Below are 57,671 nucleotides of genomic sequence, written 5' to 3'. Positions count from 1 at the left end.
TGCTATCCAACCTCCAGGCAGGCCCATTAAATATACTGAGCCAGTATATAACCCATAAATAGCTGATGCAGATGCTACTGTAATAAACAAGCCTCCCTCTTGGATACTTGCCGTCATAAATAAAATGAGTAGAGCACGCATTCCGTAGTAACTGAAACGTTCCCACATCTCTGTAAAGAATAGAGTAGATAAGCCTTTGGGATGCCCAAAAAAGCTTGTATCTAATTGGTTACTATTAGGTTGTTCTGTCGTCATCTATTTTACCTTTTTTGTATTTATTTGATGATTAAGTTTAGATATGCATTTTATTTATAATTTTATTTAATTATGGCTATATCTAAACAATTCCCTGTTAAATTTGAAATGTTCAACGTGTTTATACTAGAGCACTAGCTTGAAAACAATATAATCACCATGAACTTATACAAAATTGCTGACAGCACAATAGATTGGAATCTTCACATTGCACTCAAGTGGTGCTCTTACTAGCCGCAAATGTCGCTTTATAAGTTGAGTATTAAAAGTTAACGTTAGTAAGTTTTAAGATAATAAATATTTATAATTCAATTGTTTATGTATAAAAGCAACAGTACTTTTGTTATTATCATTCTGTTTACATTAGGCCGTTTATTTTTAACATTATATTGCTGGTATTGCAGCAATCTAATTTGTTACTATGCACTGCAATGAGTCGTTAGCCTTCTATATATTTTTCTTTTGGTTCACTTAAGGTACATGCCAAATTACCTAGTATGGTATTTGAGGTGATTTTAAATGAGATACAAGCTAGCACTATTTTTAGTTTAGGATTTAATACAAAGAGGCTTAATTATTGCTTTGTATTTAGATAGAAAAAATAAAGGAAATTATTAATGCTGAATCACCTAGAGTTTGCACCTTTGTTTACTGCGTTTATGGTGGCAACTATTTTGTTGGTGATTATGACACCATTAGCACATCAACTAGGTTTAGTTGATTCCCCCGATGATAGAAAAACGCACATTGGCATGATACCCCTTACAGGGGGGGTGTGCATATTTGGAGCGGTGTTCTTTGCATGTTTCGCTACTGATGTTTGGTTTAAAAATGGCACTTTATTTTTTACTGCTTCAGCATTTATTGTTCTTTTAGGTATGCTAGATGACAAATTCGATTTGAGTGCTAAAGGTCGGCTTGTTTGTCAATTCGGTGTGGCAGCCATTATGGCGTACAGCGCACAAAACTATCTCACATCTCTCGGCGACATACTTGGATTTGGAGTTGTAGATTTTGGTTTTTTTGGTTATTTTTTTACTCTTGTATGTGTGGTTGGTGTTATTAACGCTTTTAATATGATCGACGGTATTGATGGGTTAGCAGGTGGCATGAGTCTAATTGTATTAGGCAGCTTTGTTTTGTTGCTTTTAATTGCTCAAAATGGTGAAGCCGCCATGGGGCCTCTAGTTGTGATTGCTGCAATTGTTCCATTTTTAGCTTTTAATCTGAGTGTAAAGGGATTTAAAGGTAATAAGATATTCATGGGCGATAGCGGTAGTATGTTTGTTGGCCTAACTATAGTGTGGTTGTTAGTTGAATACTCTCAAGGTGGTGAAGCTGCTATGAGACCTATAACCGCTGTTTGGTTAATTGGATTACCTTTGATGGATATGGCTGCAATTATGTATAGAAGAGCTAGAAAAGGTAAGTCAATGTTACAACCTGATAGACAGCATCTTCATAATATATTTATGCGTGCAGGACTATCATCAAGAAGAGCATTAGTGGCTATTTTGTTGCTCGGGTGTTTTTACGCAACTATTGGCGTTATAGGTGAGATATTACTTGTTCCAGAATATATTATGTTTTGGGCTTTTATTGCATTATTAATTATCTATAGCTTAGTGATTCAGCATGTTTGGCGAATTCTAACTATTTTAAGAGCTGAGTCTGATCCTAAAAATTAACTCAGGGTTATTTCGTTAGTAACCTTTGAATGTGTCCCATCACGCGTTATTATCCTTTTCAATATTCCAGATCGTATAATTTATGAAAATACTGAGCAGTCTTCTTTTACTGGGCACCCTTTTACAAGGGTGCAGTTCAATTGATCAACCTATCGCGAGCCTTGCTCTCGTTGAACATGAGTTTGGTCCCGATATCGTGCTTTTATCTTCTGAACAACAACTTGTATTTTCCAAAGATAGAAATACTCGCAAAGTACAAATAAACGGTAAGCAAGCCGAGCTAGGACAGGTATTTTTTGCTGCAAGTGGGAAAATCTGCCGTAAGGTTCAGTTTTTGGTGGATGGTCAACGGGTATATTGTAAAACCGATAAGGGGAGTTGGTATGCTGTTAGCCCTGTTTTAGCCAGTTACAATGAAGCTGATGCAGGAGGCAATCAATAATGTCATTCAATTATCGTTTCTTTTCTCTTATGGTATTGAAGTTAATCATTTTTAGTACTAGCTCTTTATTGATAGTGCCATCTTATTCTCAACAAGCCCCGACTGAAGAACAATTACAACAAGCTCAGCAGGCTAGTCAAAGTCAACGAGTTGATTTATCCCAATATATTCAATCTGGCGGCAACAGTACAGGGCGAGGGGGGAGCATTAACCTACCTTCAGAGTCAGGGCCTATGCCTGCAGGTGAAGAAGGGTTGCCACCTCCTTACGGCGCAAACTTGTTCAAAGGTGGCTTTGAAACTGAGCGCAGTGATGGCTTGAACTCTGCTTATTTAGTTGCGCCTGGCGATAAAATTGCCATCCAAATGTGGGGGACAGTAAATAGCTCTGAGGTCGTAACTGTAGATAATCAAGGTAATATTTTCATTCCTGATGTGGGGCCAATTAAAGTTCAAGATGTTCCTGCCAGCAGCGTGAATTCTGTGGTAACACAAGGAATTAAATCCATATACACCAACAACGTGAGTGTGTACGTTAACCTTCTTACTGCTACTCCTGTGAGTGTATTTGTAGCAGGGCCAGTATTGAGACCAGGACAATACGCGGGTTTAGCTTCAGACTCAGTATTGTTTTATCTCAAACGTGCCGGCGGCATCGACCCTCATCGGGGTAGTTATCGAACCATCACAGTAAAACGTCAAGGTGAAACCGTCTTAAGTTACGATCTATATGATTTTCTTAAGTTGGGTAGATTACCTGCATTCTCGTTTAAAGATGAAGACGTGATTTTTGTGGGCGAACAGGGTGCTATGGTTAATGTAGAAGGCGCAGCGCGATATCCTTTCAGATTTGAGCTTGAACCTTCAAAACGCTCTGGTACGGCATTAATGATTTATGCCCGTCCACTTTCTAAAACTAGCCATGTAGCAATTACCGGCAGCCGCGCTTCTGGCCCAATTTCGGTTTATTTACCCGTAAATGAATTTGATCAATTTACCATGGCCGATGGTGACACGGTATTATTTAACGATGACATTCGCCCTCAAGTTATTAGTGTGCAGATATCAGGTAGCTATGAAGGCCCATCTTTTTATGCTGTTGAAAAAGATACTCGGTTGTTAGACTTGTTGAGCTACATAGAAGTTGACCCAGAACAAGCCAATTATGGTTCAATTTACATTAAGCGCGAAAGCGTCATGGATCAGCAAAAGTTGTTGATCAATGAGTCATTAGATCGCTTGGAGCGTAGTTTATTCACTGCTCCAGCTTCATCAAGTGGTGAAGCCTCGATTCGAGCTCAAGAAGCCCAGTTAGTTTCACAATTTATTGCTCGTGCCAGAAGAATTGAGCCCTTAGGCAAAGTGATTGTGTCTGAAAATAGCAAAGTTGCGAATATTCGTCTCGAGCAAGGAGATGAAATTGTCATCCCTGCCCAAACTGACTTGATTCAAATAGGCGGCGAAGTGTTAATGCCTCAAGCTATTGTTTATAACCCTAAAGCTACCGTATCGGATTACATCGCGTGGGCTGGTGGGTTTAGTGAACGAGCAGATGATGACCGTATTGCTATTGTTCATGCAAGCGGTATAACTCGTTTTGTTTCTTCAAGTTCAGGTGAGCGTTGGTATAGCTCAGAAGAGCTCACTCCATTAGAAGCTGGAGATCAGATTTTAGTGCTGCCAAAAGTAGATGCTAAGGTTATGCAGTCTATCAAAGACGTTACCCAAATCATTTACCAAATAGCTGTGGCCGCCAATGTCGCAACTTAATCTAATTGCAAAATATTAGTTTATGACAACAGTTATTAAACGCAACAAGTGGGAAATATGGCGAGATGTCATATTTGCCCTATTTGTAAGAGAAATACGTACCGGGTTTAATGATAAGTTTGGTATTAGTTGGTCTGTTATAAATCCAGTAGCATTTATTTTTATATTGTCATTTGTTCGAGGACGGATGGATGGTGGAGATTCTCATACTATCCCTACATTTGTTTATATGGCTTATGGTTTAATCTTAATTCAAAGTTTTTTACAGACTCTTTCTTCATCAGCACAATCAATTGCAAAAGCTAAAACTTTATTCGCATTTCGACAAGTACAGCCTATTAGTGCTGTTATTGCTGCTAGCTTGTTTGAGCTATTGGTAAAAGTGTTTGTGGCTTTAGGGATCGTATTGATAATGTATTTTTTAGGGTTAGAGATACGAGTAGATAATCCTCTTCTTTTACTGTCTTGCTTTGTATTACTTTGGCTGTTCTCTATGAATATTGGTTTAATATTCGGGATCCTAGAACTATATGTGAAAGAAGTGAAAAAATTTAGAGAGCTTGCCTCTAGGCCAATGTTTTTTATTTCAGGTGTGTTCTTTTCACTTCAAGACTTTCCAAAAGAGTATTGGCATTTTTTGGACTGGAATCCTATTTTACATGCGATTGAGTTATCAAGATATGCCGCTTACACAACATATGGGCAAAGTGGTGTTAGTCTTGAGTTTTTGAGTTTAACTACTTTGAGTTTTGTGTTTCTCGGAATAGTCGTTTACAAAGGCTTTTGGCGTCAGGCAATTAGTAGATGATTAAATTAGAGAATGTCTCAAAGTACTATCCATCAAAAATGGGTAACCAATATATTTTTAAGGACATTACTTTTGAGATACCTAGTGGACACAATATAGCGATTTTAGGTGCTAATGGTGCAGGTAAATCTACTCTTTTTAGACTTTTGGCAGGAAGTGAATACCCAAATAAGGGGAAGGTTATTACTAACCTTAGCTTGTCGTGGCCAGTCGCATTAGCTACTGGGATTCACCCACTAATGACAGGACGAGAAAACACTCGGTTTATTGGTCGAGTTAACGGTGTATCTGATTTAAAAGCATATGAAAAAAAAGTGATTGCTTTTGCAGAGTTGGGTAATAAATTTGATTTGCCAGTACGCACCTACTCTACAGGTATGAAACCTAGATTAGCGTTTGCATGCTCAATCGCCATTGATTTTGATGTTTACTTAATTGATGAAGTGACCTCTGTTGGAGATGCTAAATTTAGACGTAAGGCTAAGCAAGCATTGTTAGAAAGAGCGAAAGATGCAACAGTGATTATGGTGAGTCATGAGATGGATGAACTTAGGCAGTTTTGTGATAGTGCGATTGTATTAGATAAAGGGGAGTTAACTTTCTATTCTGATATAGAGCAAGGAATTGAGGTTTATCAGAGCCTTTAAACCCTTAGCACCACTGTTGAAATTAGCTAAATACAATTATTTTAAGTAGAGATTTAATCATTTGATAACTGTTATTAAAGAAAAAGTTTGGAATAAAGAGCAAAGAGCTGTACGCCGACCTTTTGTGGTGTTTGTGATTGTTCCATTCATTGTTTTTGCTTTTTATCAAGTTTTACTCGCCAGTCCTCGTTATGAAAGCCAAGCAAAACTTATCGTAAAGGAGCCGAATGGTATAAGTACACTAGATCCTGCTATGGCTATTATGTCAGGGTTTGGTGTGTCCAGTGGTAATTCAGATGTTGAACTTGTAAAGGCGTTTATTTATTCAAACGATATGCTCAACTACCTTGAAACTAGCCATAACATTAGTGAGCACTATAGTGATAGTCAAAACGATATGTTTAGTAAGTTGGGGACAGATTCTACTAAAGAAGCAAAACTGAAATACTATTTAGATAGAGTAAAAGTTGAGATTGATGAGAAATCACAAGTAATCGCGTTGTATGTACAAGCTTTCGACCAAGCTATAGCCCACCAATTAAATTCAGCCATAGTGGAAAGGGCTGAATGGTATATCAATGAGATAGGTCAAAATCTGGCTAAAGAACAGTTAAAATTTGTACAGCAAGAGCATGAGCTAGTTGTTCAAAAACTGCAAACCGCAAAATCGCAATTACTTGAGTTTCAGCGACGTTATAACTTACTAGACCCTGAAGCTGAAGGTTTAGCATTACAACAAATAACCTACACGTTAGAGGGGGAAATAGCCTCTAAGACGTCAGCTTTAAGAATGTTGTTAAGCAGCATGAGTGAAGATGCCCCTTTAGCATTACAAGCCAGAGCTGAGCTTGATAGTTTGAAAAGGCAGTTAGAGGTTGAAAGAGAACGCCTAACCAACCAATCGAATAACAATAAATCAAATTTACCAGAAACAGATAGTTTAGGTGTTGGTGAAGTGCTTGCTAAGTTTAGTGATTACAAAATCAACCTAGAATTGACATTACAAGCGTATACCGCTTCGCAAATCTCTTTAGAAAAGTCTCGAATAGAGGCTTACAAACAACTGAAATATCTAATAGTCGTAGAAGAATCAACACTTCCTGAGGATTATACTTACCCAAAGGTTTTCTACAACCTAGCTTTATTTTTGACGATTTTATTGATGCTTTTTGGCGTTGCTAAAGTTATCTTCGCAACGGTTGAGGAGTTACGATAGGTGTCAATCGTTAACATTATTTAAAACCTCACATTATTTGTTGCAGTAGCTTTGAGTAATAAAATATAACTTAGAATTAACCATTACTTTATTAGTGGCTGGGATGTTTGAAAACTGTTTGTTGAGCAATGCGCTGACTGTTAAAATGACCGACGGTCCTACAAAAAAATAACGATTGATTTTTTATAGGTATAACTTTTTTATTATGGCGATTCAGTGCAAAGCACAGTAAAGCGCTAAAGATTACATCGAGGTGTTAAGTGCCAAAAATTTTTGTAATAGGTCCAAATAAATGTGCCACTGGAAGCCTGTATCAATACTTTAAAAATAATGGTTTAAAGTCTGTGCATTGGGATGATGGCTTGTTAGCAAAGCGCATGGTAAGTAATGTATCCGCAGGTTTGGATATACTAACTGGGTACGAAAATTTTACGTGTTTTTTAGACTTTTATTGGGTAACGCAGGGCATATATGTTTCACCGTTGTTATTAAGGTTTTTTATTGCGGAGCAATACCCGGATGCGTTGTATATTGTTAATCGACGCGATAAAAAGGATTGGAGAGCAAGTCGTACAAAGCACGATAACGGCAGTTTTGCTAAGCGCTTGCACGCAAATCTAGGTGCTGATTATAACGCCGATTTAGAGTATGACACTTATTTTGACATCGACACATTGAAATTGGCATCGGTTCATCACTTCGACCTCTCAAACCCCAATAAATTTACTGAATTAGGTGCGTTCCTGGCGTCCAGTGGCGTAAAGGTAATTAACGAGACTGAAGTAAAGTCGAACGTTTCAGCGAACCTTTATAAATAGTTACCATAGTACAAATGCGTAAAGCGGGTGTTTTATCTATTCACGATTGTGGCAACGCGCTATCGCAATGTGAATCCCAGAATTTATAGATTAAAAAATAAAAGAAAAGATTAATGTTAAAAAATACATCATTAGAAGAATTTGGTTATAACTTTCTCGGACCAGTCCTCACTGCTTATATTGATGAAGTACACAACAAAGCCTCAATATTAGAATCTGTTAAAGTATTTCATCTCGCGCGTGAAGGGCATGTGTTAAAGCAAGCCTTTGCAATGAAAAACCAAAACAATATTGATTCGGAATACTTAACTGTTTCAAGGACGTTTTTGTTTAGAATTCTTGCTGATATTAATACCTCGTGGGAATTTAGTGTAAAGCACAAATATGTTGGTAAGTTAGCGGCATTTTTTCATGCTCGTTTTTCTTTTTCACGCGATGAAATAGAACGTATTTTACCTGCCGAAATTCGCGACGAAGATATATCCCTACCTGAAGACTTTTCGCGAGTATGCGAGATACTGATAGAGCAACAATCGCTAATCGCTGCTATCACTCAGCCATTAAGAGAGATCTATCTACGCTATCTCGAGTCAGTAGGATTCACAGATCCACAAACCACACCAGTAGTGACTGATGTGGGCTATTCTGGGACGATTCAAAAACTACTGTGCTTGCTCGTTGGCAGGGATGTCAGTGGTATATATATGATCGCTACTAAAGTGGGTAAACTCACTATCGAAGAATACACCGCTACTATCGACTATGTGTTTAAGTCAGGCGTAAAAATGGGCGAGGGCTATACTATGCTAGACCGCTCGATGTTTTTAGAGGCTTTACTGACAGCACCTAATGGACAATTTGTTGATATTCTTGAAGATGTGAATACCAAAGAGTTTCATTTTTGTTACGGCAAGCGCACCCATACCCAAGAGTGTTTTGTTGACTTAAATACCCTTCACAAGGGCGCGTTAGAATGCGTGCAATCGGCGGCCAACAACAACTTTAGTTTTACGCCTAGTGAAGTGGAAGTTTTACTTGAATCTTATGTTACCAAACGCAATTTATTGCCTCGTGCTTCATGGCCCTTGTTTGTGTTAGACGACGCCATTTCAGGGGAAGGTAACCTAAACCCACTAGATTTTTTTGGGCTGTAATATGAAAAATAATATCAGAAATGCGGTCAGAAGGACGCAACAATCCTTTGAAATGGCCACCAAGCCAAAAGTTGCGAAAGCCTTTGAAGAGGCTAAGCGTCTTGGGCTTTTTGATATCGAGTGGTATCAAGCGCACTATGGCACTTTCCCTCACGAATTGGCTGCGTTTGAGGATTACCTCGAAAAGTCAAAATCATCAAACGTTAACCCTTCTGCCAATTTTGATACCGAACTGTATTTGCGGTGCAATGTTGATATTTACCTCAATGGGATTAGCCCGCTTATTCACTATATGTATCACGGCCGGCACGAAGGTCGCATAAGCTCCGGTGTGATTAACCGTTGGTTACCCGCTACAGAACTAGTCCCTCGAGATTCAGCGAACTGGAAAGACCAAAAAATTGCGATAGTGTTACATATATTTTATGTAGATTTTGTGGCTAAGTTCGCCGAGACTCTACGCCAATTCCCTACATCTGTAGATGTATTTGTAACAGCGGCTACGCCACAAATTGAGCGCGATGCGACAAACACCTTTAGCAAACTAAGCAACGTTAACCGATTAAAAACCGCCTTGTGCGAAAACCGCGGTAGAAATTTTGGTCCTTTCTTAGTTAACTTTAGTAAAGAGCTGCTTAATTACGACTTAATGTGCCATATGCACTCTAAAAAATCTTTGTATAGTGGCCGAGAGCAAACGCAGTGGTTTGATTATCTACATAATTTTTTATTGAAAGATAAACACGCAGTGAAATCAGTATTGCGGTTGTTTGACGAGCATCAAGACCTAGGCATCTATTACCCTTCGTCATTTTGGATGATGCCATCGTGGGTCAACCATTGGACGTGTAATAAACCTTTTGCGAACAGGTTTATTGATGACTGGGGGATAGATATTAGCGATAATTTTGTTAATTATCCGGTTGGAGGGATGTTCTGGGCTCGGCCTAAAGCGCTTGAGCCATTACTTAACCAAAGTTTTAGCTATGACGATTTTCCCGCAGAGCCGTTGCCCAATGATGGCAGCTGGTTACACGCCTTGGAACGCGTAATTGGTTTGTTGTCTGAAAAACAAGGTTTTAAACAATTTTTCTATTACCCACCATTGGGGCGGTTTACTACAGATAAAACCCAGATATCGTCGAGCTATAATAAACCACCAGAGCAGTTGCTTAGCGAGATAAGCAATTTTGATATAGTGTCTTTCGATATTTTCGATACAGTACTCAGGCGCGAGTTTAACGAGCCCGACTATGCAAAATTGAAACTTGGTAAAGAGCTGGTAAGTCACGGTTATTTTGAGACACCGCAGGACTTTATTGAGCAACGCAACGAAGCTGAATTAGTTTGTCGAAAAATAGTGAATTTTGAAGGTGATATCAGTATTTATGATACTTATCAACAGATAGCTAATAACAAAGGTTTATCCGCAACACTTACGAAACAATGGGCTGAAAAAGAGTTTTACTACGACCTAGCAATGACGTTGCCGAAAGATGAAATGGTTAAAATTGTGCATGAACTAGATGCTATGGGCAGAGAAATTTGGTTTGTAACAGATATTTATTACAGCAAAGCGCAGATTACAAAGATGTTACGAAAAATAGGTATTTCTATACCGTATAAACTCTTTGTCAGCGCAGATATTAAAAAGCGCAAGGATGCTGGGACAATGTGGGTCCACATAAAAAAATTAGTTGATGAAAGTGGTCAAAGTTTTATACATATAGGCGACAATGTGCGCTCTGACGCACAAATATGCGGTGATTTTGGCTTGCAAAATATGCATATCCTCAACCCTATAGATAAATGGCGTATTGCCGGTTTTGAAATACCGGCTTTTGATGATGAAACCGCCATTATCAAGTGGGGTAAATTGATTAGTAATTTTGGACGTTACCCATATTTTGGCGAATAAAAATGGAGATTTGCTGTAAATGAAAGTGGCAATTTTAATGATGCAGAAAAATGAATCTGAGTTGCTCGATAAGTGGCTCAGATATCACGGCTATTTATTTGGCTTTGACAATCTGTATGTGTATGACAACGGTAGCGAAGACAAAGCCATTCGTGAAACTCTACAAGACTACCAGCCACTAGGTGTTAATGTGGATCTCGAGCACAACCAAAAAATAGATTTTGAAAACAAAGGGAGTTTGTTTTTAAATAAAATTAGTCAGCTACAGAGTGAGCGGTCAGATTACGACTTTTATATCCCTTTAGACTGTGACGAGTTTATTGGCTTTTTGGATGACGAGGGAAATGTCTCGTGCGACAAAACAGGCCTTGATGCGCTGTTAACTCAATACATAGACCAACAGGATCTACTGCTATTCGATAGCCAATATTACAACAGTTCGGTAAGCGACGTATTGTTTAACAAACAACCTTATCGCAAGTGCTTATTTTACAAAAATACAATTGCAAGCCTAGATGTAGGGTTTCACTGGGGTAAGGTTAAAAACTCAGACAAAGAACAACGCACTCGGCTCATTCAATTCCATTTTCACAATAAGCCCTTTTCTATTGGCAAAGAACACGCACGTGAAAAACTGGTGAATAGAGTGAAAGACTTTGAACCAAAAACCTTGAATAACTACCAAGGCCCAGGGTTGCATTTGGTGCGCTTTTTTAATCAAAGTGAAACCAGTTATGTTAATAATCAACTTAAGCAAGTTCATATACATTCGGTGGCGTTGCGATATAAGTTTAATGAGTTAGGTTTGTCATGGCCTTATGAAGAAAGCTTGCAAGAATCGCGTAACCACAACGAGCTCGTCAATGAGCTGGATGGATTTAGTAATATTACCGAATATCTGCAAGGTAGTATCGATAACATTGAATACACCAAAAGCACTAAAGCGCTCACAGTAAAAGGCTGGGCTGTGTTTCAGCGCAGTGTTTCAGTGGAGCGGTTATTGTTGTTAATCGACAAGGAAAAGCCCATTGAGTTCACCGTTGTTAAGCGCGTTGCCCGCAAGGATGTTGCCGACATGCTTAACTTAGGCAATACGCTCATTGGTATTGAAGCTCAAGGAGTATTGCCGGCGTCTTTTGGTAACGCAACTACCTTTGAAATTGCGGTGCAGTCAAATCACAATAGCCAAGTTTACCCTCTCAATGTAAATCGTAAATACCGAGAAATATTGAGTCAATAATATGCCTAGCAAGAAAATTATTATTCATGCTGGGCCTCCTAAAACGGGCACTTCGGTTATTCAATTATGGCTGAATAACAATGTTAGTAGTTTAGCGGCGCATGGAATTTACTATCCAAGTCATGATTTAGACCGCAACCAAATCAGTTCGGGAAATTTTTCTGAAGTGCTAGAGGTTGACGAGAAAAAGAAGGTGACCTTTTGCGAAGATAAGTTTTTGATCCTAATGGCCAAGTTTGAACAAAGCGACGCTCATACATTGTTATTGAGTTCTGAATATTTTTTTAAGCAAATTCCAACGTTTAAGCAATATAACTATAACTACGAGTTTGTAGTGTACCTAAGGCCAGCAATTGCCTTTGTAGAGTCAATATATAACCAAAGTGTTAAGAGAAATGGCAACGACGCACCAATCGCAATCCGCGCTAACATCGAAAATCCATTTCATACGATGCTTACACGGTATCTTGGCAAATATGGAGCGAATAACTTTATTGTTCGCGGTTTTGGAGGGCACTCGGTTCTGGGCAAGAGCCTAGTGGAAGATTTTGCCCAAGTTCTAAATGTTGATACAACTTTAATTCAAACCAACAGTAAATATGTTAATCGCAGTTACTGCTTCGACGCGCTGGAGCTAAAGCGATATTTAAACCGTTATTTTGGAACGCAATTGGATAGCGAACTAGACCCGCTATTACAACAATACGAGGGCGGCGAGCATAACTTTAGTTTATTACCGCAAAGTACTTTTGACGATTACAAAAAGCAATCCTTAGCAGAGATAGCCTGTATTGCTCAGTTAGTGCCCATAATCAATAAAGATAAGCTAACTAGCTCACTTAATAATATGACGCGAAAGCCGTACCGCCATCAAGCACTTGGCAAAGGAGCCGCTAAGCAAGTATTGAGTTTTATTGCCAATCAAAATTCACGCCTATTTTGTGAAATTGCGACAACACTAATGGGTAAATTGTTAACGGCTCAAGACCAACATGTTCAAGCTACAGTGAAATGTTTGCACGATGAAATACAAAGTAAAAAAGAAGACCGCGGTTGGCTAGCTAAGTTAAAACAATTAGTGAAGTTGTAAAACTACCGTTTAATCTTCATTTAATTTTTGCCTTTGGGGATTCTAGCTGTGTTCAGCACACAAAAAATCTAACCCAGCAAACACTTTTTTGATTTAACTATGTTAACCTAGAATGCACATATAAGGGGTTGTTTTAAAAGCTGAGTAGGTGTTAAACAACAAACAGTTGTTACGAATTAGGATAATAGGGAATGACAGAAAGTAGAGTTATCTCAGGGTTTGTTGATCACGTCGAAGGTGGTTATTTAACGGGATGGGCTGCAGTTATTGGTGATAATTCACCTTTAGAGATGGCGGCATATAATGAGCAAGGTGCCTTTTTAGGCAGCAGTGTCGCCGATTTATTTCGGGCTGACTTAAAAGACAATGATATTAACGAAGGCAATCATGGGTTTGTTATTCAGTTAAATCATGATTTACTGTTAGATTCTGCAACTATAGAGCTGCGTGACAAGCAGACTAACTCCGCACTCAATGTACCTGAAATCGAGATTTTAACTCCAGAGAATACCGTACATGTGTCGGTAACTTCACTTATTAACAATCGTTTGGAGTTTGTGGCCAAGAGTACGCAAACTGAGTGGGAAAAAACGCTTACTTTTACTATTGGAGATGAAACAATAGGTGTTGTTAAAGTAGAGTCAATTAGTGATGTTTTTTATGGACACATTTGGTTGCCAGCTAAATATTTAGATAATAAACAACACTTGGTTGAATGTCGCTGCCCTGGCGAGCCTTTCCTTATCGGATATGGGGTGGTAAAAGGTGATCCAATATTAACTCCAATGGCGCTTTTATCACATAGCTTCAATCAGCCTGGTCTTATATCTAAACCCTTAATTGCTGATAGCCGCTATGAGTCTTTGACTTTGCAATTAGCAAATGTTGAACAATCAGCTATGGATGTACAAGATATTATTACTGTACATAACGTATTAATAGAGGGGAGTGAAAAACGCAAAAGCTTCCCTAAATTTAGTTTGCCAAATTACAAAAAGCCCTTAGTCTCTATCATTGTGCCTGCTTATAACAAGTTCGCTATGACATTCCATTGCATCGCCTCAATCGCATTAGCTTATAATCGTGTGACCTATGAAGTTATCTTGGCAGATGATTGTTCTGTAGATGAGACTGTTGATGCTGAAAAATACATTGATAATTTGGTGGTTTCTCGTAATAAAGAAAATTTACGTTTTTTGCTTAATTGCAATGCTGCATCCGCCAAAGCTAAAGGCGAATATATAGTATTTCTTAATAATGATACTGAAGTCACTAGTTATTGGTTAGATGAATTAATTCATCAACATGACATGGACTCAATTGTAGGCTTAACTGGATCGAAATTACTGAACAGCGATGGTACTTTACAAGAAGCTGGCGGCATAGTTTGGGGCAATGGTGAGCCGTGGAATGTTGGTCGTAATCAATCTCCTTACGCCCCAGAATGGAATTATGTTCGCCAGGTCGATTATGTTACTGGCGCCGCTATGTGCATTCGAAAAGATGTTTGGATAGAAGTCGGGAAATTTAGTGAGGAATTTATCCCTTGTTATTACGAAGACGCTGACTTGGCCTTTAAAGTGGCGGCTGCGGGTTACAAAGTTCTATATGTGCCTCATTCTGAAGTGACACATCTAGAGGGGCGGTCTAACGGTACTGATGTTACTAAAGGACTTAAACAATACCAGACAGTCAATGAAGCAACATTTAGGCGTAAGTGGTTTAGTGTATTTAAACACTATCCTAAACCCGACTTAAAAGAATTATCGATTGAAAAAGACCGTAAAGCAGAGCAACGTATTCTTGTCATAGATTATGCTACACCTATGATGGGCATGGATGCGGGTAGCTATGCGGCTGTTCAAGAGGTTAAGTTAATGGTGGCACTTGGCTTCAAAGTTACTTTTGTGCCCGAAAACCTCGCTCCAATGGGTAAATATACAAAAATTCTTCAAAACTTAGGAGTTGAAGTACTACTTGCTCCTTTTTATTACTCTCTTCAACATATTTTAGATACCCGGTTGGATGAAATGGATGCTGTATATATCACGCGATATGACGTTGCCAGAAAATATATCGAAGCAATTCAAGCCAAACAAAAACCAATAATATTCAATAATGCAGATTTGCATTTTCTGAGAGAAATGCGAGCCGCTATTGCAGCTAAAGATAAAGAGTTAATTGATAATGCTCTTTTAACTCGAGAGGCTGAATTGAAAGTATGTGAAGAAGTTGATGCAGTGTTAACTTATAACACTACAGAACAAGCTGTAATTACTAGTCATACTCTATTATCAGATAAATTACATTTAACTCCATGGGTATTAGACGTTAAAGATAGTGGCCCTAGTTTTAAAGCCCGAGAAGGCATTGCATTTTTAGGTGGCTATAACCATAAACCCAATGTAGAAGCTGTAGAGTTTATGGTTAAGCAAGTGATGCCACTATTGTTAGCTCAACGTCCTGATATTAAGTTTTATGTATACGGAAGTAAAATACCGGAAACTTTTGACGAATACGAAGCTGAAAATGTATTGATAAAAGGATTCGCAGAAACCTTAGATGGGGTATATCACGACCATCGTATATTTGTTGCACCGCTCTTATCTGGCGCAGGTATCAAAGGTAAGGTACTGGATGCTATGGCTTATTCCTCACCCACAATATTAACTGACGTTGCTGCTGAAGGCACAGGATTAAGCAACGGTATAAATACCCTCATTGCCAATGACCCGCAAGAATGGGTCTCAGCCATTATGAGACTTTATGATGACTCCAAATTATGGCAGCGCTTTGCTGAAAATAGTTTGATGCTAGCAGAAGAAAATTTTTCCTTTGAGCATGGAATTAAGCAGTTTAAGAAAATTTTTGAATCAGTAGGAATATATACATCAGTGATTATGGATTAATACATGTCAATTATAAACAATACGTTTAATTTTATTTTTATCCATGTACCTAAGGCTGCAGGAACATCCGTTACCAACGAGTTTTCAAAATATACAAATTATTGTGACTTGGAGATTGGTGGTACCGCTTTTGGAGAGAAAATACAGCCTTTGTATCGAAATCGATTTGGGTTGTATAAACATATACCAGCTAAAGAACTTCGTGCAATTATGGGACAAAAAGACTGGTCAAAATTTTTTAAGTTTTCAATTGTTAGGCATCCAGCAGACAGGCTACTATCCACTTTTAATTTTTTAAGAGAGTGGTCTGGAACTCCTGTAGATTTGAAAGAGAGGTTAGGAAGCTTTCAGTCTTTCGATGATTTTGTTCAGTCAGAAATTTGGAAAAATAGACCTGGGCCAGATAATATATTTTACGGTCAATCACATTGGTTATGTGATAAAAAAGGATTGCTGGTTGATTTTGTTGGTAAGTTAGAAAGTTTGGATGAAGATATTCGCCAAATAGTTGATTATGGAAATCTTCCTAAAAAAACTTCAAGTGAGATGAAAAAGCTAAATTCTAGTGCCGGTGGAAAGAGTTATGACAGCATTTCAATAAAGTCAAAAAAGATGATTAACGAGTTTTATCAATTAGACTTCGAGTTATTTGGGTATGAGAAGTTAAATGAAGGTTAAAATTACTGAAAGGTTATTGGACTACTTGGCGAGTAAACGGTTTTATTTTCGCCCTCATTTTCATTACGGGGATGCGTTAGGCAAGGTAATTAATGTTGTTAACAAAGTAGAAGTTGAGGCTTACTCAAGAATACCCGAGTCTAGTCTATCTTGGAGTGGTCAAGTAAGCATTGGAGCTTTTTCATATCTCGTACCTGGAAGTAATTTAGAGGCTTCATCTATCGGACGTTTTTGTTCAATAGGAACCGGTGTTAGGATTATGGGGCAAAGTCATCCTACGGATCGTGTCACATCATCCACTTGGACTTATGGAAACAATATAAAAAATATTATTTTAGAAGACTTTGGTTGTACGCCTATTCAAAATTATAAGGTTCCAAATGAATCTGGAATTTGTATTGGTAATGACGTTTGGATTGCCGATAATGTTACCTTCAAGAGAAATTTAAAGGTTGGTCATGGTGCTATTGTTGCCGCCAACTCTCTAGTAACCAAAGATGTTCCCCCTTATGCTATTGTTGCAGGAAATCCAGCAAAAATTGTTAAATATAGGTTTGATGAGGAATCTATTACTGATTTGATGAGCTGCAATTGGTGGGATAAGTCTCCGAAGTTCTTAAGTCAATATGATTTGTCAAATGTTGAAAAGTTTAAGGAAGTTAAGGAGGATATTATCTCTGAAGTTAATTATACATACGAAAAGTTTTGTCTGCACGATTTGATAAAAGACTCATTTTTAAATGAATAGTACACACGAAATTAATTGGAACTCAAAGCAAGGAGCTGCCGAGTTAAATAAGCTGACTACTCTAACTAATATTGATTTACCTAAATCTTATTCGCAACAGAAAAGTTGGTCAGAAAGTGTAGTCTTATTTTTTGATGATGCAATAAAGTTAGATTCAATCTCAAGTAGTAGTTTTGTTACGGGGATAAAAGAAGCTTCAATAAGAGATATACGACCTCCTCATTCTATAGGTACGCTTCCAAACTTTATTCCTAATGTTAATAGGCATTCTAAATCTGTTGATATTAAGCGTTACACAATAACAAATGCTAAAGTATTTGCCTTGTTTAATATAGGGTTCGTTTTTTTTGACGAAAACAATAACGTATTGAAAGAGCTATCAAGTCAATATTATCCTTTGCTACAACTACATCCTAATCTCACTGGTGTACTTTCGGAGTGTTCACATTTACCAGAGAGTGCTACTTTTATTGCTGACTGGTTTTATGAGCGCAATTATGCTCATTGGTTACTTGATACGGTACCTAGATTAATTAACCGAGCTGGGAAGGTCATCTGTCATAACCCAGTAAAAATTTGGCAAAAAGATCTTCTTCAATTATATGGTGTTGCTTTAACTGAGGTTGAACCTTTAGAGCCTAATCAATGTAAATCGTTTTCAAACCTTATACTCGATGGCAACAACAGTAGACCGGTACCACACCCCTCGTATAAATGCCATCGTAGTTCGATTGATTTTATACGAAATCCCAATGTTGAAATAACTGGTATTCAAGGCTCTCAAAAGCGAGCTTTAGTTATTAAGCGGAATGATTCTAGAGTAATAGTTAATAGCCATGAGTTAGAGAATATACTTGTTAAGCTAGGCTTTGTTGTTGAGCTTATTGATTGTGCTTTTATTTCTGTTAAGGAACAATTTAAGTGTTTTGCAAACGCTGATGTTATTGTTGGTGCTCACGGGGCTGCGATGGCTAATACAGTTCATTGTAAATCCGGTGCTTATATTTTTGAAGTATTTCCCAAATGTTATGGAAACCCTGCTTTTTGGGCTGTTTCTACTACTGTGGGTGCTAATTATGTTGCAATTACAGACGTTGATGAAGTTGAGTCTGAGAGCCGTCCTAGGTACAGAGATATATCCATTACACCGTTTGGTCTAAGCAAATTTTGCGAGCTTTTAGCAGAATTGTAGGTTAGCCAAATTTTAATAAATAGAGAGTTTAAATGAAATTTACCGCTTTTGGGCTTGCTCGGTCTGGCACTACAGCTTTAGCTCAATTACTGAATTCTCATCCTGAGGTTTTTTGTGCTATTGAGGCATTTCTTCCTGATAAGTCAATTGCTGACTTACCTCTCCCTGAGTCGCTATTAGAACCTGATGTGGTTGGGCAGAAAAGAGCAATTAAGCATGCTGCTATTATTACTTCTAAGCATAAATGTTTTGGAAATAAGTTTCCTAGGTATTATGGGTATTTAGACGATGTTAGCTCCAATTGTATCCCGAATATTGGTATTTATAGAGAAGGTTTTTCTTTTGCTCACTCATGGAATGAGAGAGTTAGAGCTAAAGAAAACTGGCCGCAGGGGCGGACAGGGATCATTGGCATTATTGAGCAAGTAATATTGTTAATTTCTCTTGCTAAATTAAAAAATACAGATAGTACATATATTTTTTCTTATGAAAGATTACTTCGAATTGATAAAGAGCATTTTACAGAAGTTTTTAAATTATTAGATGTAGATCCTGAATTAGCAAGAAACAGATTTGAATCCCAAGTTTTCAACCGAAAAAAAATAAGTGAAGTCAAACGAACGTTTACAGAAAATGAAGCTAGAGCTAAAGATTATTTTGATATTGAGAAGGTCGACATTTTGCTTAAAAATAATTCAGGTATAAGCATATCTTCATACAGTACAGATGCACTAGATTCTCTGTCGTTACTTAAGGTTAAGTTAGAGTCCTTTATTCAAGAGTTTTCAGGCACATTTTCTGACTTAGAAGTTCAATATTTAAAATCTCAACTTCCATTCTTTGAGCATGCAATAAAAGAAAAACTATATTTTTAATTGAATGTAGTCGAAGTAAAACTCCATTTGCACAATTTTTAGTTTAAGGAATCTATAATGAGTGGCTCACTTTATAATGACAACTTCTACGATAAGCAATGCCAAGAAAGCTTTGAAAGTGCACTTATTGTTCTTACAAAGCTTCGTGAGTTGTTAGCAGAGAATATAGAGTTAAGTTCAGTGGTCGATTTTGGTTGCGGGGTAGGGAGCTGGCTTGCTGCCGCAAAACAAGTGAGCTTTGAGACTGTTTTAGGTACAGATGGTGACTATGTGTCTCGTGACAAGCTTATGATAAGTAAGCACGAGTTTATTGCTAACGATTTATCTAAACCCTCAAGTATAGCGTTGCCATTAGTAAAATGTGATTTGGCTATTACGTTAGAGGTTGCAGAGCACCTTCCTGAAGACGCTGCTGATGATTTTGTGACAAAAATAACATCCATGTCAGACCTTATTCTTTTTTCAGCTGCTATACCTTATCAAGGTGGACATGGGCATGTTAATGAAAACTGGCTGGAGTATTGGGAAGACAAATTTAAAAGTAATGGATATGTTGCCGTCGATTTATTGAGGCCTACGCTTTGGAATAATAAAAAGGTTTGTTGGTGGTATAGGCAGAACCTGATTGTTTTTATCAAAACTGATAAGTTGAGCTGTTTGCCTACAGGCACTCCAATCAACCTCCCTTTAAGTATCATTCATCCTGAGCAATATCTATTGGCGGTTCATCGAGAAAAAACTTCTCGTAACTTTTCGTTAAAACAGGATATTAGCTACCTCAGTGCTTTCAACGATAAAGACGAAGTTGAGCCTCAAAGTTATGGAAAAGAATATTCCTATACAGAAACCGAAAGCAAAGTCATTGATACTATTGAGGACTTAGAAGCCTATGCAGAACAAGAAGGTGATGCAGTTCTATTAGATGCACTGGCTCCTATTAAGCATCAGTCTTTTGATTTAAAAGCTTTTAAAGCTTCAATTCGTCCTAGTCATAACTCTCCAGATTTTCTTTGCGTAGGGGCCCAAAAATCAGGGACTACTTGGTTATATGAAGTGTTGAAACAACAAAAAGGCATATGGATGCCACCGCTTAAAGAATTAAATTTTTTTAATCAATTAACGTTTAAAAGCGATAGTGCCTATTCCGGTGTTTGGAGACGTGAAGCGGCATTAAAGCGTTTACATCAAGCTACTAAGAATCCAAAAGTTGACGAAAAGTGGTTAGACTTTCTTTTTCATCTTTGTAAGAAAAAAGTGGATCTAGATTGGTATTCAGATATCTTCAAAAAGTGTCCTAACGGAAAGCTTAGTGGCGAGATAACACCTGAGTATATGATGCTGCCTGTAGAGGGTGTACGCGCGATTAAAGCTTTGAATCCTAACGTAAAAATCATTTTTATCTTAAGACACCCATTAGAAAGGATTAAATCACACTTAAAAATGATTAAGGGCCGCTGCCCAAATATCAGTGATTCGTTGTTAGTTTCTCTCGCCCAAAATGAAAGTGTTTTATTTCGCTCTTCCGAGTACGATAAGCTAGTGAGAAATTGGTTAACTGTCTTCGATAGAGAGCAGTTGTTTATAAGTGATTATGATTCATTAAATAAAGCCCCTTGTGACTTTTTTAATGAATTAAAAAGATTTTTAGATGTAAATTTAATAAATGACATACCGATATTCAATAGGCGAATTCATGTTTCGAGCCATAATAGTGAGCATTTTCCAATAAATTTAGAAAAACTTGACGAGCAATATCAACTTGTTAATTCGTGGCAAAAAGTAGATTTTGATTTTGTCGGTTAAAGACTTTTCAATTTTTAGACACTTCAAAAAAGAATAATTAACTGATCTTCCGCCAGTTTTGTAGACACTTAGCTTGCCTGTTAATATGTATTTTCATATTCATCTGGAGACACATTGTAATCCCCCCATTTTAAGTAGAAGTCATTTGTAGAAATTCTTTAAGCCGCTCTCAATAGTTGTTTAGGTGGTACACCACCAATAGCCATATTAGGTCGTTCATTGTTGTAAAGCCAGAGCCAGTTAGTGGCTAAATCCTAGCTTGTTCAACACTTTCAAATATGTGTAAGTCTAACCATTCATGCCGTGCAGTTCGATTAAATCGTTCAACATAGGCATTTTGTGTGGGGTTGCCCGGTTGAATGTAGAGTATCGTTATCTGATGTTCATTAGCCCACTTTATCATCTCGTTCGATATATATTCAGGTCCATTGTCACAGCGTATAGTAGCAAGTTTACCACGCCATTCAATCACTTGTTCTTGCGAACGTATGACTCTAGTACTTGGCATCGATAAGTCCACATCGATTGCCAGACCTTCACGATTGTAATCGTCAATGACATTAAATGTACGCAGTGATCGCCCATCCGCTAAGTTGTCGGACATAAAGTCCATCGACCAGACCTGATTGACTACCACAGGCACACTCAGCGCGTCAGGTTTATCCCGCTTGATCCTTCGCTTGGGCTTGATCCGTAAATTCAGCTCCAACTCATGGTATATGAGATACATGCGTTTGTGGTTCCAACGCAATCCTTTTACATTACGCAGATACAAAAAGCACAAACCAAAGCCCCAACGTTTGTGAGTTTTGATCAGTCGCAGTAACCAGTCCGCTACCTGAGCATTTTTACCACTCAATTTCGCTTGATAATGATAGCAACTTGCACTTATTCCTAGACTCTCACAAGCAACGCGAATACTAATGTTGTAATGCTTCACAGCGCTTATCGCCATCTCCTTGCGCTGGGATGGCTTTACAACTTTCCCTCAAGTGCATCCTGCCTGAACTGAGATTTAAGACATTCCTCAGCATACATTTTTTTAAGATGATTATTTTCAGCTTCCAGCTCTTTGAGTCGCTTCATCATCGACGCATCCATCCCGCCGAACTTTGCTCGCCATTTATAAAACTGTGCCGAACTCATGCCATGTTCTCGGCAAAGGTCTGCAACAGCTACACCAGTTTCATTCTGTTTCAATATTGCCATGTAGTGGCATAGTTAATTTGGCCACCTAACTAGAAATGTTATGCTGGTAGCACAGCAAGATTAGGTGAAAAAAATGAAGACAAAGAAACGACCAACGTATAGCCCTGAGTTTAGGTTGGAAACGGCGAACTTAGTTGTTGACCAAAATTACAGCCAGGAAGAAGCAGCCAAAGCAGTTACCGATGACGCCTGAGCAGATTGAAATTCGTGATTTAAAGAAGCGTCGCGCGCGTGCTAAGTTAGAGAAGGAGATATTAAAAAAGGCTACCGCTCTGTTGATGTCGGACTCCATGAACAACTCTCGCTAGTCGAGGAACTGAGTCAGAGCGATGAGCGCCGTTATCCAGTAAAGTTGCTGTGTGAAGTATTTGGAGTTCACCGCAGCACCTATAGATATTGGCATGGGCCAGATAAGTGGCTTACACCCGTGCGAGCTAAGCTACACTGTCAAGTGAAAGAAGTGTATCGACAAAGCAACGGCTCGGCCGGTGCTAGAACAGTGGCCGTCATGGCAACGAATAATGGTTTTACATTAACGCGTTATCGGGCTGGCAATATTATGAAAAAGTTAAGTTTGGTGAGTTGCCAACTTCCCCAACATCCTTACAAAAAAGCCACTCAGGAGCACGTGGCAATCCCTAATATATTGGAACGGCAGTTCGCTGTCACTGAGCCTAATCAAGCGTGGTGTGGCGATATGACGTACATATGGACAGGTACTCGATGGGCGTACTTAGCAGTAGTTTTAGATTTATTTGCACGGAAACCAATTGGCTGGGCCATGAGTCATTCGCCCGTTAGTAATTTAACTTGTCAGGCCTTAACAATGGCTTTTGAAAGCCGTGGTAGGCCTAAAAATGTCATGTTCCATAGCGATCAGGGGAGTCATTATACAAGCCGTCAATTTAGACTGCATATATGGCGTTATCGGTTAACTCAAAGTATGAGCAGACGAGGTAATTGTTGGGATAATGCGCCAATCGAAAGATTTTTTAGAAGTTTAAAAACGGAATGGATACCAACAACTGACTTCACAAGTTTTAATGAAGCAATAAACAGTATTACTGATTATATAATTGGATATTACAGCGAGCTAAGGCCGCATTCATATAACGGTGATTTAACACCAAATGAATCGGAAATGAGATACTGGAAATATTCTAAACATGTGGCCAAAAAGACTTGACCACTACACCAGGATCTGGCTGTCTGTATATCTCGATTTATGCATAAAAACTCCTCCGACTTTCTGGGGGGGGATTACGTGTCTGGATGCACAATAACTAAAAGCACCAATGGTAAATAAAACACCATTATCTACTCTTGAATATTCCTCTAGTTCTAATCTAGCGGGAGCATGGTACTTCAGATTTAGCTATTAATCCTGGACTGAACGAGCCGATAACATAAGACTTCAGTTTTGATAGCAGTTTATTAGTTATTTTGATTTTATGTAGCATTAAGATAAATGTCCTAAATTGTTAATGCTGCTGATTATTTGAATATGAAATTACGTATTTCATGAAAATTAGAAACTAATTCCTTGTTGCTTTTAGCTTTTTTAACATAATTACTTTCGATATTCTTTAAATTAATATTAATGAAGCTGGAAAGTAAGGAAATTGTGTCATCTGTTAATGAGTTTTTTTTAAAAGCCTTTTCGTAAGAAATTTCTAAATGTGGTGAGGTTTCGAGAAAACTTTGAACATCATTCTTTTGTTTTATATGGTTTTGATAAAATCTGAAAACATCTTTCTTGTCTAACGTTAAGTTGCCAATAGGGGATTCGCTATCAGTATAATGATATTGTTTGTTTTTTCGGGCTATAGCTAAAGATAGTGCGATTTCTAATGAATCTTCTCTTAGTAGATGTACGATTTTTACTTTTCTCATTTTGCAGTATTTTATAAAGAATGGTTCTACATCCTCCGACATAAAAAATGTATGTAAGTTATATAGCACGTCATATTTTACATCTATAAGAGGCTTTTTATTGTGTCTGTTAGACTCATTTCTTAGTGCCTCAAAATACAAGTCAAAAAATGCAACACGGTTTTCAAAAAGTGGATATACCAATTTTGAATTTTGCTGAATAACTTTTTCGAAATAGTTATAAACTCCAAGTTCCATTTGTGTGCGTTGAGGAGCAAAAATTTCTCCAAAATTGAAATATTTATCTGATGCTTCAAATATACTTCTTAGAGCAGTCGTTCCAGAACGTTGAAACGCAAGAATTAGTGTGAAATCACTATAATCTTTTTTCATTATTAATCTTCTCTTTTAATGTTACGATTAATTTCCCCAAAGGGGTATTCACGTTAACATCGTTTAGTTTGCTAGTTACTGTAGCTAAAGATTCTTCAGTTTTTTTTAATTGGTTTAAACCATCAGCTAGTAAGTAGTATTGATATTCAACGGATTCTGTCCTGTTAATTTTTGTTAAGGTGATTGCCGCTTCAATATTGATTTTAAATTGATATGCGTTACCTGCTTGTAAATAAGCATTAGCTAAAGACAAATAAGTTGCATGACGGGCAGGGTTAAAGAGTGTAGCGAGCTTATAATAATCTATCGCTTTATCGGGGTTTTTACTATGTATATTACGCCCTAAATTTTCATACAATATCGCTTTTACTGTTGAGTCAATATCTTCCCTTTGCTCAAGTATATTAATAACTAATTTTGCATTGAAATTGATTAACCCTGAAAGCATTTTTAAAATATGTGGGTATCGAATTAATTTTCCATTAATTGTTTTAAGAAGAGCTTCCCCTTTTAAAGTACTTGATAACAGTTTTTTGATCCCTAGGCTTTTTTCTAATTGAATAGGAACTTTATGGCCACAGTTAGGCAAAGAGATAATAGAAACATTAACTAGCTTTTCAAATGGAAATAGATCTTGGTAGTCTTTAGGAGAGTCTTCACCAAACACTAATACTATATGAGTGCTTGAATTTTTTGCAATTTCAACAATATTTGGAAGAACAATTTTAGAGAAGTCAAAGCTTGACAAATTTGCAGCATATCCTCCTGCTTTAGTTAAGTTTGTTTCGACGCCTGTTGCTATTACCTTTGACGCATTATTTAGACAGCCATAAAGCAAGGCTCCATACCCACCCATAGAACCTCCAAAATAAAGAGTGAATGGGTTATCTTTTCCTATACTTAATTCGTCTGTTAAGTTTCTTAAGAAATTTGCTAGTTCTTTTACAGTTTCTGCTAAATGTGGTATTCCAGAAAGGTACCAAGTATTACCCTTGCAATTCACGAATATTATGTTTGAATCGATTCCTTCTACAGCACTAGTGCCATTAAATTTACCTTCTGGAACATCAACGCTTGAAAAGTATACAATTGAATTGGATGATTTATTGTCAATAACTTTTATGTATGGAGAGTCATACTGCTTCATTACTTGTCAAATTCCGCAAGGGTTTTGCGTTTGTAGCTCTCACCGGTTTTTATAGGAAAATATGAGCCGGTAATATCTTTGAAATCTCTAAGTTGCTGAGTCTTAAATTTACCAGCGTTTTGATTGATGAAGTGTATAGCATAAAATATTGCGTTTTGATCAATCCACCAATTTGGTCTTTGATAGTCCCATAAATAAAAATGAGCATTTCTTAAAACATCTGCAAATTGATAACCTGGTTTGTTGTTACTAATATACATGCATCCCGCCCAATACTTCCTCCATGGAACCATTCCCCAAGGGCCTCTGGTGTCAAAAACTCCGATATCATATCCTTCCAGATAATCATATAAAGGCTGAAGTTTTTCATTGATGTAAGCGTCTGCATCCATTATGAGAATACTATCATTTAGCATTTTAATAATTTCATTTGCTCTTATAAATCTAACTGAGGCGAAATAAGCTTTGTCACGAATAGGTGTATTTTCAATGCTAACTGAGGTACCAACATTGTCATAACTGTCTTTGAATAAGTAGCTTTCATATTCTACATAATCGGGGTCAACAATATGAAAATGGATATTCGTGGGACAGTTGGCGCTTTGTATGACAGAGCTAATAATATTTTCGTGAAATGCTTGATAATATCGTTTGTCACAAGTCACAAGTATTGTTGGATTTAAAGTTTCAATTCTGTTGTCAAAGACGAAGTTTAAAGGTGCCAAATCGTACTGAAAAGTAGCCTCAGCCATATCTTTATTATGGTAGGGTTTGCAAGTTCTAGCCCCTATATCCCAACCATAAAGATCAAAATTGTCTTTGTTTACAAGCGTTGAAAATAATTCTAAGCTATTATTCGTTTTCCCTTCACAAAAAAGTTCTATCGCTTTGTAATATTCCGTATATGCAGTGCTATATTCAAATTGAGAAATTTTTTCTTTGAACTTAGCTTTCAGCGCATAGTAATTTTCATTTAAATAAAATACGTCAGCAAACCCAGTCCATGATTTGGCGTCAAAAAGTAGTCCACGATTAATGATAGAGTATAGATAGTTGTTCCACGCTATATCACTGTTAAACAAAGCCAAGTGCTTGAACAATGTTTCTTCTGTGTTATCTGAAAATTCTTGAATAGATAATTCTCTAGATAAAGGAACCAAATTAGAATTGGATTTCCATATTTCATAATAGTTTTTCTTCATAATACCCTAAATCTTTCTTTGTTTTCTTTATACCAACTACTATTGGCTTTTTGATGCTCTACAACTGAACCAATTGCATCTTTGCTTATTTTAAATTGTTTTCCTACATGTACTCTTTGGTTAACTTCTGCCTTAAATTTGCTGCTGTCTACTTGTAAAAATAACGATAGAGATTCAAGACAACTTTGAGGTGATGCTTTAAAATCATCAGACAGGTATATTTTCAGATTGTTAGAATCAAAGCTGCGAGAGTATTTTTCAATTATAGAAGCGTAGTTTCCTCTTTCTATAACGTCCCAATCTGAGGAAGCTGAAATAACAAACCTATCAATTACCTCTTGGTCTGCTTCTGATAAACTATTTTGTAAAAGCCTCATTTGTATACCTGATATCGCTCTTTCAACGGGATCTCTTATAACTAGTATTATCTTTAAGTTTGGATAAAATTTAGAAATTTCATTTATATGTTTTTGATTTAATAATGAATATTCAGGTGACATTTCACCTTTACAAGTATTGGGAAGGGCATAGTCAAAAACTTTATTATACCAATTATAATCAACCTTAACCGGCTCTCCAATATGGACTGATAAACGAACTTTGTTCCAATTGATATTTTCTTTGTTTGATATTGCGTATTCAATGCTTTTTAGAGCGTGATTTTTTCTATGTGCACGAGTCCACTTAAAAGCTTCTGACATGTAATAAGAATTAAAAAATTGTAATTCTTTAACTGGTGGCGTCCAGATGTCCGGGTGACTCTTAAACATCTTATCTAGCCAAGTAGTTCCAGCTTTTTGAGCCCCAATTACTAAAAAATCTGGTTTTGCCATATCTTTCTCAATCTAAAATAGTTAATGAAGTGCCCAGCAGGGTATTGTTAATAAAGCGCTCCCATGCAGGGAAAAATTGATGTTCATAATCTCCGACAACATTGTTCTTTTTTTGGAATAATAGTTGTGGTTGATATATGTTACGGATATCAATTGCGTATTTTTCTGCGATTTCTAAAAAAATTTGTTCACAATAATTTAAGTCACTTTCTTGTTTGTTTACAAATATTGTTCGAGGGAGTGCATTCGATTTTGTAATGGTATTGTCAATATCTTTAAGTGTCTTGAGGTTTACGTTTTTCTTAACAAGCCCAATGCTCAAAACGTTTAAGAGGTTTTTAGATACATCATTAATTATGTCGCCAATTATCCACACTTCATCAACTTTACTGTTGAATTCAGGTTTTTCAACATTTATATGGCCGATTGATGGGAAGTATAGCTCATCATCCGTAGTGCAATAAGAGTTATACTTGATATAACGAGTTTCTTCTAAGTGCTTAATCTTGCATATCGAGACAATTTTGAGGTCGTCTAATAATTTAATCGAGGGGAATTCTTCAATCAAATTTAATAGTAAACTAGGTTTGAAATATTCTAAAGTTTCTTCTAATTCATGTTCAGACATAAACCTAATAAAGCTAGCGTGAGGTCTTGCTTGATTAGGCCTTCCTAGTATGATGAACATAGCGTTATCAAAATTCCAGTTTATAACGTCGATTTTAGCTTGTGCTATGTAATGGGCTAAAGCTTTAGGATTACCATATTGTAGAGGTATCAAAACAAAGGTTGTTTTTTGTTTAACAATACGTTTTTTTAGCTCAATGAGTTCTTGGGATATTGCGTTTTCTGTCGATTGATGTGATTCGAAAGACGCTACTTTTAGTGCTTCAAGTTCTTTATTATCGTAGCCTAGCTCTACCATTCTTATTGCCATTTTTTCAAATGATTTGAGCTCATGGTATTCATGGCACGGCGTAAACCCTTCCATCGCATGTTCGTGTGCCAACATAGGTTTTGTATGCGATAAGGCTTCCGCTACTTTTATTTTTAAGCCTGTGGAAAACTCCATAGGAATGATGGCAGCATGGATACCGTCATAGAACTCATCAATGCTATCCACGTACCCAACAGATTTAAAAAATGGGTTATCAATAATTTCAATATCGTTGCATATTGAGCCGGCTATGTTGATCGTTATTGGCGCACAGTATTTAGTAAATATTGGTGTGGTTTGCTCGATAAATCGAGATATATTTACTCTATTTATATTATTGTTGGCTCCAATAAACCCAAATAAAGTACCGTTATTGAATTCAGGGTGAGTAGACTCTCTTTTTTCGTCAATATGAAGTAATGCTGCAACTTTAGCAGTTGTTCCCATATTAATAAAATCTACAGCTTCTTCCTGCTTTATTGCCCAGACTAAATCTGCTCGATTCAGTGCCAACACTTCCTGTTCTTCAGTCGTATGAAAAAACTCTTTATCAATACCTTGGTTTGCTAAAAGTTGACGTCTGCCACTAAATTTGTCGTGGGTATCTAATACTTTATATGTTTGTTTAGGGGCTAAAGAGAGTGCTTTGCTTAGCCAGGTATAATTGACTAAGCATAAGTCATACTCACGGGCTGCAAAGGTTTTCGATAAATGATTCTCAAGGGACCAATCCCACCACTCATCTATTTTATGGTCTTCGCCTTCTTTAGGCCAGTCATGTAGTGGTTTTGACGGCCATACATGGTCAACTATATCCCACTGAGAATCCATTTTTTTTCTAGTTTCTGTAGGGATATATTCGCGCCAGTCACCTTCGCTAGCATAATGCACAAAGTGAATTTCAAACCCAAGCTCTTTAAGTTTTGAGCACACACTAAAGATACGTTTTCTGTTCCCATAATTTAAAGGCCATGTAGGAGTAGGGGCTACTATTAATGCTCTTAGTTTGCTGTTATTCGACATTTTCCAAATCCTCTAACCCGTCGAACCCAGCTAATGTTAATGCTGTATTGGCATATATTGCCGATAGTTGCCATTCAAATAACCCGGAGTCTTCGGTTTTAAAGTAAAGCCCTTGAATATTTCGGTAAATAGGCGGTAGGCTACAAAGATAATTTTTGAAGTTATCTAACATGCCAGGTAATTGGTCTTCAATAGAGGATGGGTTCAACATAAAATCAGAAGCAGCTTGCCAAGCAGCCCTTCTCCTAAACCAGTCACGGCGCAGACGATTTTTTTCTACTAAGTGGTCCACGCTTGCAAGGGGGTTATATACTTCTTGGTATTTACTTTGTCTTATGAATTCTAAGATTTCATTTTCTTCATTTGAGAGTAAAATTTGACCTGAACCTTTTCGCCCTAAGTTTGTGCTAAATCCACCAGCTTCCATCAATACATTTTTTGCAAAAGAGATATTGGCACCGGCAAACCATTCATCTTTTGCAGCAATTCTTAGGTTTCCACCCCATTCAACCACAGAAACGTTTCCAACTAGGGCATCTCCAAGCCATGTAGGTCTTGGTATTTCCCAAATTGGTGATATACGCCCTCCTACCACACCAACATTCTCGAAGCTATTAAACCCCTTTAAAACTTCTTCCAACCATTGTGGTTCAGCAATTGCGTCATCATCTAAATAAGAAATGAAATTTGACTTGGCTAATTTGCAACCAACATTTCTTGCGTTCGATAATCCTGGGGTTTTCTCGAATACATAGGTTAGGTTTTCAATGTCAGAAAATTCTTTTTTACATATTGCACCTTCGCCATTTTCTGCATTAGGTGTGTTATCAATGATGAGAATTTCATACTGTGAGCTTGCTAAGGTTTGTGACGTTAGGCTTCTAATTGCTTTTCGGAGAACGTCATATCTAGCATAGGTACAAATGATTGCTGATATCATTGACATCTAAAGTACCTCTAGTTGATGGAACGCAACTCCCAGTTTACGATTATCTGTAGATGTATTATCTAATTCTGAAGGAGAAAATAAGTGAGGTATAAACATGCTAATCAAAGTATCTTGTACTCTTTGACTAGTGGGTAATGACGTAATCAACTCAACCCCTTCACCCCTTGGCTCTACATCATAATCAACAAGTTTTCCGTCGATATAAATTTTAATAGAAGTGAGTATTTCTGGCTTAATTGTTTTGACAACAAATAGGCGTAACGTACGGTCTTTGGTGCGATCGATAGGAATGTGAAAGTTATTTAAACGCTCAGGCCCGGTCCAACGAATATGTCCACCATCACCATATGGTTCAGATTGATAGAAGTTATCTCCTATGGGAACAACATCGCCAGCCTTAATTATCACCCTTGGTAACTTATTGCGACTTATTAATGTAACTTCAGGCATGCTAAAAAACAATTCGCTGTTCTGAATTGATTTTTCTAGTAATGCCAACTGTTTACTTTGACTGTTAGATAATGCATGTAGCCAAGCTATTTTTTCTAGGAGGAATACTACTTTTTCTGCTGCATTTTTAGAGGCTAATTCTTTAGCCATACCATCTAAAATGATATCGTCGTCACTCATTTTAATTAAACCTTATCGATTAAACTAATGCTAAAAGCACTGCTTTTTAAAGCCGTTGAAATACAAAATCACTGCCATTCTCTAATAAATATTCATTTATGTCCAACACCCTAAACTTAGCCCCAATTGTTATTTTTGATATGAGATTAAAAACTATTTTTTTGCAAAAGATCTTTTGTTATCTTATTCACTATTTCAAATAATCTCATACTTCAATGTCATGGGGAAATTATTCAATCGACTAGAATAGTTTTATTTTTAGCATAAAAAACCTTTATACTCTTCGACCTAACTAATGCACATATATATGCTTTCGCATAGTCGAAAGTTGAGGGAAATAATGCGAAGAGGAATAATATTGGCTGGAGGTTCTGGCACTCGCCTTCATCCATTGACTAAAGTAGTTAGCAAGCAACTGATGCCGGTTTATGATAAGCCGATGATCTACTATCCGTTATCTACATTAATGATGTCGGGTATCAAAGATATTTTAATTATTACAACTCCGCAAGAACAAGCGAGGTTTATCGAGTTATTGGGTGATGGCTCAAACTGGGGTATTAATCTTCAGTATGCTGCTCAACCTTCCCCAGATGGATTAGCTCAGGCTTTTTTAATTGGTGAGCAATTTATTGGTAATGATAGTTGTACTTTAGTTCTTGGTGACAATATTTATTATGGGCACGATTTACAAGTATCATTAAAAAACGCTAACGAGCAATCAATTGGTGCGACAGTTTTTGGTTATCATGTAAATGATCCTGAACGCTATGGTGTGGTGGATTTTGACGAAGGTTGGAATGCATTGTCTATTGAGGAGAAGCCGACTATTGCGAAGTCCAATTATGCTGTAACCGGTTTGTATTATTACGATAATCGTGTAGTAGATTTTGCGAAAGAGGTGAAGCCCTCACACCGTGGTGAGTTAGAAATTACTGACCTAAATAATCTATATCTACAAGATGGTACGTTAAAGGTAGAATTAATGGGGCGTGGTTCAGCATGGTTAGATACAGGCACACTCGATAGCCTTTTGGACGCTGCCAATTTTGTAGCTGCAATTGAAAAGCGTCAAGGCCTAAAAATTTGTTGCCCAGAAGAAGTTGCATTTAGAAAAGGATTTATTGATGCCGAGCAAGTCTCAATGTTAGCAGCGCCTTTGGTGAAAAGTGGTTATGGTAGTTATTTACTAAAAGTGATTAGTGATAGAATTAAATAACTGTTTTCTATTCAAATTTCCTGCCTGTAATATTTATGGAACTATTCTCTAATGCAAATAATTAAAACTGACATCGCTGATGTTAAAATCATAGAGCCACGTGTGTTTGGTGACGAGCGTGGTTTTTTTATGGAAACCTTTCGTACGGATTGGTTTAAAGCCGAATGCGCCGATGTTGATTTTGTCCAAGACAACCACTCTAAATCTAAGCAAGGTATTTTGCGCGGCTTGCATTATCAATTAGAACAAACGCAGGGAAAGTTGGTGCGTGTAGTGGCTGGGGAAGTCTATGACGTAGCGGTTGATATGCGTAAAGATTCGGCAACCTATGGTAAATGGGTGGGAGTGTTACTTTCAGCTGAAAACAAACGCCAACTGTGGGTACCCGCAGGTTTTGCTCATGGCTTTTACGTAACTAGTGAGTCGGCTGAGTTTGTGTATAAGTGCACCGACTATTATCACCCAGCATCAGAAGTCTCTGTAAAATACGATGATCCTACTTTGGGTATTCAATGGCCGCTAGTAAATGGTCAAGCGCCGTCATTGTCTGGCAAAGATGATGAAGGTACTGCGTTTGTTGACGCGCCTACGTTTTAAGGATTGAATATGACGCAATTAGTGGTAGTTGGCAAAAGCGGGCAGTTGGCTTGGGAAATTGCCCAACTGCATCCACAGGCAATTTGTTTGGGGCGCGATGATATTAACATTACATCTGCAAGTAGCATTGCCGCCACTCTTGAGCGGCTTAAACCGACGGCGGTGATCAATGCTTCTGCGTATACTGCTGTAGATAAGGCCGAAACTGATGAGGCCAATGCGTATGCGTTAAACGAAACGGCAGTGGCTAACCTTGCGCAATTTTGTAAAGCGCAGCAGATCTTTTTTGTGCATGTATCTACCGATTATGTTTTCAACGGCGAAAAAGGCGCGCCTTATACCGTTGATGATGCCATTGAGCCACAAGGTATGTATGGCAAAACCAAAGCGGCGGGTGAAGCCCAAGTTAAGGCAATCATCGCTGAGCAAAGTGCGATTATTCGCACCTCATGGGTGTATTCCAGTCACGGCAATAACTTTGTTAAAACCATGCTCAGGTTAATGGCAGAAAAATCGCAGTTAGGTGTTATTGACGATCAAATCGGCAGCCCCACTTGGGCAAAAGGCTTGGCACAAGCCTGTATCGAAGCCGCTACTCAGCAGTTAGCCGGTGTATTCCACTGGTCTGACGAAGGCGTTTGCAGTTGGTATGATTTTGCCCTCGCTATTCAGAAATTGGGTATTGATAAAGGCTTGCTTGATAGCCGTATTCCAATTAACCCCATTCCAAGTAGTGCCTACCCCACACCGGCCAAGCGCCCGCATTATAGTGTGTTAGATAAAACACTATCGCGTAGCAACTATAAAACACCACTTATTCATTGGCGCGAACAGTTATGCACCATGATGGACGAATTACATTAAGTACCTAATTAAAAGACGATTAACATGACAACAGCAAAAACAATTATTGTGACCGGCGGGGCGGGGTTTATTGGCTCTGCCGTGATTCGCCACCTTATTAACGACACTTCCCACAAGGTTATTAACCTCGACAAGCTTACCTACGCCGGTAATTTAGAGTCGTTAAAAACCGTTGCCGAAAACGAACGTTATTACTTTGAGCAAGTTGATATTTGCGATGGGCCTGAGGTTAAACGGGTATTAGAAACTTACCAGCCGGATATTATCATGCACCTCGCGGCCGAGTCACATGTGGATCGCTCCATCGACGGCCCGGGTGAATTCATACAAACAAATGTAGTGGGTACTTACACACTTCTTGAGCAGGCCCGTCATTTCTATGCCGCTCTTGAGGGCGATAAAAAGGCCGGCTACCGCTTCCATCATATTTCTACCGACGAAGTTTATGGTGACTTACCTCACCCTGATGATGTTGCTGCTGCGGGCACTGAATTACCTTTATTTACTGAACAAACCGCTTATGAGCCTAGCTCTCCATATTCAGCCTCAAAAGCAGCATCCGACCATTTGGTGCGCGCTTGGTTGCGAACCTTTAAATTGCCAACTGTTGTGACTAATTGCTCAAATAATTATGGGCCGTATCACTTTCCTGAAAAACTGATCCCCTTAGTTATCTTAAATGCCTTAGCCGAAAAACCATTGCCGGTGTATGGCAAAGGCAATCAAATTCGCGATTGGTTATACGTCGAAGATCACGCCCGAGCATTAGTGCTGGTGGCAACAACCGGAGAGATTGGCCAAACCTATAACATTGGTGGCCACAACGAAAAGCAAAATATCGAAGTAGTACACACTATTTGCGACATCCTCGACGACATTAAGCCAAGCAGTAACGGTAGTTACAAAAAACTGATCACTACAGTTGCCGACCGTCCAGGGCACGATATGCGTTACGCCATTGATGCGGCTAAAATTGCCAAAGAGCTCGGATGGACGCCAAAAGAAACTTTTGAAAGCGGCATTCGTAAAACCGTGCAATGGTACCTCGACAACCCCGAGTGGTGGCAAGCCGTGTTAGACGGCAGCTATCAAGGCGAGCGTTTAGGTATTCACTAAGTTATTTATAGGTAAATATATCTCTGTATGCAGATTTTTAATGGCTTGAAACAATTTACAGTGAGCGGAATTAATCAATTAAGTTTTAAAACAAGCATAGAAAAGTTGCTTTTTGATTTCAGTAAAAGAAAACCTAGTATTCATGAGAACATTGAATGTGTTTCATATCATATACCCAAGACAGCGGGAACATCTTTAAGGCTGTCTTTAGACCATGCTTATCATGCTAATTCAGTTTATGGGGCTTATAAAGAAAGTGGAGCAAAAGAGCTTTCTCGAGGAGATAATATTTGGCTGCCTAATAAGACTAAAGTTATTCATGGACATTTCAAAACACATGGAAATCATTATCAGTATTTTCCAAATGCTAAACATATTGTCTGGGTTAGAGACCCTATTGAACGAGCTTGGTCTTTGCTTGGGCACTTGCTTGCTGTGAAGCCGAATACACCACACTTTAATTTATTAAAATCTCGATACATTGATAAAGGAATATTAAATAAAGCGAAACTATTCCAATGTGTAGTGAAAGATGTTGAGCTGAGCACCCCATTTTTTGTCTACCACAGTTATTTTAAGCAAATATCTATAGATAAATTTAATTTTGTGGGTTCAATGCATAACATGAACAAGGATTTTACGCGTCTATCAGATGTGCTTGGTAAAACATTAATCGTCGAAAATCAAAATAGACGAACCAGCGCTAAAGACTTACCTGCAGAAGCCAAACGTTTAGAAAAGTTTTTTGCTAATGAGTATGAAATAGTCGCTAGCTATTTAAATAAGTAATGGTTTGAAGAATTCAAGGCTAACAATGGCAATTAAAAGATACCTAATGATGGGGGCTAAGTTAGGAATAGGTTGTTTTCCGAAGCCTGTAAGAAATTTTGTTAAAAAGAGCCCTGCTCTAACTTCTCTCTATAGCCGTTCGTTGCAAAAGTCTGGCTTGTTTTATGGTTTCCCTAGCCAGAGAAAATTGCATGCACTCTATGTCAATATAATTAAAAGCCAAGACCTAAAAATAACCAACATAATTCGTGACTCTGCAATTGTTAATCCTAAAATAGATGTTGTTATTTTTACTACAGAGAAAGGAGGGCTTGAAAGTACTCTTGCATCGTTAAGTACTCAAGTAGATTATATAAACACTGTATATTTAGTGAATCCCAAAAAGCACTATATTCAAAGTTCATATATGGCGTGTGACTTTGTAGTGATTGATGGCATTAGTTCGATTCAAAGAACCGAAAATTCAGTTCCATTACTTCTGCTTAATCAGGGGGATGTTCTTCATCCTCAAGCCTTGGCAATTTTAACGAGGCAAGACTTGGAAGGTGTTTTGTATACTGATTCTGATGAGATAAATGATGAAAGAGAAAGGTGTAATGCGCGTATGTTGCCGGCATGGAATCCTGACTATCAGTTATCCGCAGGTTATATAGAAACTGCCATCGTAATTTTACCAAAAATTATGGATATATTTCGTGTTAGCAATCATGTTTCTATCACTGCTTTTGTCGCATGCCTTTGTGGTAATAAATTTGATATAGCTATTAAGCATTTACCTTTGTCTCTTGTAAGTTATTCAGACTGCGATAAACGGAAGCTTAATGATCTCAAAGAGTTAGTAGATATTATTGAATGTATAGGAGCTAGTGCTAAGTTAGAGCGTAGTTGCTTAGTAAATAAGATCCAGTGGCCAATTAATAAAAATCCACTGGTTTCATTAATTATACCAACTAAAAATTCTAAAAATTTAGTTCAAAACTGTATTGAATCTATCTTAAGTAAAACAACCTACTCTAATTATGAAATATTATTAATAGATAATAATTCTGATGAAAAAGAGAGTTTAGAATACTTCGCGCTGTTATCTGCTTACCCTAAAATTACTGTGCTTAAGTACCCTTACCCCTTTAATTATTCTGCTATCAATAATTTTGCAGTGAAGCATGCGCAAGGCAGCGTAGTTGGGTTAGTGAATAATGATATTGAGGTTATCTCTGCCGACTGGCTTGATTTTATGGTTGGTCATGTTTTACGGGAAGATATCGGTTGTGTAGGGGCTAAATTGCTTTATCCCGATAATCGTATTCAGCATGCTGGCGTTGTGATGGGGTACGGAGGTGGCGCAGGTCATGCTCACAAATATTTTCCTCGTTATCACCCTGGTTATTTAAACCGTTTAATTGCCTCTCATAATTTCAGTGCGGTAACCGCGGCTTGTTTATTAGTTAAGAAATCTGACTATTTAGCCGTAGGCGGACTTAATGAAACTGATTTAACTGTTGCCTTTAATGACGTTGATTTTTGCTTACGAGTTTTGGAACTAGGCCGCAGAAATATCTATTGTGCTGAAGCAGAACTTTATCACCATGAATCAATATCTCGTGGACTTGATGATACCGCGCAAAAAAGAGCTAGATTTGAAAGTGAATTGGTTTATTTACAGGAGACTTGGCATGCCTACATAGAGCATGATCCCGCTTACAACCCAAATTTAACGCTCAATCGCGAAAATTTTTCACTTAAAGAATAGCTGAAAAATCTAAATCAAGAAAAGCACTGCCAGCACAACTCTCGCCCTCAGCAACATTCACTACTTTAACAGCTTGATATATACAAGAGCGCGACGGACATTGTATTCGCTGATGGCGGAGGCATACATGTATTGGAGTTGTTAGGTGAGTTGAATGCAAACATTTATATAATTGGCCGTCGTCCAATGTGTGAGGGAGTGTATACATGGATCTTGCAACTGTGGATAAAATCCTCTCACTTTTTTACTCAAGTTACGACATTACCTTTGCTATTTATTCCGAATAAAATAACCGAGCAGCCCACGGCTCTGCAATAAGCATGTTAGATCCTGAAATCTTAGTTGAGTTTTTAAATGTGAAGCTAGGCGTAGATACGACATCATTTAAACTACAAGAGTTTATTGAAACCGCTAAGCAGGATATCGCAATCATTACCAGAATCAGTAAGTAGTAAATGAGCTAGCAAAGTTAAATATGCTGGCGTCTTTTAGTAAACACCTCAAAAACTATTTACTGAATAGATCTTTTTTTAGCCTGATTGTTTATTTGTGCATCAGTCAGCACAATCTCTGATGTAATGCTCAATATTTTTGATATACTGCTCGGTTAGCGATATATCCAATTATCAATACCACATGAAATAGGTTGTTACCTCATTTGAATAATCAATTTACACCTATATCCAGAATTCATTTGCTAGAGACAATTGATTCTGTAGTAGGCATGGGCGTTTATATTGAGGACCAGCTCGATTGGGTGGTGCAATCGGTAGAGAGTGTCCTTTCTCAAAGTTATAAGAACTTTCAATTGGTATTGGTGCTAGATGGGGAGGTGAAAGAAGATGTGTTATATTTTCTTTCGCAGCTAAGTACTGAGCGAGACAACGTGCAATTGATTAAGTCTGCAGTCAATGTGGGGTTGAGTGCCTGCATGAATTTTGTCATCGATTGGACAATTGAAAACCTGCCTAGGGTAGAATATTTTTTCAGAATGGATGCAGATGATATTTCTCTTCCTGAGCGCTTTGAAAAACAAATAACTTTTTTAAAAAAACACAAAGACACTCAAGTATTGGGAACTTCTTTGGTTGAAATAAACGAGGACGGAAGAAAGGTTGGTAAACGTACGCTGCCTAAAAATCATGCAGATATATTTCGTATTTTACCTAAGCGGTGTGCAGTTAATCATCCAACAGTTGTGGTTAGAATGGAGGTGTTTAAAGCCGGTCATAGATACAACAAGGCGCTACAAAACACTCAAGATTATTTTTTGTGGATAGAACTGTGTGCTGCTGGGTATAAATTTGCCAACTTGTCTGAGCCATTGCTGGAATTTAGACGGGTTAATGATTTTTACAAACGTCGAGGGTTGAGTAAGTCGATTAATGAATTTAAAGCCCGCTTTTACACAATGAAACTGTTAAAACGTTTCAGTTTTGGTAATATTTCATATGCTTTTGCTGTGTTGTTTTTAAGGTTAATGCCCTCAAAAGTTGTTAAGATGGCCTATCAAGTGGACAGGTATTTTCTAAATAAGTCGGTAAAGAACGAGTGATTGGCGCAACAATAATCTTATACAAACCAGAGTTGGAAATGGTCAAGGCCTTACTTGAGGCAACGACTGAACAAGTTGATATAGTTAGTATTATTGATAACTCTCCGATACCCACCGATATTTCTTATGATAAAACAGCATTTCATTATCATCACTTTCCAAACAATATTGGAGTGGCAGCAGCCCATAATGTTGGCCTTAATGACCTTAAGTCTGCAGGATGTATGTACGGGTTGTTACTAGATCAAGACAGTCGTTTTGATGATGATTTTGCTTTTAGGTTATCTAGCCTATTGGTAGCCTCAAAAGTTCAAAAACGTCCGTTAGTCGCAATTGGCCCTCGCATCATATGCTCTTTTTCTGAAAAAACGGTTAAACCAAGAGTACAGCGTGAGGTAGCTATATATGATGATTTAGTCTGTGTTACTCAAATTATATCGTCTGGTATGATGATTGACTTAGCTAAACTTGATAATATTGGCTTCAAAGATGAATCTTTATACATAGATGGCGTGGATCATGAATGGTGTTGGCGTGCTAAACAGCATAACTTATTAGTTGCGATAGCAGACAAAGTTGAAATGGTACATCGGTTGGGTGATTCAAGAAGTAAATTTGCTGGTATAACCTACAAAGTAGGCTCACCAATTAGGTTATATTACCAGTTTCGTAATATTTTCATTTTATCAAGAAGAGGTTATGTCCCCTGGTATTGGAAGTTCAGAAATTTGGGCGTGTTACCTATTAGGTTCTTTGCTAATGCAGTTTTACAAAAAAACAGAACTCAGCGTATAAAGTTTATGATTTGTGGATTATGGGATGGTATTTGGAAGCGTCAAGGAGCATTTTCTGATAACTGGTGAATTGTATATAGAAGTTTATATTTCAAAGTGTTAATTTTTAATACAAATGTAGTAAATTTAAATTATAAGTATTGGTATCTGTTTAGGGAATAAATAATAATGAAAGTAACTGTGTTTGGAATTGGATACGTTGGCTTAGTGCAAGCCGCAGTGATGGCTGAAGTAGGTCATGATGTAATCTGTATTGATGTAGACCAAAAAAAAGTAGATAGATTGAAAGAAGGGCATATCCCTATCTATGAGCCTGGACTTACTCCACTAGTCACGTCAAATTATGAAGCTGGCCGTGTTGACTTTACTACCGATGCGGCTAAAGGTATTGAACATGGAGATGTGATTTTTATTGCTGTTGGAACTCCTCCTGATGAAGATGGTTCGGCTGACCTGAAGTACGTTCTTGCGGTAGCTGAAACTATTGCTTCTCATATGGAATCACACAAAATAGTGATTAATAAGTCGACTGTACCTGTTGGTACTGCTGATAAAGTGAGCGCTAAAATTACTGAGACACTTACAAAGTTATCTAAGTCTGTATCTTACGATGTAGTATCTAATCCAGAGTTTTTAAAAGAAGGGGCGGCTGTTAATGATTGCATGAGACCAGACCGTATCGTTTTGGGTACTGATAGTGAGATAGCAGAAAAAAAACTCAGAGAGCTGTATTCTCCATTCAATCGTAATCATGATAAAATTATAGTGATGGATATTCGAAGTGCTGAGTTAACTAAATATGCAGCTAATTGTATGTTAGCCACAAAGATTAGTTTCATGAATGAAATGTCAAACCTCGCGGAAGTATTTGGTGCTGATATTGAAAATGTGAGAAGGGGGATAGGATCAGATCCACGAATCGGTTATCAATTTATTTATCCGGGTTGTGGTTATGGTGGTTCATGTTTCCCAAAAGATGTGCAGGCGCTCGCTCGTAGTGCGACATCTGCTGGATATACCGCTAGAGTTTTAGAAGCTGTAGAAGAAGTTAATTACGCTCAAAAAGAAAAATTATTCGAATACATCTCTCGCCACTTCTCTGGGGACTTGAAAGGTAAAACGGTTGCTTTGTGGGGATTATCATTTAAGCCCAATACTGATGACATGCGTGAAGCCTCTAGTCGTGTATTGATGGAAAGTTTATGGGCTGCCGGAGCTTCAGTGAAGGCTTATGATCCTGAAGCAATGGAAGAAACTCAGCGTATTTATGGAAGTCGTCAAGATCTAGATTTAATGGGAACGAAAGAAGCCGCTTTAGAAGGCGCAGACTTTTTAGTGATTTGTACAGAATGGCAAGTGTTTAAGGCTCCAGATTTCGATTTAATGAAAGAAAAATTATCTATGCCGTTGTTATTCGACGGACGTAATCTCTTCGAGCCAGCTCGTATGATGGAATATGGTTTACATTATTACGCGATTGGTCGTGGTTTATCAGTAAAGGAACAATAAAATGAGTCAAGTAAAAAAAGCAGTAATTCCAGTAGCGGGATTAGGTACAAGAATGTTACCTGCTACTAAAGCTATTCCCAAGGAAATGTTACCAGTGGTTGATAAGCCACTTATTCAATACGTTGTTTCTGAGTGTGTTGCAGCTGGGATTAAAGAAATAATATTAGTTACTCACGCAAGTAAAAATAGTATCGAAAATCACTTTGACACAAGCTTTGAGCTCGAGGCTACTCTAGAAAAAAGGGTTAAGCGTCAGCTTTTAGAGGCCGTTCAAGCTATATGCCCAAAAGATGTGACCATTATGCATGTGCGTCAGGGTGTCGCTAAAGGGTTAGGGCATGCTGTCTTATGTGCAAGACCTATGGTTGGGGATGCGCCTTTTGCCGTAGTATTACCCGATGTAATTATTGACGAATATACTAGTAACTTGAAAAAAGATAATTTAGCGGACATGGTAGCTAAATTTAATACCAACCGTGTCAGTCAAATAATGGTGGAGCAAGTTCCACAAGAAGAGGTGAGTAAATACGGTGTAGTTGATCTAGAAGGGCTTGAGTTAACGCAGGGTGAGTCTGGAAAGATTTATGACATGGTTGAGAAACCAGCTTTAGAAGATGCGCCTTCTGATCTAGCAGTTGTTGGACGTTATGTGTTATCTGGGAAGATTTGGGGGCTGCTTGAGCTCACTCCACCTGGAGCTGGTGATGAAGTACAGTTAACTGATGCTATTGCTTCGTTGATGGAAACTGAGCAAGTCGACGCTTACTATATGAAAGGTAGAAGCCATGATTGTGGTAGTAAGCTTGGTTACATGACAGCAAATGTTGAGTATGCTTTACGTCATTCAGAGTTAGGGGATGAGTTTAGAGATTTCTTGACGGCTTTGAAGATATAGTTGATAGCCGCTCATTCTTTTGAATGGGCGGCCCTTCAGTTTTTTACTTATTTAGCTTTATTCTACCTTTTAGTTTTTTTACCATTTTATTTCCTATACCTTTAACATTTGTTAGCTCATCTAGGGTTTTAAATTTCCCATATTTTGTCCGGTAATCAATAATTGATTTTGCTTTTGCTGCCCCAATTCCTGGTAATGTTATTAGCTCTTCTAAGTGTGCAGTATTTATATTTACCTTGAAACTTTTTACCTCATTGACTTCACTTTTAACAGGGGCTGCCTGAACCATACTTGGTTGGTAAAACAAAATGTTTATGCTAAATAGTAAAGCTATCGTATATTTATTCATCATTAAATTCCTTGTAATAGATTAAATAGTAGGTGTATGTACATCGCTTTAACCATAGTAGAGCCATTAAAAATGGTAAAGTTTTTACTTTAAATTTCTATGAATTAAAGATTGTTAGCATAAAGTAAATATTTTATTTTTGTTGTGAGGCTTTGTGATTCGTGGATTGGACAATTTTTAGCTAGCGAGTTTTACATTAATTTGACAAGTTACTTCATTATTTCTTAGAATATTTTCTCTGCATTTTATCATCGCGTCTTCTGTTACTTCTAATATTCTGTAAGCGTTTATTCGATATTCATTTGTTGCATCATCTGAGTCTTCATCTGAAAAATATAGCTCTCTTGCCATGAGTAAGCTTAAGCCTAAAATATGGCTAATTTTATTGCTCTGAAGTGAGCTAGATTTATTTGTTTCAAAACCCCATGATTGTAAACAATGTACTGATTGACTTGGTTGCTGCCATGATTTTGCGAGCAAGACTGCATCCTCTTGCAGTTTTTTATTCCCTTTATTAGAAATCAAATTATCTAATTTAAACGTTTCGCGTCGTTCAACATTCCATTGAGTTAACAATCTGAATGTTGGCATAGTATATAATCTCGACAGTGCGAAGTAGGCAAGAGATTTTACCATTTCAGGGGATTCCAATTTTGCTAAAGCAGCTAGTTCGTTTGCGGTATTTGCCATTAATTGGCTGAAGTTTAAAAAGCTTTGCTGTAGTGGAAAGTGCTGTTGATTCAAACGAGTTATTAATGAGTACTGTAGTAGTAGTTGACCACTATTTTCTAGCCCCAGCATGGCAAGTGCATATTTTATAGACTGTACTTTTTGTTTTTGTCTATTATTTGCTTTAGCGGACTTCAATATTTGATCAGAATAAATCACGTCATTTTCTAGTGCTTTTTCGATAACTGATATATTACTTTCTTTATGACTTAATTGATCTTGTAGTATCAATAGAGATGCTGGTGCACGCTGGATTGGTAAAATAGTAGGAAAAGCTGCTACTGCAGTTTCACTTATTAGTTTTTTTACATAAGCTTTAATATTATCATCCCACCAATTATTCAGCTTATTAAAATTTACAAGTGTTTGAGTAGAATAAACACGGTTAACATTCGTAAGATTAACTTTCTCTATAGTATTTATTTTATTGTTAATATGACTAGGTTCGCTTGTAGGCTTTATAAGGCGAGTTATTAATGATGAGTTAGTTATAGCGATAACAAGATTGACGTTGCCATTTTTTAGTTTTATGTAGCACCCTGGCGGGTATAGGCTAGGGTATGTCATTAATGGTGATATTAACGTATACCAAGACATCGGTAATGTTGAAATCAAGTGTTTTAACGTAGAGCTAAATGTTAGAGGCTTATAACGGGTATTTGGAGTTGTGAAAATAGCTATTCTATTTGCTAGATAAGTTGCTTTTACTACTAAGGTTACAGAAGTTAATTCTGTAGGATTTTGTCGATGGACCACTTCAGATAATTCATAGGCGCTTAACCAAGGGATTAATCTAACCTGTTGTAATAGAGTCTTAAACTTTGGATTTATCTGGCCTGTTATTTCCTTCGGGGCTTTTTTAAAACTATTTGTCGTTTGGTAAAAATCATTGAGTTTATTTTGATTTAAGGCATAGAAGCTAATTGAAGCGCACATTAGTTGTATTGTGAGAGTCGCGTCAAACTTATTTCGGACGCCTATTAAACATGTGTAAATACATGCGTTAAAAGTAATGTTAATTATGTAAGGCAGTTTTTTCTTATATAAATTAGGTTGTGCGAACACTTCATCAGGCTGAATTCGAGCTAGCTCATACAAGTTACTGCAGAATATATGGGTTTTCTGCAGTAAGTACTTATTAATAGGGCTTTTTGCGTAATGGTTAAGAAGGCTAATTAAATCAATATATTGGAGTTTAATCTCATTTTTAGCCATAGCAGTTGAAGAGCGACTCTTTATTTATCAATAAATGACTGGTAGGCATTATCACCCCATGCAATCAATTCATTATTTTCAAATAAAAGTGGTGTGCATTCATCTTGGGTCGTTACCCCATCAGCTTGCATATGCTGAGTTCTGTAAAACATGACTTGTAGCTCTTTATTACTATTACGTTTTGCTTCAGTAATATCTGGGCTTCCTAGAAGGTCTAGAATAGCTTGTTTTTGTAACCCTAATTCAAGCTTAGATATTTGGACTTTATTGTATTCTTCTCTGTCTTCCCAACCCATATTTTCTGGTTTGTCAGGATAAAGGTTTATTACTGCAACTACAAATATGCCATATAAAAATACACCTATTACAATTCTATTTACTATTTTTTTATTCATGTTTTTCTTTCTAATTTTTATATCATTCGAATGATATAAAATTTCCATTACTTTTGCTGATAGTTAAACTTAAATATTAGTTAATTAAACCGAAGATTTATACTTTGTTATTTGATTACTTTGTTATTTGATTACTTCGTAACATGGCGTGTATTTTGAACCTGGAAGTTTCATGCGCTGTTGTTCTACAAAAGAGTTTAATAGCTCATCCATCAGAATCATTAACTCAGTATCACCATGCAGCTTAAACGGTCCATATTCGCTTATAAGCTGCACTCCTTCAGACTTTACATTACCTGATACTATTCCAGAAAATGCTTTTCTTAAAGCTGCGGCTAACTCAGCCTTTGGTTGGTCAAAGAATAACTTTAAGTTGGACATGTTTGTATGATCTGGAGAAAAAGGAAGTTGGAAGTCTGAAGCAATTTTTAATGACCAGTTAAAATCATACGAGTCACCAGTGCTTTTTCTATATTCTCTGACCTCACTTTGTTTTTGCTTTACCATGAAAGCAACTTTAGCCGCATCGCCTACTACAATTGTATATAAACTCTGCGCCTCACTCCCTAATGTTTTACCAATAAAATGATCAATTGCTTCAAAGTATGCTTTACTTTCATGTGGTCCGGTTAAAATAATAGGGAGTATCTGTTTCGAGTTTTGAGTGGCTAGCAGTACTCCAATAATATACAGTAGCTCTTCGGCCGTACCCGCACCTCCAGGGAAAATGACAATAGCATGAGACAGCCTTAAAAATGCCTCTAGGCGCTTTTCAATGTCAGGCATAATGACTAATTCATTTACGATGGCGTTTGGTGGCTCTGCGGCAATAATGCCTGGCTCGGTTAACCCCAAATATCTACCATTCTTATACCGTTGTTTGGCGTGCGCAATAGTCGCACCTTTCATTGGCCCTTTCATGGCTCCGGGACCACACCCTGTACATATATTTAATTCTCTAAGCCCTAATTGATAACCTACTTCTTTGGTATATTGGTACTCTATACTACCGATGGAGTGGCCCCCCCAACATACTACTAAGTCTAACTCACCAGTATTTTTGATTGCTTGTGCGTGGCGTAACATATCGAATACGCTATGGGTGATGTAATTCGAACTAAGGTTTTCACTAAACCATTGAGCTGAATATTTTGTCCCCATATGCAACAAATCTCTGAGCACAGCAAAGATATGCTCATGTACCCCTTTAATTAATTGGCCATCAACAAAAGCGTGAGGCGGAGGATTGACTAACTCAACTTTAACTCCACGTTCACGAATGATTAAATTAACGTTAAAGTCATGATGGGGTGAAAATATATCGTCGCTATTATCAATTTCTGCACCGCTATATAAAACCGCTAAACAACAATCTCGAAAAAGTTGGTAGAGTTCACCATCAGCAGATTGATTGAGCATATCCACTTCTAACTGGGACAATTGGCTCATAGCACCAACAGGGTTTAATTGAATGCTTTTCATACTCACCTCTATATTAATTATTTTGAGTGGCCATAATTACAATATTGATTATTGCCTAGCTTGTCGTTGCTCTGGGTAGATATTTTCAAAATTACTTCTAAAAGGGTTGATGTCTAACCCCCCTCTTCTCGTATATCGCGCATATACTGTAAGTTGTGATGGCTTACATTGACACATAATGTCCCAGAAAATACGTTCCACACACTGTTCGTGAAATTCATTGTGCTGTCTAAATGAAATTAAATACTTTAGCAGTCCTTCATGATTAATTTGTGGGCCATAATAATGAATATAGATACTACCCCAATCGGGTTGGTTTGTTATAAGGCAATTAGACTTTAAGAGATTACTAGATAACTTTTCTTTTATGATTTCACCACCAGAGAATAGCGTTGATCTATTCATCTTATAGTTATCAATTTCGATATCTAAATCATCTATATTAAGCGCAGAGAAACTACTTATAGGTACGTTAGAAAAGTATTCAAGAGGCATAACTTTAACTAACACATTTTCTTTTGCGCAGTGTGAAAGATCTTTAGTTAATATTCTTTGTACCGCCTCAAAAGAATCAAATTTACTTTGATTAAAGCTATTTAAGTACAATTTGAATGACTTGGATTCTATTATGTTAGGAGATGTCGCTGGTATTTCACATTGAAGAATTGCGACTTGTGGTTTGCCTTTCAAACTTAGCCAAGATAATTCATATCCATTCCATCGGTCAGTACCATGAAAAGGGACTCTTTCAGGTAAATTTAAATCATCTCGGTTCATACTACGAGGCACAGATTGTAGTAATTCAGGAGTGTAAGTCTCTAGGTATTCTGTTTTTTTGCCCAAACCTAGTGAAGCTAATGTCTCTTTTCTATCAATAGGTGTATTCACTTTTTCTCTTTAATTTTGAATTTCAGATAATAAGTTTACCCTATGAAGTAAACCTCCTAAACCTCTATGTGTTTTTTATTCCTCAAGATGGTAAATTGAAGTTTAATTATAAAAAAACTAGGTTGGTTATGAGTAGCTCAGTATCAATGGCATTAGATAAGTTTATCTTTAGGTTTCATAAGAAGCTCACGGAGTTTTCAGAAACTCTAAACATTGAGTATGACCCAAAGTGGCCATCCCTATGTTACTTGTCTGAAGGGCAACCAGGGGAATTAGTAGCTTGGCAACCAATTAAACGTTTACTTAAAAGCGATTTTACTGACGTTGAAAAAGCGCTAGGCATAAGTATTCATTCTGACTTGATTGATTTTTATAGTGAGTATTGGAGTGACAACCTAAATGCTCAAGCCAGTAAAGGGAAATTGCAGCTTTTACAGGCGTGGAATGATGATGATTTTGTTCGTTTACAACAAAATTTAGTGGGTCATGTCTTAATGAAACAAAGGCTTAAACAACCCATTACATTGTTTGTAGGGGTAACTAATGATGATGATTTTATTATTACGGTAAATAATGAATCGGGAGAGGTGATGCTTGAGCAAGTGGGCTTGATTCCTCAAGAAGTTGTCGCGCCGAATTTAGCCGATTTTTTAAATAGTTTGGAGCCAGATATTTCTATTTAACTTTACTTTTCAACAACGTCACCTCATTTATGATGCTTAGAAGTTGTTGCTCCAACTGATTAACTCTTTGTTCTAACGATTGTGGAGTTACTTGTTTTTCTTTTGATTCATCCATTGAGGGGCTAGGTCGTTGTCCTGGATTAGCCTTAAAGTGCTTTATTGCTTTAATCACCTCTGGAATAGGTAGAGGCATCGATGCAGAGCTTCGAATTAATGCTACCGTGGGCGTTTTACCTTTTAGCTGCAAGTCATAGCAAAGATTAATTAAATAGTTAGTGTTACTCATAGAGTTGGTCAAATTTCCCAAATATTTACTTTAACCGCTAAGTTAACCATATCTAACTATCATTGATTTATCAATATTTATATAAAAAACAAAAGGTTATATATTTGGCTTTATTATTGAATAGCACTATCGAATTAACATTTTAAATAAATTTAATAACTAAGGAGTTGAAAATGAATAAATTGCTAGCTGCTACAACTTTATGTACCTCATTGTTTTTGAGTGGTTGTGTTATCTCTGTAGACGGAGATGGAGATTTTGATCACTCTTCCTCATGGCACGATAACGCAAAGAAGAATCGTAAACACCTGTCTCAGTTACAACCAGGTACTACCTATGAACAAGTATTGAGTACTATGGGAATTGCTGACTTTAATGAGTTCTATAAAACCAACGCAGATCGTTATCAGGTTTTATATTATCGAACGCAGAGGGTAGAAAGTGATGGTATTACCAAAAAAGACGAGTGTACGCCTTTGGTTTTTAAAAATGGAGCGTTAGCAGGTTGGGGGGATAGCGCTTATAAAATGATAAACAACTAGTCATAAGTATTACGGAGTTGAACTATATTTAATCGTTTTATTGTTAACAATTCATTAACCTTGATGTAGAGTGGTGAAAAACGTAAATGGTTAACAATATGTGTAAGTCAATAGATAATAAATTAGAAGGTGTCAGTAATATAAAGGCTATTTATTTAGTAGCTGAAGACCTAAAAATCGCCGCCTCCATACTATATCTTGCTTATCATGATGACCCCCTCTTTGTTGATATATTTCAATATGATAAAGAGGGGTATGAATCCCGTTTACGCTCTGCAATCAGAGAGGAGTTATATGCATTTTGGGAAGCAAAACAGCCAATGATAGGCCTTTTTGATGCTAATAGACTTGTTGCGGTGGCTTGTTTAGTTAGCCCAACAAATCAACTGGCTCCAGGTAGATTTTGGCACTGGCGTTTGAAAATGTTACTAACTGCTGGGTATTTAGGTACTAAGCAAATGATAGAAAAAGAGAGGCTTGTGAGGGAGCATATTCCGGCAAAGTATTTTCATATGTTGTCATTAATTGGAGTGCATCCTGATCAACAACACTTAGGGTTAGGGCATGTTTTAATGAGTGCAATCGAAGGAGTTATGTTAGAAGATAAAAAGAGTGAAGGGGTAGGAATGTATGTGACTTTACCTAAATGCCTGTCTTTTTTTGAAAATGGAAAATATTCTATGATTGAAGAGTTAGAATTTGGGAATATTAAAGGGCATTTAATGTTTCGCCATAAAAATCCTTAAATACCCTTGTAAGAATTTCGCCCTTTCTTTGTAAGATATTTCGTACAGGGCTGTAAGATAAATCGTAAAGATGCCAGCGTGTTTAGCTTACAATATTTCTAACTTATTGTTTTTTATACAAATAACATAACATATGTCAATTGTGGTATTTTTCAATAAGTGTTTTTTGCAAATCCTTAGTAGTCAATTCTCTGAAATCCTCTATCTTTAACTGGTCACAAGGAAACACGACGGGTCAGGATGACATAGGGATAGATTGGATTGCTTAAGGATGTAAGCCGATATTACAAGGGAGTAATATCAAGGGATAGGAACTCAAGAAGAGTGCTTTAAATGGAAGCAAAGCTGAAGGATTGGAATACAGTGATGTAGATTTGCTTTGGATGGCAAGTTAAAGGATATGGACACGCTAGGATAGCGCCCCTCAGGGATATTGGGATGGAAAGGAAAAAGGATACACTCAGGATGAGTGGCTCATTAGGATATATGAGATGTAAAGGAAAGGGTAAAAAAGGATTTTTCTAGGACAATTTGCTAAGGACAGCAGAGATGGAACTTCAAAATTCTACCAAAAGGCATTTCTTGATTTTCAAGTCATGCCTTTTTCAGTTATAGATATATGCTAAAGAAAATTACCATCGATTTTATATGCCGGTGTGTCTACCTTCAATGTATGTAATCCAATCATGAATACTTTTCCCTGGTAACTATCTTCTCCGTTGCCTGAAAAATCAAAAGAAAACTCTGTATGAAAATCAAGCTTTCCTCGATAACTACTAATACGTGTATTTGTTCTGGCTACACTGATAAGTTGTATATTATGTTTATCACAGTATTGTTCTAAAGAGACTTTTACCTGCTCTGAAATCGCCCTAAACCGCCAAAACATAGCAAACAAGCATAAAATTATTACAAGTATAATTAAATCATAAATATTCATAGGTACTTACTGCTCAAAAACTTTTCCAATGGCCTTGGTAAGCCTCACGCTTTTATTAGTCCAGCGTAATACTGCCAACATGTACTGACGGATTTCTGGTATCTGTACTAGATCAGAATAAAGGCCCACAAAATAGTTTGTATCTGATTCTGCCAAATTATCTATGTATTTCGCTAAAATATCTGGAACTGTTAACCTTTTCCAATGTCTTGCAGCTATTAGCATTAAAATTGTGGGGTTCTTCCCAGAGGTACTTTGCAAAATAGAATAAACAAAGCCCTGTACTAATTCGCTAGCTTGGCTTTGACTTAACGCACGAATAATTGATTGAAGTTGCTCTTGGTCGTTTAAATCTTGTAGCGCCCTATCAATCAAAAACTTACTAAGTTGTAAACTAAGTTGGTGATTCTCTAATGAGGCACATAAGGCTACTTGCATTTGAGGTGGTAAATTTGCAAAGTTTGTTAGCAATAATTGTTCTGAATTTAGTGTATTCAGGGAAGCACAGAAGTCAGCAATACCTTGTAGTGGAATATTCTTCCAATCTTTATGTTCTGAGTACTCGATGAAGTTAACAGCACTTGCTAGATGTTTAGAAAAAGGCAACCCTAGTCTAATTTTACATAAACTATTAAAGTCGGCCAGTTGCTGCTGACCTGGAATAAACGTGAATGGATTTTCTGGTAGCTGATTATTAGGATTGTCTTTATTATTGAGTGACTCTCCTAATGCCTCGACCACGATTTGCAGAAACTGTTGCCTTCCCGCCTCTATAATCAGCCCTTTTTCATCAAGTGGTAATTTTATAAACCAAATGTAATGCTCTGCGCTGGCTAATTTATTAAAGAATAGAACACCAAACCAAGCATGTTGCTGCCTTGGCCTTGGAGCTGGCACTTGAGCACTTTCTATGTTTAAAAAATCTTGGGCATTGATGTTTACTATGCCCCTTGCCATATCAAACACATGGCACTGTGTGCCAGCTTGTAACAAAAATTCACTGATAGTATTAATGTGACTCATGGTATTCTTATATTTAAAATTTGAATTGGTTTGTTAGCTATAGATCTTAGTACTCTGATAAAATGCGTAACCCAACCTTTAGATTATTGATCATGCCATGTAGACACTCAGAAGTCGAAATTCTGCTTAAAAAATTAAAAAAGGAAATGATTATCTCTCATTTATGGGCAGATGTTTCACCGCCAGAGTTATCGCTCGAAAGTACAGTACCTTTTGCTTTTGACAAGATGCCATTTGAAAATTGGTTACAGTTTATTTTTATTCCTAAAATGCTGGGAATTGTAGCCTTAAAAAGTAATCTACCTGAACGTTTGTCTTTGATGCCGATGGCTGAGCAGTGTTTTCATGGGCTACCACATTTGTCGAGAGTATTGTTGGTGATTGCTGAGATTGATAGAAAGTTTTCGTGTTTTTCAAGAGAGTCGAGAGTATAAAGTGCAGTTAGACATTATTTATCAAGATGAGTTTTTAGTTGCTATAAACAAACCGTCCGGTTTGTTAGTGCATCGTAGTTTAATCGATAAGCATGAAACACAGTTTGCAATGCAATTGTTACGGGACCAAATAGGCCAGCATGTGTTTCCCGTACACCGTCTTGATAGGCCCACTTCTGGGGTGTTGATTTTCGCTTTGTCGTCAGAGGTTGCGAGAAAATTAGGGGAGCAATTTTTTCAGCAGAAGGTCGACAAAACTTATCTAGCTATTGTTCGAGGGCATACTAAAGCTGTCGGTGAGATTGATTACGCTCTTAAGGAAAAACTAGATAAAATCGCAGATAAAATGTCAAAACAAGATAAGCCAGCTCAAGCTGCGGTAACCATCTTTGATAAATTGCAGACTTTTGAGTTGCCTTTTGCCGTTGGTCGATACCCATCAGCACGCTATTCACTAGTTAAGCTAACCCCTAAGACTGGGCGTAAACATCAACTAAGACGTCATTTAGCTCATATTAATCACCCTATTATAGGTGATACTACCCATGGTGATGGCAAACATAATCGTTTTGTCCGCGAGCATTACGGATTAAAGCAATTAGCGTTGACTTGTAAATCTATGCATTTTCAACATCCAATTAGTCTTAGCCGTTTGTCACTTATTTGTCCATTAGATAGAAATATTTCTAGCCTTTTAGAAAATTGGGGCATGTGCCAAGTGGACCAACGCGAACTCGACAAACTATAAAATAGGTTTTAAAGGTAATATCATGAAAAAAATAGGGATTTTTGTTGGCTCCGTATATGGAAATTCACAACATGTCGCAGAAGAAGTTAGTGCAATATTAACGTCAAGTGGCTTTATGGTGGACGTGCTTTTAGACCCAAGTGTTAGTGTTGTTTCAGATGTATCAAGTTTACTTTTTATCACTTCAACTACTGGAGAGGGGGACATCCCGCCAAACTTAGAGTTTTTTATACATGACTTGAGAGAGCAAAGAATTAAATTAGAGAACAAGCCATTTGCTTTAGTTGCTTTAGGTGATAGCAGTTACGGTGATAGTTATTGTGGTGCAGGAAAAAAAATATTTAGCCTGTTAACAGAGTTAAGAGCTGACGCCATAGCTGAAATGTTAGAAGTTGATGCTTGTGAAACATTAGAGCCAGAAATAAAAGTGGTGTCTTGGATAAAAACCATAATGACTAAGTTTCAATAATTGATTGAAACACTAACTAATTTGCTGGTTCACCTGTATTTTAGGTACAAAAAAAGCGCCTATGGCGCTTAATTTAATATACGTACAAACCTAGCCTAAAGCTTTGATTTGTGCCGCTAGACGACTCTTATGACGAGCTGCCTTGTTTTTGTGGATCAATCCTTTAGTTGCCATACGGTCAAGCAAAGGTGTAGCTGCATTATAAGCAGCTTGCGCCACTTCTTTATCACCTGAGGCGATAGCAGCGATTACTTTTTTCAAAGATGTACGTGTCATTGAGCGACGGCTAGCGTTGTGTTGGCGACGCTTTTCGGCCTGTATTGCACGTTTCTTAGCAGACTTGATGTTAGCCAAGTTGGAACTCCCAAAAAATTCTAGTCAAAATTCAAGGGTGCGGATTATGGGGAACAAGCTATCGAATGTCAATCACTTTCGAGCTATTTATATACAAATAATGATGAATATTTTTTGTGGTATTTCTGGCTGCCAATTGCACCCATTATCAAGTTAAATATTATTATAATTGTAAATTTTTTGTGTTATTACTTTTTAATTTAACTCTTTGTTGTAAATAATAAAAATTTTGAATGTATATATTTGAATAAATTAAATTATTTCATAAATTCATCGGAGCACGAATCTCTATAGATTGGTTCCGTTAATTCCCGCATAATAAGATTTTGTATATTGGAATTAAGTGATTGTCACGTAAGTTATTAAAATCTGGTGTTATTGTCAGCGTTATGACATTCATTTCCAGAATTCTAGGCTTAGTTAGGGATGCTGTTATCGCTAACTTAATGGGAGCAGGAGCGAATGCTGATGTTTTTCTATTTGCTAATAAAATCCCCAACTTCTTAAGACGACTTTTCGCAGAAGGAGCTTTTGCTCAAGCCTTTATACCAGTTTTAACTGATGTCAAAAATGAAGGTGATGAAAATCACTTAAGAGAATTTATTGCTAAAGTCAGTGGCTCTCTCGGAGTGATTGTAACCATAGTTACCATTTTGGGTGTTATTGCCTCACCGATGTTAGCAGCGTTATTTGGTACTGGTTGGTTTATTGAGTATTTGCAGGGTGGCTCTCAAGGTGCCAAATTTGAACTAGCTTCCATGATGTTAAAAATAACGTTTCCGTATTTATTGTTTGTATCAATGACTGGTTTAGCTGGCGCTATTCTCAATACATTAAATAAATTTGCAATGGCAGCATTTACGCCTGTGTTGTTGAATGTGGCGATTATTAGTTGCGCAATATATTTGTCTCCTCATTTTGATGAGCCTGCATTTGCCCTAGCATGGGGGGTGTTTATTGGCGGGTTATTGCAACTTTTATTTCTCATTCCTTTTTTAATTAAAGCAAACGTATTAGTTAAGCCAAAGTGGGGCTGGAACGATCCTGATTTGATAAAAGTAAGAACGTTGATGATCCCCGCATTGTTTGGTGTTTCTGTCGGGCAAATAAACCTGTTATTAGATACGATGATTGCAAGCTTTTTAGGCACAGGTGCTATTTCGTGGTTATATTATTCGGACAGGCTGTTAGAGTTTCCTTTGGGTTTGTTTGGTATAGCAATCGCTACGGTTATTTTACCTACTCTATCTCGAAATCATGTCAGCAAAGACAGCAAATCTTTTAATAATAATATCGACTGGGCTGTTAAGATGGTTTGTTTTTTAGGTATCCCCGCTGCTACCGGGTTGTTTATGTTGGCAGAGCCTATGTTGTTAACCATCTTTCAACGTGGTGAGTTTACCCCACTTGATGCAACGTTCGCTTCACATAGTTTAATGGCTTATTCGTTTGGTTTGTTGAGCTTTATGTTAGTCAAAGTACTTGCTCCAGGCTTCTATTCTCGGCAAGACACTAAAACGCCTGTTAAGTTTGGTATTTGGTGTATGGCTGCCAACATGTTGTTTAATTTAGTTTTAGTCTGGCCTTTTGGATTTGTTGGTTTAGCTATGGCTACATCTTTGTCTGCTTGTATGAATGCATTATTGTTGTATGTGACATTGCATAAACAGGGGGTTTATCAAGCTTCCTCAAAAACGATGTGGTTGCTAATCAAAATATTGATTGCGAGCGCCCTTATGGCATTTGCAATTTACAGAGTAAACCCAGATATTACTACATGGCTAGAGTTCTCATTATTATTGAAAGTCATCGAATTAACTAAATTGGTAGTTGCTGGTGGTAGTGTTTTTGTTATTTCGTTATTGGTTTTAGGTGTTAGAAAAAGAAGCTTTGTAGCGGAATAAAACATCGTTTTTTACCAATAACAGTAGATGAAACCCTATTTGGGGAAATATTTTCAATAGTATTGCTCAAAAAACTTGATTCATGCTCCTTATCACTTTCAATCATGGCTTAGTCGGTTATAATCCGCGCTTTTAATATTTACTCAGCCGTCAATATTGTTTGACTGCATTTAAATTAGAGACGTTAATTGGAACTAATCCGCGGTATTCATAACATACGTGATAAACACAAAGCTTGTGTGTTAACCATTGGCAAGTTCGATGGTGTCCACCTTGGTCATCAAGCCGTGTTAAGTCAGGTAATCATGAAAGCTAAAAGCCTTGGTTTACCCGCGACTGTTATGGTTTTTGAACCGCAACCAGAAGAGTTGTTTATACCTGAACACGCACCAGCAAGGTTAAGTCTATTGCGAGATAAGTACATTCAACTTAAGCGTTTAGGTGTTGACCGTTTATTGTGCGTCAATTTTAACTGTACCTTCGCTAATTTTAGTGCTCATCATTTTGTTGAGAATCTATTAGTCGATAAACTTAATGTTCAATATCTTGTCGTCGGAGATGATTTTAGATTTGGTAAAAATCGAATAGGTGATTTTGCACTTTTGAAAGAAGAAGGTAGGCAACATCAATTTGATGTTGTGAGCACGCAAAGCTTTAAGGTTGAAGATGACCGGATAAGTTCAACGGCTATTAGAGAGGCGTTAAGTCACGATGATTTTGGTTTAGCACAGCAAATGCTTAACCGGCCTTTTAGCATTGCAGGTAAAGTTTTACATGGTGATAAGAAAGGCCGCACTATAGGTTTTCCTACAGCAAATGTTTTACTAAAGCGGTGTAAAGCACCAGTCAATGGTGTGTTTGCGGTTAACGTACAAGTTGCAGACAAGTGTTTTATGGGGGTCGCTAATATTGGGCATAGACCCACGGTAAATGGGCAACGCTCACAACTTGAAGTACACCTGTTTGGATTTAGCGGTAATTTATACGGAAAATTTATTTCTGTTGCATTAGTTCGCAAAATTAGACAAGAAATGAAGTTTGATTCTTTCGAGTTACTTCATAAACAAATACAAAAAGATGCATTAGAAGCCAAAGCAATACTTGGTTTTTCTTAAAAGCTTCAATTTTTTAACTACATTGACCAATTTGGATTTAACCAACAATGAGTGATTATAAACATACCCTGAATTTGCCAGAGACTGATTTTCCAATGCGTGGTGGGTTAGCTCAACGAGAACCTAAAATGCTGAAAGAATGGACAGATAAAAAGCTTTATCAGCAAATTCGTGAAGCCAAAAAAGGTAAAACTCCTTTTATACTGCACGATGGTCCTCCATATGCAAATGGAGACATTCATATTGGTCATGCTGTAAATAAAATACTAAAAGACATTATTGTTAAATCTAAAACGTTATCCGATTTTGATGCGCCTTATGTCCCAGGTTGGGATTGTCATGGCTTACCAATCGAACTAATGGTTGAGAAAAAAGTAGGCAAACCAGGTAAAAAAGTAACAGCTGCAGTGTTTAGACAAAAGTGCAGAGAGTATGCTGAAAAACAAATTGCAGGTCAAAAAGCTGACTTTATCCGTCTTGGAGTCTTAGGTGAGTGGGACAAGCCCTATAAAACTATGGACTTCATGTCAGAAGCCAACATTATCCGTGAGTTAGGTCTTGTTGTTCGTTCAGGGCATTTAGAGAAAGGTTTTAAGCCGGTACATTGGTGCACTGATTGTGGCTCGGCATTGGCTGAAGCAGAGGTTGAATATCAAGATAAAAACTCACCTTCAATCGACGTGAAATTTAAAGTCGTCGATCCATTAGCTGTGAGTCAACTATTTGGAAGCTCAAATGGTGAAGGAAACGTATCTTTCGTGATTTGGACGACCACCCCTTGGACCATGCCCGCAAACCGAGCTGTATGTGTTCACCCTGAGCTAGAATATAGCTTA

At 37.4% G+C, this 57,671-nt stretch carries 54 protein-coding genes and 2 pseudogenes (2 of these 56 cut by a window edge); 38 read left to right on the top strand and 18 right to left on the bottom strand.

What is annotated here, in order from left to right; translation table 11 throughout:
• Positions 1-255: the start of a peptide MFS transporter gene (locus tag ABJD71_RS12815; RefSeq protein ID WP_348169846.1), read on the bottom strand. 1,254 nt of this gene lie to the left of the window's left edge; 255 of the gene's 1,509 nt are visible here — the first part of the coding sequence; it begins with the start codon at positions 253-255; its stop codon lies beyond the left edge, outside the window.
• A gap of 617 nt (positions 256-872) precedes the next feature.
• On the opposite strand from ABJD71_RS12815, the gene wecA reads away from it, so the two are divergent.
• From wecA to ABJD71_RS12730, 17 genes are all read left to right on the top strand, one after another.
• Positions 873-1,943, top strand: coding sequence for a UDP-N-acetylglucosamine--undecaprenyl-phosphate N-acetylglucosaminephosphotransferase (wecA, locus tag ABJD71_RS12810; RefSeq protein WP_348169843.1), 1,071 nt, complete (start codon positions 873-875; stop codon positions 1,941-1,943).
• Positions 1,944-2,025: 82 nt separating this feature from the next.
• Positions 2,026-2,385 (top strand): hypothetical protein, encoded by a 360-nt coding sequence (locus ABJD71_RS12805; protein ID WP_348169840.1) that lies wholly within the window; start codon positions 2,026-2,028, stop codon positions 2,383-2,385.
• Positions 2,385-4,154 (top strand): polysaccharide biosynthesis/export family protein, encoded by a 1,770-nt coding sequence (locus ABJD71_RS12800; protein ID WP_348169837.1) that lies wholly within the window; start codon positions 2,385-2,387, stop codon positions 4,152-4,154. Before ABJD71_RS12805 ends, ABJD71_RS12800 begins: the two co-directional genes overlap by 1 nt.
• Positions 4,155-4,176: 22 nt before the next feature.
• Positions 4,177-4,962, top strand: a complete 786-nt coding sequence (locus ABJD71_RS12795) for an ABC transporter permease (protein ID WP_348169834.1) — start codon at positions 4,177-4,179, stop codon at positions 4,960-4,962.
• Positions 4,959-5,609, top strand: coding sequence for an ABC transporter ATP-binding protein (locus ABJD71_RS12790; RefSeq protein WP_348169831.1), 651 nt, complete (start codon positions 4,959-4,961; stop codon positions 5,607-5,609). The genes ABJD71_RS12795 and ABJD71_RS12790 overlap by 4 nt, the downstream gene beginning before the upstream one ends.
• Before the next feature lie 61 nt (positions 5,610-5,670).
• Positions 5,671-6,825 (top strand): lipopolysaccharide biosynthesis protein, encoded by a 1,155-nt coding sequence (locus ABJD71_RS12785; RefSeq protein WP_348169828.1) that lies wholly within the window; start codon positions 5,671-5,673, stop codon positions 6,823-6,825.
• Between the two features lie 260 nt (positions 6,826-7,085).
• The gene (locus ABJD71_RS12780; RefSeq protein WP_348169825.1) at positions 7,086-7,643 is read left to right on the top strand and encodes a hypothetical protein; all 558 of its coding nucleotides are present in this window, start codon (positions 7,086-7,088) and stop codon (positions 7,641-7,643) included.
• A 113-nt stretch (positions 7,644-7,756) separates the two neighbouring features.
• On the top strand, positions 7,757-8,797 hold the full coding sequence (locus ABJD71_RS12775; protein WP_348169822.1) for an HAD family hydrolase: 1,041 nt from the start codon (positions 7,757-7,759) through the stop codon (positions 8,795-8,797).
• A gap of 1 nt (position 8,798) precedes the next feature.
• Positions 8,799-10,715: a rhamnan synthesis F family protein gene (locus ABJD71_RS12770; RefSeq protein WP_348169819.1), complete on the top strand. Its 1,917-nt coding sequence runs from the start codon at positions 8,799-8,801 to the stop codon at positions 10,713-10,715.
• Between the two features lie 19 nt (positions 10,716-10,734).
• Complete coding sequence (locus ABJD71_RS12765) at positions 10,735-11,955, top strand: glycosyltransferase family 2 protein (protein WP_348169816.1); 1,221 nt, start codon at positions 10,735-10,737, stop codon at positions 11,953-11,955.
• Between the two features lies 1 nt (position 11,956).
• Positions 11,957-13,045, top strand: coding sequence for a hypothetical protein (locus ABJD71_RS12760; protein ID WP_348169813.1), 1,089 nt, complete (start codon positions 11,957-11,959; stop codon positions 13,043-13,045).
• Positions 13,046-13,236: 191 nt separating this feature from the next.
• Positions 13,237-15,954 (top strand): glycosyltransferase, encoded by a 2,718-nt coding sequence (locus tag ABJD71_RS12755; RefSeq protein ID WP_348169811.1) that lies wholly within the window; start codon positions 13,237-13,239, stop codon positions 15,952-15,954.
• A 3-nt stretch (positions 15,955-15,957) separates the two neighbouring features.
• Positions 15,958-16,632, top strand: a complete 675-nt coding sequence (locus ABJD71_RS12750; protein ID WP_348169808.1) for a sulfotransferase family protein — start codon at positions 15,958-15,960, stop codon at positions 16,630-16,632.
• On the top strand, positions 16,622-17,380 hold the full coding sequence (locus tag ABJD71_RS12745; protein ID WP_348169805.1) for a CatB-related O-acetyltransferase: 759 nt from the start codon (positions 16,622-16,624) through the stop codon (positions 17,378-17,380). The genes ABJD71_RS12750 and ABJD71_RS12745 overlap by 11 nt, the downstream gene beginning before the upstream one ends.
• The gene (locus ABJD71_RS12740) at positions 17,373-18,572 is read left to right on the top strand and encodes a glycosyltransferase 61 family protein (protein ID WP_348169802.1); all 1,200 of its coding nucleotides are present in this window, start codon (positions 17,373-17,375) and stop codon (positions 18,570-18,572) included. Before ABJD71_RS12745 ends, ABJD71_RS12740 begins: the two co-directional genes overlap by 8 nt.
• Before the next feature lie 32 nt (positions 18,573-18,604).
• The gene (locus ABJD71_RS12735) at positions 18,605-19,447 is read left to right on the top strand and encodes a hypothetical protein (protein ID WP_348169799.1); all 843 of its coding nucleotides are present in this window, start codon (positions 18,605-18,607) and stop codon (positions 19,445-19,447) included.
• A gap of 57 nt (positions 19,448-19,504) precedes the next feature.
• On the top strand, positions 19,505-21,250 hold the full coding sequence (locus ABJD71_RS12730) for a sulfotransferase (protein ID WP_348169796.1): 1,746 nt from the start codon (positions 19,505-19,507) through the stop codon (positions 21,248-21,250).
• Between the two features lie 158 nt (positions 21,251-21,408).
• Here the strand turns inward: ABJD71_RS12730 and ABJD71_RS12725 are convergent.
• Positions 21,409-22,459 (bottom strand): annotated as a pseudogene (locus ABJD71_RS12725) (IS3 family transposase).
• 73 nt (positions 22,460-22,532) lie between these two features.
• Here ABJD71_RS12725 and ABJD71_RS12720 point away from each other — a divergent pair.
• Positions 22,533-23,645: pseudogene (locus ABJD71_RS12720) on the top strand (IS3 family transposase).
• A gap of 308 nt (positions 23,646-23,953) precedes the next feature.
• On the opposite strand, the gene ABJD71_RS12715 reads toward ABJD71_RS12720, so the two are convergent.
• From ABJD71_RS12715 to ABJD71_RS12685, 7 genes are read right to left on the bottom strand one after another with little or no spacing between them, the layout of a single operon-like run.
• Positions 23,954-24,724: a hypothetical protein gene (locus ABJD71_RS12715; protein WP_348169793.1), complete on the bottom strand. Its 771-nt coding sequence runs from the start codon at positions 24,722-24,724 to the stop codon at positions 23,954-23,956.
• Positions 24,708-25,871 (bottom strand): hypothetical protein, encoded by a 1,164-nt coding sequence (locus tag ABJD71_RS12710; RefSeq protein ID WP_348169790.1) that lies wholly within the window; start codon positions 25,869-25,871, stop codon positions 24,708-24,710. The genes ABJD71_RS12715 and ABJD71_RS12710 overlap by 17 nt, the downstream gene beginning before the upstream one ends.
• On the bottom strand, positions 25,871-27,073 hold the full coding sequence (locus ABJD71_RS12705) for a hypothetical protein (RefSeq protein WP_348169787.1): 1,203 nt from the start codon (positions 27,071-27,073) through the stop codon (positions 25,871-25,873). Before ABJD71_RS12705 ends, ABJD71_RS12710 begins: the two co-directional genes overlap by 1 nt.
• The gene (locus tag ABJD71_RS12700) at positions 27,070-27,906 is read right to left on the bottom strand and encodes a sulfotransferase (protein WP_348169784.1); all 837 of its coding nucleotides are present in this window, start codon (positions 27,904-27,906) and stop codon (positions 27,070-27,072) included. Before ABJD71_RS12700 ends, ABJD71_RS12705 begins: the two co-directional genes overlap by 4 nt.
• 7 nt (positions 27,907-27,913) lie before the next feature.
• On the bottom strand, positions 27,914-29,866 hold the full coding sequence (locus ABJD71_RS12695) for a hypothetical protein (RefSeq protein ID WP_348169781.1): 1,953 nt from the start codon (positions 29,864-29,866) through the stop codon (positions 27,914-27,916).
• On the bottom strand, positions 29,856-30,812 hold the full coding sequence (locus tag ABJD71_RS12690; RefSeq protein ID WP_348169778.1) for a glycosyltransferase family 2 protein: 957 nt from the start codon (positions 30,810-30,812) through the stop codon (positions 29,856-29,858). Before ABJD71_RS12690 ends, ABJD71_RS12695 begins: the two co-directional genes overlap by 11 nt.
• Positions 30,813-31,445, bottom strand: coding sequence for a hypothetical protein (locus tag ABJD71_RS12685; RefSeq protein WP_348169775.1), 633 nt, complete (start codon positions 31,443-31,445; stop codon positions 30,813-30,815).
• Between the two features lie 340 nt (positions 31,446-31,785).
• Between ABJD71_RS12685 and rfbA the strand changes: the two genes are divergently transcribed.
• The 11 genes from rfbA (at position 31,786) to galU (ending at position 42,533) form a co-directional block, all read left to right on the top strand.
• Entirely contained in the window at positions 31,786-32,664 is an 879-nt protein-coding gene (gene rfbA, locus ABJD71_RS12680) for a glucose-1-phosphate thymidylyltransferase RfbA (RefSeq protein ID WP_348169772.1), read from the top strand.
• A gap of 51 nt (positions 32,665-32,715) precedes the next feature.
• Positions 32,716-33,261 (top strand): dTDP-4-dehydrorhamnose 3,5-epimerase, encoded by a 546-nt coding sequence (gene rfbC / locus ABJD71_RS12675; RefSeq protein ID WP_348169769.1) that lies wholly within the window; start codon positions 32,716-32,718, stop codon positions 33,259-33,261.
• Between the two features lie 9 nt (positions 33,262-33,270).
• The gene (rfbD, locus tag ABJD71_RS12670) at positions 33,271-34,125 is read left to right on the top strand and encodes a dTDP-4-dehydrorhamnose reductase (protein ID WP_348169766.1); all 855 of its coding nucleotides are present in this window, start codon (positions 33,271-33,273) and stop codon (positions 34,123-34,125) included.
• 24 nt (positions 34,126-34,149) lie between these two features.
• Positions 34,150-35,241 (top strand): dTDP-glucose 4,6-dehydratase, encoded by a 1,092-nt coding sequence (gene rfbB, locus ABJD71_RS12665; protein ID WP_348169763.1) that lies wholly within the window; start codon positions 34,150-34,152, stop codon positions 35,239-35,241.
• 45 nt (positions 35,242-35,286) lie between these two features.
• The gene (locus ABJD71_RS12660; protein WP_348169760.1) at positions 35,287-36,030 is read left to right on the top strand and encodes a hypothetical protein; all 744 of its coding nucleotides are present in this window, start codon (positions 35,287-35,289) and stop codon (positions 36,028-36,030) included.
• 25 nt (positions 36,031-36,055) lie between these two features.
• Positions 36,056-37,780 (top strand): glycosyltransferase, encoded by a 1,725-nt coding sequence (locus ABJD71_RS12655; protein WP_348169757.1) that lies wholly within the window; start codon positions 36,056-36,058, stop codon positions 37,778-37,780.
• Positions 37,781-38,100: 320 nt separating this feature from the next.
• A complete protein-coding gene (locus tag ABJD71_RS12650; protein ID WP_348169754.1) occupies positions 38,101-38,232 on the top strand; it encodes a hypothetical protein in 132 nt (43 codons plus the stop codon).
• A gap of 206 nt (positions 38,233-38,438) precedes the next feature.
• Positions 38,439-39,335, top strand: a complete 897-nt coding sequence (locus tag ABJD71_RS12645; protein WP_348169751.1) for a glycosyltransferase — start codon at positions 38,439-38,441, stop codon at positions 39,333-39,335.
• Between the two features lie 38 nt (positions 39,336-39,373).
• The gene (locus ABJD71_RS12640; RefSeq protein WP_348169748.1) at positions 39,374-40,198 is read left to right on the top strand and encodes a glycosyltransferase family 2 protein; all 825 of its coding nucleotides are present in this window, start codon (positions 39,374-39,376) and stop codon (positions 40,196-40,198) included.
• A 99-nt stretch (positions 40,199-40,297) separates the two neighbouring features.
• Complete coding sequence (locus ABJD71_RS12635; RefSeq protein WP_348169745.1) at positions 40,298-41,638, top strand: UDP-glucose/GDP-mannose dehydrogenase family protein; 1,341 nt, start codon at positions 40,298-40,300, stop codon at positions 41,636-41,638.
• A 1-nt stretch (position 41,639) separates the two neighbouring features.
• Positions 41,640-42,533: a UTP--glucose-1-phosphate uridylyltransferase GalU gene (gene galU, locus ABJD71_RS12630; protein ID WP_348169742.1), complete on the top strand. Its 894-nt coding sequence runs from the start codon at positions 41,640-41,642 to the stop codon at positions 42,531-42,533.
• A gap of 43 nt (positions 42,534-42,576) precedes the next feature.
• Here galU and ABJD71_RS12625 read toward each other — a convergent pair whose 3' ends face one another.
• From ABJD71_RS12625 to queF, 5 genes are all read right to left on the bottom strand, one after another.
• Positions 42,577-42,885, bottom strand: coding sequence for a ComEA family DNA-binding protein (locus ABJD71_RS12625; protein ID WP_348169739.1), 309 nt, complete (start codon positions 42,883-42,885; stop codon positions 42,577-42,579).
• Positions 42,886-43,059: 174 nt separating this feature from the next.
• The gene (locus tag ABJD71_RS12620; RefSeq protein ID WP_348169736.1) at positions 43,060-44,547 is read right to left on the bottom strand and encodes an HDOD domain-containing protein; all 1,488 of its coding nucleotides are present in this window, start codon (positions 44,545-44,547) and stop codon (positions 43,060-43,062) included.
• 299 nt (positions 44,548-44,846) lie between these two features.
• Positions 44,847-45,221: a DUF3192 domain-containing protein gene (locus ABJD71_RS12615; RefSeq protein ID WP_348169733.1), complete on the bottom strand. Its 375-nt coding sequence runs from the start codon at positions 45,219-45,221 to the stop codon at positions 44,847-44,849.
• Positions 45,222-45,344: 123 nt separating this feature from the next.
• Positions 45,345-46,703: a nucleotide 5'-monophosphate nucleosidase PpnN gene (gene ppnN / locus ABJD71_RS12610; RefSeq protein ID WP_348169730.1), complete on the bottom strand. Its 1,359-nt coding sequence runs from the start codon at positions 46,701-46,703 to the stop codon at positions 45,345-45,347.
• Positions 46,704-46,751: 48 nt separating this feature from the next.
• The gene (queF, locus tag ABJD71_RS12605) at positions 46,752-47,591 is read right to left on the bottom strand and encodes an NADPH-dependent 7-cyano-7-deazaguanine reductase QueF (RefSeq protein WP_348169728.1); all 840 of its coding nucleotides are present in this window, start codon (positions 47,589-47,591) and stop codon (positions 46,752-46,754) included.
• Between the two features lie 128 nt (positions 47,592-47,719).
• Between queF and syd the strand changes: the two genes are divergently transcribed.
• On the top strand, positions 47,720-48,274 hold the full coding sequence (gene syd / locus ABJD71_RS12600) for a SecY-interacting protein (protein ID WP_348169724.1): 555 nt from the start codon (positions 47,720-47,722) through the stop codon (positions 48,272-48,274).
• Here the strand turns inward: syd and ABJD71_RS12595 are convergent.
• Positions 48,267-48,560, bottom strand: coding sequence for a hypothetical protein (locus tag ABJD71_RS12595; RefSeq protein ID WP_348169721.1), 294 nt, complete (start codon positions 48,558-48,560; stop codon positions 48,267-48,269). The two genes, syd and ABJD71_RS12595, sit on opposite strands and share 8 nt — an antisense overlap.
• A gap of 173 nt (positions 48,561-48,733) precedes the next feature.
• Between ABJD71_RS12595 and ABJD71_RS12590 the strand changes: the two genes are divergently transcribed.
• Together ABJD71_RS12590 and ABJD71_RS12585 are read left to right on the top strand one after the other, a co-directional pair.
• On the top strand, positions 48,734-49,102 hold the full coding sequence (locus ABJD71_RS12590) for a DUF3192 domain-containing protein (RefSeq protein ID WP_348169718.1): 369 nt from the start codon (positions 48,734-48,736) through the stop codon (positions 49,100-49,102).
• Between the two features lie 86 nt (positions 49,103-49,188).
• Complete coding sequence (locus ABJD71_RS12585) at positions 49,189-49,848, top strand: GNAT family N-acetyltransferase (RefSeq protein WP_348169715.1); 660 nt, start codon at positions 49,189-49,191, stop codon at positions 49,846-49,848.
• A 622-nt stretch (positions 49,849-50,470) separates the two neighbouring features.
• Here the strand turns inward: ABJD71_RS12585 and ABJD71_RS12580 are convergent.
• The gene (locus ABJD71_RS12580) at positions 50,471-50,788 is read right to left on the bottom strand and encodes a DUF3301 domain-containing protein (RefSeq protein ID WP_348169712.1); all 318 of its coding nucleotides are present in this window, start codon (positions 50,786-50,788) and stop codon (positions 50,471-50,473) included.
• A gap of 6 nt (positions 50,789-50,794) precedes the next feature.
• On the bottom strand, positions 50,795-51,811 hold the full coding sequence (locus ABJD71_RS12575) for a DUF3549 family protein (RefSeq protein ID WP_348169709.1): 1,017 nt from the start codon (positions 51,809-51,811) through the stop codon (positions 50,795-50,797).
• A 62-nt stretch (positions 51,812-51,873) separates the two neighbouring features.
• On the opposite strand from ABJD71_RS12575, the gene ABJD71_RS12570 reads away from it, so the two are divergent.
• Genes ABJD71_RS12570 through ABJD71_RS12560 form a run of 3 tightly spaced genes read left to right on the top strand, consistent with a single transcriptional unit; the run spans position 51,874 to position 53,462 of the window.
• Positions 51,874-52,245 carry a YqcC family protein gene (locus ABJD71_RS12570; protein WP_348169706.1) on the top strand — a complete coding sequence of 124 codons (372 nt, stop codon included), beginning with the start codon at positions 51,874-51,876 and terminating at the stop codon, positions 52,243-52,245.
• Between the two features lies 1 nt (position 52,246).
• Positions 52,247-52,993 carry a tRNA pseudouridine(65) synthase TruC gene (gene truC, locus ABJD71_RS12565; protein WP_348169703.1) on the top strand — a complete coding sequence of 249 codons (747 nt, stop codon included), beginning with the start codon at positions 52,247-52,249 and terminating at the stop codon, positions 52,991-52,993.
• 22 nt (positions 52,994-53,015) lie between these two features.
• Positions 53,016-53,462 carry a flavodoxin domain-containing protein gene (locus tag ABJD71_RS12560; RefSeq protein WP_348169700.1) on the top strand — a complete coding sequence of 149 codons (447 nt, stop codon included), beginning with the start codon at positions 53,016-53,018 and terminating at the stop codon, positions 53,460-53,462.
• A 90-nt stretch (positions 53,463-53,552) separates the two neighbouring features.
• On the opposite strand, the gene rpsT is transcribed toward ABJD71_RS12560, so the two are convergent.
• Positions 53,553-53,816: a 30S ribosomal protein S20 gene (rpsT, locus tag ABJD71_RS12555; RefSeq protein ID WP_348169697.1), complete on the bottom strand. Its 264-nt coding sequence runs from the start codon at positions 53,814-53,816 to the stop codon at positions 53,553-53,555.
• A gap of 347 nt (positions 53,817-54,163) precedes the next feature.
• On the opposite strand from rpsT, the gene murJ reads away from it, so the two are divergent.
• From murJ to ileS, 3 genes are all read left to right on the top strand, one after another.
• Positions 54,164-55,720, top strand: a complete 1,557-nt coding sequence (gene murJ / locus ABJD71_RS12550) for a murein biosynthesis integral membrane protein MurJ (protein ID WP_348169694.1) — start codon at positions 54,164-54,166, stop codon at positions 55,718-55,720.
• A 188-nt stretch (positions 55,721-55,908) separates the two neighbouring features.
• Complete coding sequence (gene ribF, locus ABJD71_RS12545; protein ID WP_348169691.1) at positions 55,909-56,835, top strand: bifunctional riboflavin kinase/FAD synthetase; 927 nt, start codon at positions 55,909-55,911, stop codon at positions 56,833-56,835.
• A gap of 47 nt (positions 56,836-56,882) precedes the next feature.
• On the top strand, positions 56,883-57,671 hold the 5' portion of the coding sequence (gene ileS / locus ABJD71_RS12540; protein ID WP_348169688.1) for an isoleucine--tRNA ligase. Its footprint extends 2,031 nt past the window's final position; 789 of the gene's 2,820 nt are visible here — the first part of the coding sequence; the start codon lies at positions 56,883-56,885; its stop codon lies beyond the right edge, outside the window.

The organism is Paraglaciecola sp., assembly GCF_039943935.1.
Lineage (GTDB): Bacteria > Pseudomonadota > Gammaproteobacteria > Enterobacterales > Alteromonadaceae > Paraglaciecola.
Note: the sequence above shows the minus strand (reverse complement) of the source record. Positions and strands in the feature narration are given on the sequence as shown.

Excerpts from the sequence above, each read along its gene's own strand:
- wecA (WP_348169843.1), top strand. The coding sequence starts at position 873 with ATGCTGAATCACCTAGAGTTTGCACCTTTGTTTACTGCGTTTATGGTG.
- ABJD71_RS12805 (WP_348169840.1), top strand. The coding sequence starts at position 2,026 with ATGAAAATACTGAGCAGTCTTCTTTTACTGGGCACCCTTTTACAAGGG.
- ABJD71_RS12800 (WP_348169837.1), top strand. The coding sequence starts at position 2,385 with ATGTCATTCAATTATCGTTTCTTTTCTCTTATGGTATTGAAGTTAATC.
- ABJD71_RS12795 (WP_348169834.1), top strand. The coding sequence starts at position 4,177 with ATGACAACAGTTATTAAACGCAACAAGTGGGAAATATGGCGAGATGTC.
- ABJD71_RS12790 (WP_348169831.1), top strand. The coding sequence starts at position 4,959 with ATGATTAAATTAGAGAATGTCTCAAAGTACTATCCATCAAAAATGGGT.
- ABJD71_RS12775 (WP_348169822.1), top strand. The coding sequence starts at position 7,757 with ATGTTAAAAAATACATCATTAGAAGAATTTGGTTATAACTTTCTCGGA.
- ABJD71_RS12770 (WP_348169819.1), top strand. The coding sequence starts at position 8,799 with ATGAAAAATAATATCAGAAATGCGGTCAGAAGGACGCAACAATCCTTT.
- ABJD71_RS12765 (WP_348169816.1), top strand. The coding sequence starts at position 10,735 with ATGAAAGTGGCAATTTTAATGATGCAGAAAAATGAATCTGAGTTGCTC.
- ABJD71_RS12760 (WP_348169813.1), top strand. The coding sequence starts at position 11,957 with ATGCCTAGCAAGAAAATTATTATTCATGCTGGGCCTCCTAAAACGGGC.
- ABJD71_RS12755 (WP_348169811.1), top strand. The coding sequence starts at position 13,237 with ATGACAGAAAGTAGAGTTATCTCAGGGTTTGTTGATCACGTCGAAGGT.
- ABJD71_RS12750 (WP_348169808.1), top strand. The coding sequence starts at position 15,958 with ATGTCAATTATAAACAATACGTTTAATTTTATTTTTATCCATGTACCT.
- ABJD71_RS12745 (WP_348169805.1), top strand. The coding sequence starts at position 16,622 with ATGAAGGTTAAAATTACTGAAAGGTTATTGGACTACTTGGCGAGTAAA.
- ABJD71_RS12740 (WP_348169802.1), top strand. The coding sequence starts at position 17,373 with ATGAATAGTACACACGAAATTAATTGGAACTCAAAGCAAGGAGCTGCC.
- ABJD71_RS12735 (WP_348169799.1), top strand. The coding sequence starts at position 18,605 with ATGAAATTTACCGCTTTTGGGCTTGCTCGGTCTGGCACTACAGCTTTA.
- ABJD71_RS12730 (WP_348169796.1), top strand. The coding sequence starts at position 19,505 with ATGAGTGGCTCACTTTATAATGACAACTTCTACGATAAGCAATGCCAA.
- ABJD71_RS12715 (WP_348169793.1), bottom strand. The coding sequence starts at position 24,724 with ATGAAAAAAGATTATAGTGATTTCACACTAATTCTTGCGTTTCAACGT.
- ABJD71_RS12710 (WP_348169790.1), bottom strand. The coding sequence starts at position 25,871 with ATGAAGCAGTATGACTCTCCATACATAAAAGTTATTGACAATAAATCA.
- ABJD71_RS12705 (WP_348169787.1), bottom strand. The coding sequence starts at position 27,073 with ATGAAGAAAAACTATTATGAAATATGGAAATCCAATTCTAATTTGGTT.
- ABJD71_RS12700 (WP_348169784.1), bottom strand. The coding sequence starts at position 27,906 with ATGGCAAAACCAGATTTTTTAGTAATTGGGGCTCAAAAAGCTGGAACT.
- ABJD71_RS12695 (WP_348169781.1), bottom strand. The coding sequence starts at position 29,866 with ATGTCGAATAACAGCAAACTAAGAGCATTAATAGTAGCCCCTACTCCT.
- ABJD71_RS12690 (WP_348169778.1), bottom strand. The coding sequence starts at position 30,812 with ATGTCAATGATATCAGCAATCATTTGTACCTATGCTAGATATGACGTT.
- ABJD71_RS12685 (WP_348169775.1), bottom strand. The coding sequence starts at position 31,445 with ATGAGTGACGACGATATCATTTTAGATGGTATGGCTAAAGAATTAGCC.
- rfbA (WP_348169772.1), top strand. The coding sequence starts at position 31,786 with ATGCGAAGAGGAATAATATTGGCTGGAGGTTCTGGCACTCGCCTTCAT.
- rfbC (WP_348169769.1), top strand. The coding sequence starts at position 32,716 with ATGCAAATAATTAAAACTGACATCGCTGATGTTAAAATCATAGAGCCA.
- rfbD (WP_348169766.1), top strand. The coding sequence starts at position 33,271 with ATGACGCAATTAGTGGTAGTTGGCAAAAGCGGGCAGTTGGCTTGGGAA.
- rfbB (WP_348169763.1), top strand. The coding sequence starts at position 34,150 with ATGACAACAGCAAAAACAATTATTGTGACCGGCGGGGCGGGGTTTATT.
- ABJD71_RS12655 (WP_348169757.1), top strand. The coding sequence starts at position 36,056 with ATGGCAATTAAAAGATACCTAATGATGGGGGCTAAGTTAGGAATAGGT.
- ABJD71_RS12650 (WP_348169754.1), top strand. The coding sequence starts at position 38,101 with ATGTTAGATCCTGAAATCTTAGTTGAGTTTTTAAATGTGAAGCTAGGC.
- ABJD71_RS12640 (WP_348169748.1), top strand. The coding sequence starts at position 39,374 with ATGGTCAAGGCCTTACTTGAGGCAACGACTGAACAAGTTGATATAGTT.
- ABJD71_RS12635 (WP_348169745.1), top strand. The coding sequence starts at position 40,298 with ATGAAAGTAACTGTGTTTGGAATTGGATACGTTGGCTTAGTGCAAGCC.
- galU (WP_348169742.1), top strand. The coding sequence starts at position 41,640 with ATGAGTCAAGTAAAAAAAGCAGTAATTCCAGTAGCGGGATTAGGTACA.
- ABJD71_RS12625 (WP_348169739.1), bottom strand. The coding sequence starts at position 42,885 with ATGATGAATAAATATACGATAGCTTTACTATTTAGCATAAACATTTTG.
- ABJD71_RS12620 (WP_348169736.1), bottom strand. The coding sequence starts at position 44,547 with ATGTGCGCTTCAATTAGCTTCTATGCCTTAAATCAAAATAAACTCAAT.
- ABJD71_RS12615 (WP_348169733.1), bottom strand. The coding sequence starts at position 45,221 with ATGAATAAAAAAATAGTAAATAGAATTGTAATAGGTGTATTTTTATAT.
- ppnN (WP_348169730.1), bottom strand. The coding sequence starts at position 46,703 with ATGAAAAGCATTCAATTAAACCCTGTTGGTGCTATGAGCCAATTGTCC.
- syd (WP_348169724.1), top strand. The coding sequence starts at position 47,720 with ATGAGTAGCTCAGTATCAATGGCATTAGATAAGTTTATCTTTAGGTTT.
- ABJD71_RS12595 (WP_348169721.1), bottom strand. The coding sequence starts at position 48,560 with ATGAGTAACACTAACTATTTAATTAATCTTTGCTATGACTTGCAGCTA.
- ABJD71_RS12590 (WP_348169718.1), top strand. The coding sequence starts at position 48,734 with ATGAATAAATTGCTAGCTGCTACAACTTTATGTACCTCATTGTTTTTG.
- ABJD71_RS12585 (WP_348169715.1), top strand. The coding sequence starts at position 49,189 with ATGGTTAACAATATGTGTAAGTCAATAGATAATAAATTAGAAGGTGTC.
- ABJD71_RS12580 (WP_348169712.1), bottom strand. The coding sequence starts at position 50,788 with ATGAATATTTATGATTTAATTATACTTGTAATAATTTTATGCTTGTTT.
- ABJD71_RS12575 (WP_348169709.1), bottom strand. The coding sequence starts at position 51,811 with ATGAGTCACATTAATACTATCAGTGAATTTTTGTTACAAGCTGGCACA.
- ABJD71_RS12570 (WP_348169706.1), top strand. The coding sequence starts at position 51,874 with ATGCGTAACCCAACCTTTAGATTATTGATCATGCCATGTAGACACTCA.
- ABJD71_RS12560 (WP_348169700.1), top strand. The coding sequence starts at position 53,016 with ATGAAAAAAATAGGGATTTTTGTTGGCTCCGTATATGGAAATTCACAA.